At 39.4% G+C, this 57,671-nt stretch carries 58 protein-coding genes, 1 other RNA gene and 1 other annotated feature (2 of these 60 running past the window's edge); of the genes, 27 read left to right on the top strand and 32 right to left on the bottom strand.

The annotated features are described in order from the left end of the window. From htpG to ACQKKO_RS02780, 5 genes are all read left to right on the top strand, one after another. Positions 1-1,329, top strand: partial view of a molecular chaperone HtpG gene (gene htpG, locus ACQKKO_RS02800; RefSeq protein WP_498644108.1) — the 3' portion only. Its footprint begins 552 nt before the window's first position; 1,329 of the gene's 1,881 nt are visible here — the last part of the coding sequence; the start codon falls outside the window, past its left edge; it ends in the stop codon at positions 1,327-1,329. Between the two features lie 158 nt (positions 1,330-1,487). After that, complete coding sequence (locus ACQKKO_RS02795; protein WP_498644106.1) at positions 1,488-1,757, top strand: autorepressor SdpR family transcription factor; 270 nt, start codon at positions 1,488-1,490, stop codon at positions 1,755-1,757. Position 1,758: 1 nt separating this feature from the next. After that, positions 1,759-2,397: an SdpI family protein gene (locus ACQKKO_RS02790; protein ID WP_498644104.1), complete on the top strand. Its 639-nt coding sequence runs from the start codon at positions 1,759-1,761 to the stop codon at positions 2,395-2,397. Between the two features lie 18 nt (positions 2,398-2,415). Continuing rightward, on the top strand, positions 2,416-2,976 hold the full coding sequence (locus ACQKKO_RS02785; protein WP_498644102.1) for a methyltransferase family protein: 561 nt from the start codon (positions 2,416-2,418) through the stop codon (positions 2,974-2,976). A gap of 21 nt (positions 2,977-2,997) precedes the next feature. After that, on the top strand, positions 2,998-4,503 hold the full coding sequence (locus tag ACQKKO_RS02780; protein ID WP_498644100.1) for a phytoene desaturase family protein: 1,506 nt from the start codon (positions 2,998-3,000) through the stop codon (positions 4,501-4,503). 43 nt (positions 4,504-4,546) lie between these two features. On the opposite strand, the gene ACQKKO_RS02775 is transcribed toward ACQKKO_RS02780, so the two are convergent. After that, positions 4,547-4,837 (bottom strand): hypothetical protein, encoded by a 291-nt coding sequence (locus ACQKKO_RS02775; RefSeq protein WP_498644098.1) that lies wholly within the window; start codon positions 4,835-4,837, stop codon positions 4,547-4,549. Between the two features lie 170 nt (positions 4,838-5,007). On the opposite strand from ACQKKO_RS02775, the gene ACQKKO_RS02770 reads away from it, so the two are divergent. From ACQKKO_RS02770 to ACQKKO_RS02735, 8 genes are all read left to right on the top strand, one after another. After that, complete coding sequence (locus ACQKKO_RS02770) at positions 5,008-5,727, top strand: YebC/PmpR family DNA-binding transcriptional regulator (RefSeq protein ID WP_498644096.1); 720 nt, start codon at positions 5,008-5,010, stop codon at positions 5,725-5,727. A 6-nt stretch (positions 5,728-5,733) separates the two neighbouring features. Then, positions 5,734-5,985 (top strand) — a binding site (T-box leader). Positions 5,986-6,081: 96 nt separating this feature from the next. After that, positions 6,082-7,068 carry a tryptophan--tRNA ligase gene (gene trpS / locus ACQKKO_RS02765; RefSeq protein WP_498644094.1) on the top strand — a complete coding sequence of 329 codons (987 nt, stop codon included), beginning with the start codon at positions 6,082-6,084 and terminating at the stop codon, positions 7,066-7,068. Between the two features lie 185 nt (positions 7,069-7,253). Beyond that, a complete protein-coding gene (locus ACQKKO_RS02760; RefSeq protein ID WP_498644092.1) occupies positions 7,254-8,552 on the top strand; it encodes an ABC transporter substrate-binding protein in 1,299 nt (432 codons plus the stop codon). Beyond that, a complete protein-coding gene (locus ACQKKO_RS02755) occupies positions 8,545-9,459 on the top strand; it encodes a carbohydrate ABC transporter permease (protein ID WP_498644090.1) in 915 nt (304 codons plus the stop codon). The genes ACQKKO_RS02760 and ACQKKO_RS02755 overlap by 8 nt, the downstream gene beginning before the upstream one ends. Then, a complete protein-coding gene (locus tag ACQKKO_RS02750; protein WP_498644088.1) occupies positions 9,459-10,277 on the top strand; it encodes a carbohydrate ABC transporter permease in 819 nt (272 codons plus the stop codon). Before ACQKKO_RS02755 ends, ACQKKO_RS02750 begins: the two co-directional genes overlap by 1 nt. 216 nt (positions 10,278-10,493) lie before the next feature. Further along, on the top strand, positions 10,494-11,471 hold the full coding sequence (locus ACQKKO_RS02745; protein ID WP_498644086.1) for an ATP-binding cassette domain-containing protein: 978 nt from the start codon (positions 10,494-10,496) through the stop codon (positions 11,469-11,471). Continuing rightward, positions 11,468-12,292: an ABC transporter permease gene (locus tag ACQKKO_RS02740; RefSeq protein WP_498644084.1), complete on the top strand. Its 825-nt coding sequence runs from the start codon at positions 11,468-11,470 to the stop codon at positions 12,290-12,292. Before ACQKKO_RS02745 ends, ACQKKO_RS02740 begins: the two co-directional genes overlap by 4 nt. Positions 12,293-12,407: 115 nt before the next feature. Then, positions 12,408-12,779, top strand: a complete 372-nt coding sequence (locus ACQKKO_RS02735) for a Replication termination protein (RefSeq protein WP_498644082.1) — start codon at positions 12,408-12,410, stop codon at positions 12,777-12,779. Between the two features lie 169 nt (positions 12,780-12,948). On the opposite strand, the gene katG is transcribed toward ACQKKO_RS02735, so the two are convergent. Next, positions 12,949-15,180 (bottom strand): catalase/peroxidase HPI, encoded by a 2,232-nt coding sequence (katG, locus tag ACQKKO_RS02730; RefSeq protein ID WP_498644080.1) that lies wholly within the window; start codon positions 15,178-15,180, stop codon positions 12,949-12,951. A gap of 218 nt (positions 15,181-15,398) precedes the next feature. On the opposite strand from katG, the gene ACQKKO_RS02725 reads away from it, so the two are divergent. Genes ACQKKO_RS02725 through ACQKKO_RS02715 form a run of 3 tightly spaced genes read left to right on the top strand, consistent with a single transcriptional unit; the run spans position 15,399 to position 16,287 of the window. Continuing rightward, positions 15,399-15,572, top strand: a complete 174-nt coding sequence (locus tag ACQKKO_RS02725; RefSeq protein WP_498644079.1) for a hypothetical protein — start codon at positions 15,399-15,401, stop codon at positions 15,570-15,572. Between the two features lie 29 nt (positions 15,573-15,601). Then, complete coding sequence (locus ACQKKO_RS02720) at positions 15,602-16,000, top strand: hypothetical protein (protein WP_498644077.1); 399 nt, start codon at positions 15,602-15,604, stop codon at positions 15,998-16,000. A gap of 17 nt (positions 16,001-16,017) precedes the next feature. Continuing rightward, positions 16,018-16,287 (top strand): hypothetical protein, encoded by a 270-nt coding sequence (locus ACQKKO_RS02715; protein WP_498644075.1) that lies wholly within the window; start codon positions 16,018-16,020, stop codon positions 16,285-16,287. 232 nt (positions 16,288-16,519) lie between these two features. Here the strand turns inward: ACQKKO_RS02715 and ACQKKO_RS02710 are convergent, their stop codons facing one another. Further along, positions 16,520-16,777: a hypothetical protein gene (locus tag ACQKKO_RS02710; protein ID WP_498644073.1), complete on the bottom strand. Its 258-nt coding sequence runs from the start codon at positions 16,775-16,777 to the stop codon at positions 16,520-16,522. 244 nt (positions 16,778-17,021) lie between these two features. On the opposite strand from ACQKKO_RS02710, the gene ACQKKO_RS02705 reads away from it, so the two are divergent. Continuing rightward, positions 17,022-17,237 (top strand): hypothetical protein, encoded by a 216-nt coding sequence (locus tag ACQKKO_RS02705; RefSeq protein WP_498644071.1) that lies wholly within the window; start codon positions 17,022-17,024, stop codon positions 17,235-17,237. 428 nt (positions 17,238-17,665) lie between these two features. Here ACQKKO_RS02705 and ACQKKO_RS02700 read toward each other — a convergent pair whose 3' ends face one another. Next, entirely contained in the window at positions 17,666-18,532 is an 867-nt protein-coding gene (locus tag ACQKKO_RS02700) for a DUF6612 family protein (RefSeq protein WP_498644069.1), read from the bottom strand. Positions 18,533-18,982: 450 nt separating this feature from the next. On the opposite strand from ACQKKO_RS02700, the gene motA reads away from it, so the two are divergent. From motA to ytvI, 3 genes are all read left to right on the top strand, one after another. Next, positions 18,983-19,777, top strand: a complete 795-nt coding sequence (motA, locus tag ACQKKO_RS02695) for a flagellar motor stator protein MotA (protein ID WP_203086915.1) — start codon at positions 18,983-18,985, stop codon at positions 19,775-19,777. Next, positions 19,767-20,585, top strand: coding sequence for a flagellar motor protein MotB (locus ACQKKO_RS02690; protein WP_498644067.1), 819 nt, complete (start codon positions 19,767-19,769; stop codon positions 20,583-20,585). Before motA ends, ACQKKO_RS02690 begins: the two co-directional genes overlap by 11 nt. Positions 20,586-20,734: 149 nt before the next feature. Continuing rightward, the gene (gene ytvI, locus ACQKKO_RS02685) at positions 20,735-21,859 is read left to right on the top strand and encodes a sporulation integral membrane protein YtvI (protein ID WP_498644065.1); all 1,125 of its coding nucleotides are present in this window, start codon (positions 20,735-20,737) and stop codon (positions 21,857-21,859) included. 40 nt (positions 21,860-21,899) lie between these two features. Here the strand turns inward: ytvI and ACQKKO_RS02680 are convergent, their stop codons facing one another. From ACQKKO_RS02680 to ACQKKO_RS02655, 6 genes are all read right to left on the bottom strand, one after another. After that, positions 21,900-22,385 (bottom strand): TraR/DksA family transcriptional regulator, encoded by a 486-nt coding sequence (locus ACQKKO_RS02680; protein WP_498644063.1) that lies wholly within the window; start codon positions 22,383-22,385, stop codon positions 21,900-21,902. A 90-nt stretch (positions 22,386-22,475) separates the two neighbouring features. Continuing rightward, complete coding sequence (gene parC, locus ACQKKO_RS02675; RefSeq protein WP_498644062.1) at positions 22,476-24,917, bottom strand: DNA topoisomerase IV subunit A; 2,442 nt, start codon at positions 24,915-24,917, stop codon at positions 22,476-22,478. Then, positions 24,910-26,886 carry a DNA topoisomerase IV subunit B gene (gene parE, locus ACQKKO_RS02670; protein WP_498644060.1) on the bottom strand — a complete coding sequence of 659 codons (1,977 nt, stop codon included), beginning with the start codon at positions 26,884-26,886 and terminating at the stop codon, positions 24,910-24,912. Before parE ends, parC begins: the two co-directional genes overlap by 8 nt. Positions 26,887-27,104: 218 nt before the next feature. Next, positions 27,105-27,518 (bottom strand): CoA-binding protein, encoded by a 414-nt coding sequence (locus ACQKKO_RS02665; protein ID WP_498644058.1) that lies wholly within the window; start codon positions 27,516-27,518, stop codon positions 27,105-27,107. 62 nt (positions 27,519-27,580) lie between these two features. Next, positions 27,581-29,119 carry an ABC transporter permease/substrate-binding protein gene (locus tag ACQKKO_RS02660; RefSeq protein ID WP_498644056.1) on the bottom strand — a complete coding sequence of 513 codons (1,539 nt, stop codon included), beginning with the start codon at positions 29,117-29,119 and terminating at the stop codon, positions 27,581-27,583. Further along, positions 29,116-30,150, bottom strand: coding sequence for an ABC transporter ATP-binding protein (locus tag ACQKKO_RS02655; RefSeq protein WP_498644053.1), 1,035 nt, complete (start codon positions 30,148-30,150; stop codon positions 29,116-29,118). The genes ACQKKO_RS02660 and ACQKKO_RS02655 overlap by 4 nt, the downstream gene beginning before the upstream one ends. Positions 30,151-30,295: 145 nt before the next feature. Between ACQKKO_RS02655 and ACQKKO_RS02650 the strand changes: the two genes are divergently transcribed. Next, complete coding sequence (locus ACQKKO_RS02650; RefSeq protein WP_498644051.1) at positions 30,296-30,922, top strand: MarC family protein; 627 nt, start codon at positions 30,296-30,298, stop codon at positions 30,920-30,922. Positions 30,923-30,970: 48 nt separating this feature from the next. On the opposite strand, the gene ACQKKO_RS02645 is transcribed toward ACQKKO_RS02650, so the two are convergent. Together ACQKKO_RS02645 and ACQKKO_RS02640 are read right to left on the bottom strand one after the other, a co-directional pair. Next, positions 30,971-31,423 carry an NADPH-dependent FMN reductase family protein gene (locus ACQKKO_RS02645; protein ID WP_498644049.1) on the bottom strand — a complete coding sequence of 151 codons (453 nt, stop codon included), beginning with the start codon at positions 31,421-31,423 and terminating at the stop codon, positions 30,971-30,973. Positions 31,424-31,532: 109 nt separating this feature from the next. Further along, positions 31,533-33,032 carry a carboxypeptidase M32 gene (locus ACQKKO_RS02640; RefSeq protein ID WP_498644047.1) on the bottom strand — a complete coding sequence of 500 codons (1,500 nt, stop codon included), beginning with the start codon at positions 33,030-33,032 and terminating at the stop codon, positions 31,533-31,535. Between the two features lie 132 nt (positions 33,033-33,164). Between ACQKKO_RS02640 and ACQKKO_RS02635 the strand changes: the two genes are divergently transcribed. Continuing rightward, positions 33,165-33,488, top strand: a complete 324-nt coding sequence (locus ACQKKO_RS02635) for an iron-sulfur cluster biosynthesis family protein (protein ID WP_498644045.1) — start codon at positions 33,165-33,167, stop codon at positions 33,486-33,488. Positions 33,489-33,514: 26 nt separating this feature from the next. Here the strand turns inward: ACQKKO_RS02635 and ACQKKO_RS02630 are convergent, their stop codons facing one another. From ACQKKO_RS02630 to ACQKKO_RS02555, 16 genes are all read right to left on the bottom strand, one after another. Next, a complete protein-coding gene (locus tag ACQKKO_RS02630) occupies positions 33,515-33,718 on the bottom strand; it encodes a hypothetical protein (protein ID WP_498644043.1) in 204 nt (67 codons plus the stop codon). A 72-nt stretch (positions 33,719-33,790) separates the two neighbouring features. Next, complete coding sequence (locus ACQKKO_RS02625; RefSeq protein WP_498644041.1) at positions 33,791-34,564, bottom strand: N-acetylmuramoyl-L-alanine amidase; 774 nt, start codon at positions 34,562-34,564, stop codon at positions 33,791-33,793. A 99-nt stretch (positions 34,565-34,663) separates the two neighbouring features. Then, positions 34,664-36,232 carry a gluconokinase gene (locus ACQKKO_RS02620; RefSeq protein ID WP_498644039.1) on the bottom strand — a complete coding sequence of 523 codons (1,569 nt, stop codon included), beginning with the start codon at positions 36,230-36,232 and terminating at the stop codon, positions 34,664-34,666. 34 nt (positions 36,233-36,266) lie between these two features. Then, entirely contained in the window at positions 36,267-36,626 is a 360-nt protein-coding gene (locus tag ACQKKO_RS02615; RefSeq protein WP_498644038.1) for a hypothetical protein, read from the bottom strand. 103 nt (positions 36,627-36,729) lie between these two features. After that, positions 36,730-37,086: a DUF4870 domain-containing protein gene (locus ACQKKO_RS02610; RefSeq protein ID WP_498644036.1), complete on the bottom strand. Its 357-nt coding sequence runs from the start codon at positions 37,084-37,086 to the stop codon at positions 36,730-36,732. A 487-nt stretch (positions 37,087-37,573) separates the two neighbouring features. After that, entirely contained in the window at positions 37,574-38,713 is a 1,140-nt protein-coding gene (locus ACQKKO_RS02605; protein ID WP_498644035.1) for a THUMP domain-containing class I SAM-dependent RNA methyltransferase, read from the bottom strand. 143 nt (positions 38,714-38,856) lie between these two features. Next, on the bottom strand, positions 38,857-40,071 hold the full coding sequence (gene sstT, locus ACQKKO_RS02600) for a serine/threonine transporter SstT (RefSeq protein ID WP_498644033.1): 1,215 nt from the start codon (positions 40,069-40,071) through the stop codon (positions 38,857-38,859). A gap of 182 nt (positions 40,072-40,253) precedes the next feature. Further along, positions 40,254-41,048: an ABC transporter ATP-binding protein gene (locus ACQKKO_RS02595; RefSeq protein WP_498644032.1), complete on the bottom strand. Its 795-nt coding sequence runs from the start codon at positions 41,046-41,048 to the stop codon at positions 40,254-40,256. After that, the gene (locus ACQKKO_RS02590) at positions 41,032-42,027 is read right to left on the bottom strand and encodes an ABC transporter permease (protein ID WP_498644030.1); all 996 of its coding nucleotides are present in this window, start codon (positions 42,025-42,027) and stop codon (positions 41,032-41,034) included. The genes ACQKKO_RS02595 and ACQKKO_RS02590 overlap by 17 nt, the downstream gene beginning before the upstream one ends. A 58-nt stretch (positions 42,028-42,085) precedes the next feature. Continuing rightward, entirely contained in the window at positions 42,086-43,090 is a 1,005-nt protein-coding gene (locus ACQKKO_RS02585; protein ID WP_498644028.1) for an ABC transporter substrate-binding protein, read from the bottom strand. Between the two features lie 182 nt (positions 43,091-43,272). Continuing rightward, an RNA gene (rnpB, locus tag ACQKKO_RS02580) (RNase P RNA component class B) lies at positions 43,273-43,657 on the bottom strand. Between the two features lie 72 nt (positions 43,658-43,729). After that, positions 43,730-44,131, bottom strand: coding sequence for a reverse transcriptase-like protein (locus tag ACQKKO_RS02575; protein WP_498644026.1), 402 nt, complete (start codon positions 44,129-44,131; stop codon positions 43,730-43,732). Between the two features lie 19 nt (positions 44,132-44,150). Beyond that, a complete protein-coding gene (gpsB, locus tag ACQKKO_RS02570; RefSeq protein WP_498644024.1) occupies positions 44,151-44,468 on the bottom strand; it encodes a cell division regulator GpsB in 318 nt (105 codons plus the stop codon). A gap of 90 nt (positions 44,469-44,558) precedes the next feature. Beyond that, a complete protein-coding gene (locus ACQKKO_RS02565) occupies positions 44,559-45,110 on the bottom strand; it encodes an SLOG family protein (protein WP_498644022.1) in 552 nt (183 codons plus the stop codon). Between the two features lie 62 nt (positions 45,111-45,172). Continuing rightward, on the bottom strand, positions 45,173-45,664 hold the full coding sequence (locus tag ACQKKO_RS02560; RefSeq protein ID WP_498644020.1) for a spore coat protein: 492 nt from the start codon (positions 45,662-45,664) through the stop codon (positions 45,173-45,175). Between the two features lie 217 nt (positions 45,665-45,881). Then, positions 45,882-47,141: a ribonuclease H-like domain-containing protein gene (locus tag ACQKKO_RS02555; RefSeq protein WP_498644018.1), complete on the bottom strand. Its 1,260-nt coding sequence runs from the start codon at positions 47,139-47,141 to the stop codon at positions 45,882-45,884. A 372-nt stretch (positions 47,142-47,513) separates the two neighbouring features. On the opposite strand from ACQKKO_RS02555, the gene ACQKKO_RS02550 reads away from it, so the two are divergent. The 4 genes from ACQKKO_RS02550 (at position 47,514) to phnE (ACQKKO_RS02535) (ending at position 50,941) form a co-directional block, all read left to right on the top strand. Then, positions 47,514-48,485, top strand: coding sequence for a phosphate/phosphite/phosphonate ABC transporter substrate-binding protein (locus ACQKKO_RS02550; protein WP_498644016.1), 972 nt, complete (start codon positions 47,514-47,516; stop codon positions 48,483-48,485). A gap of 109 nt (positions 48,486-48,594) precedes the next feature. After that, positions 48,595-49,365, top strand: a complete 771-nt coding sequence (gene phnC, locus ACQKKO_RS02545; protein ID WP_369875556.1) for a phosphonate ABC transporter ATP-binding protein — start codon at positions 48,595-48,597, stop codon at positions 49,363-49,365. Then, complete coding sequence (phnE, locus tag ACQKKO_RS02540; RefSeq protein ID WP_498644014.1) at positions 49,362-50,162, top strand: phosphonate ABC transporter, permease protein PhnE; 801 nt, start codon at positions 49,362-49,364, stop codon at positions 50,160-50,162. The genes phnC and phnE (ACQKKO_RS02540) overlap by 4 nt, the downstream gene beginning before the upstream one ends. Next, positions 50,159-50,941 (top strand): phosphonate ABC transporter, permease protein PhnE, encoded by a 783-nt coding sequence (phnE, locus tag ACQKKO_RS02535; RefSeq protein ID WP_498644012.1) that lies wholly within the window; start codon positions 50,159-50,161, stop codon positions 50,939-50,941. Before phnE (ACQKKO_RS02540) ends, phnE (ACQKKO_RS02535) begins: the two co-directional genes overlap by 4 nt. Positions 50,942-50,979: 38 nt before the next feature. Here phnE (ACQKKO_RS02535) and ACQKKO_RS02530 read toward each other — a convergent pair whose 3' ends face one another. Both ACQKKO_RS02530 and ACQKKO_RS02525 read right to left on the bottom strand, forming a co-directional pair. Then, positions 50,980-52,557 (bottom strand): bifunctional metallophosphatase/5'-nucleotidase, encoded by a 1,578-nt coding sequence (locus ACQKKO_RS02530; RefSeq protein ID WP_498644011.1) that lies wholly within the window; start codon positions 52,555-52,557, stop codon positions 50,980-50,982. A gap of 12 nt (positions 52,558-52,569) precedes the next feature. Next, the gene (locus tag ACQKKO_RS02525) at positions 52,570-54,864 is read right to left on the bottom strand and encodes a DEAD/DEAH box helicase (protein ID WP_498644009.1); all 2,295 of its coding nucleotides are present in this window, start codon (positions 54,862-54,864) and stop codon (positions 52,570-52,572) included. 150 nt (positions 54,865-55,014) lie between these two features. On the opposite strand from ACQKKO_RS02525, the gene pepF reads away from it, so the two are divergent. Then, complete coding sequence (gene pepF / locus ACQKKO_RS02520) at positions 55,015-56,820, top strand: oligoendopeptidase F (protein ID WP_498644007.1); 1,806 nt, start codon at positions 55,015-55,017, stop codon at positions 56,818-56,820. Between the two features lie 51 nt (positions 56,821-56,871). Here pepF and ACQKKO_RS02515 read toward each other — a convergent pair whose 3' ends face one another. Both ACQKKO_RS02515 and ACQKKO_RS02510 read right to left on the bottom strand, forming a co-directional pair. Then, positions 56,872-57,468, bottom strand: coding sequence for a DJ-1/PfpI family protein (locus ACQKKO_RS02515; protein ID WP_498644005.1), 597 nt, complete (start codon positions 57,466-57,468; stop codon positions 56,872-56,874). A gap of 15 nt (positions 57,469-57,483) precedes the next feature. Then, positions 57,484-57,671 carry the 3' portion of a GNAT family N-acetyltransferase gene (locus ACQKKO_RS02510; RefSeq protein WP_498644003.1) on the bottom strand. Its footprint extends 349 nt past the window's final position, so the window shows 188 of its 537 coding nt (coding positions 350-537); its start codon lies beyond the right edge, outside the window — the gene reads right to left on this strand; its stop codon occupies positions 57,484-57,486.

Here is a 57,671-nt window from a genome sequence, read left to right as displayed (position 1 = left end):
TTTCTTGATGAACATCGCTTAACGTCCATCGTTAAAAAATATTCAGACTTCATACGCTATCCAATTAAAATGAACGTAACGACCTACAAGCCAAAAGCAGATGGCGAAGAGGGAGAAACAGAAGAAGTTCAAGAAGAACAAATCATTAACAGCATGGTGCCAATTTGGCGTAAGAATAAAAGCGAGCTCAAAAAAGAAGATTATGAGCAATTCTATCAGGATAAGCGATATGGGTTCGATAAACCACTCGAGCATATTCATTTAAGTGTGGATGGTGCCGTTCGCTATAATTCCATCTTGTTTATTCCTGAAAGTACACCATTTGATTTCTACTCAAAGGAGTATGAAAAAGGACTTGAATTGTATGCAAATGGCGTATTAATTATGGAGAAATGTGCAGACCTACTACCTGACTTTTTTAGCTTTGTTAAAGGAATGGTTGACTCTGAAGATCTGTCATTAAATATCTCTCGTGAAATGCTGCAGCATGATCGTCAGCTAAAACTGATTGCGAAAAACATTCAGTCTAAAATCAAGTCTCAACTTCAGTCACTTCTTAAAAACAACCGAGAAGCCTACGAGAGGTTTTACAAATCCTTTGGACGTCAGCTTAAGTTTGGTGTCTATAATGAATTTGGCGCTCATAAAAAAGTTCTAGAAGACTTGTTATTATTCCACTCTTCTACGGAAAAAGGATTAGTGTCACTTTCAGAATACGTAACTCGTATGAAGGAAGATCAGAGCGTAATTTATTATGCATCTGGAGAATCTGTTGAGCGAATTGCTAAGTTACCTCAAACAGAATTAGTTGCTGATAAAGGCTATGAGATTCTATATTTTACAGAAGATGTAGATGAGTTTGCGATCAAAATGCTGCAAAGCTATCAAGATAAAGAATTTCAATCTGTTTCCAGTGCAGACTTGAAGCTTGACGCGGATGACTCTGCTGAATCTAAAGAAGAGCAAGATGCAAATAAAGACCTATTTGAAGAGATGAAAACCATCTTAGCGGGTAAAGTAAAAGATGTTCGTTTGTCCAAGCGCTTAAAAACGCACCCGGTGATTTTAGCTACAGAAGGTGAAGTAACCATTGAAATGGAAAAAGTCCTTCAAGCGATGCCGGATAATCAACATGTGAAGGCTGAAAAGGTGTTAGAAATTAACCCAAATCATGATGTCTTTAAAGCTTTGCAAGCTGCTAAAGAAGCAGATCAAGAAAAGCTCAAGCTTTATACAAACTTGCTATACAGCCAAGCTTTACTAATTGAAGGATTACCGCTAGAAGATCCAGTTGAATTCACTAAAGATATGTGTAAGGTCATGATTTAATTGTATAGGAGAGAGACGTCTTGATTTATGAGGACGTCTCTTTTTTATTTCTTCAAAAGAAAAGGATGAATTTGTAATTAGACAGTTGTTTAACTATATAATTATGATAGGATATAATTAGACAGTTGTTTAATTATCTAATTAGAGGAGCTAGACATGTGAATGATTTATTTAAAGCGTTAAATGATGAGACAAGAAGGGAGATTATGAGTGTATTAAGTAAAGAAGGATGTTTAACAGCGACTCAAATTGCCGATCATTTTAAGATGAGTAAGCCTAGTATTTCTCATCACTTGCAGATTTTAAAGCAAGCAAACCTGGTGACGGCAGATAAACGCGGTCAGTACATTTACCATACGTTAAATACAACGGTGTTACAGGATGTATTTACGTGGTTTTATCAATTTAAACCTAAGGGAGATGAGTAAAATGAAAGCAAACATAATCGGCATTCTTTTATTTTTATCAGCAGTGACGTTAAGTATTGCTACTTATCCGAGACTTCCAGATCAGCTAGCTATTCACTGGACAGGAGAAGCCATAACAAGAAGCGTACCTACTTTAACAGCTGTAAGTTTAATGCCAATTGTAATGGTGATTCTGTTTATTCTAGCAAAAGGCCTTACATTGTTAACATCCAAACAAACGAACAACTTAAGGACGGTTTCTCTTGTGAAGATAGCATTAGTCGGAGGATTAATGAGTATTCTATTTGTATGTCACTTAATTATTATTTTAACAGGGCAAGGTATTTCCATAGACACAGAGCTTGTGTTTGGGGTTGCACTTGGCTTGCTGTTGATGATTCTCGGGAATATCATGCCTCAACTTAAGCCTAATCTTGTATTTGGTGCCAGAAACCAATATACACTCAAAAACGATAAAGTATGGGCTGTCGTTAATCGATTTGCAGGCAGGGCATTTTTTGTCTGTGGTTTGTTGATTGTAACAGGAGTAATGATCATTCCTTCATATCAGGCCGTGTTCATTGTTTCATCGGTCGTACTCGTTGCTATCATCATTCAATTGTACTCAAGAGTCACCTTTAAACGAATAACATCAAATTAACGAATAGAAAGGAATACCATGACGACCGAAGAGTGGATTTTCCTCTTTTTAAGTATGATTTGGCTATTGGAGTTTATTCTGTTCAGAAATCCTCAATCTAAGGAAAAGTCACCACGCCAAGAGCTGAAAAGCTTTTATTATATTCTTTTCTCTATCATTTTGACCATTGGACTTTGTATAGGTTTGCAAGAATGGCAAGTAGTCACTCATCTTTTTCTCTTTTTTCAGTGGCTCAGTTTATTTCTCTACGGGGCAGGTATGTTTCTCAGATACTGGTCAATGCTTGTGTTACAGCAAGAATTTACAAGGCATGTTCACGTATCTGCTAGTAAAACGCTTGTCAGCCATGGACCGTATCGTTTCGTGCGCCATCCATTGTACACTGGACTATGCCTATGTATGATTGGTATCTCGTTCTACCTTGCTTCCTGGATCGGACTGGTTGTCACCCTTGTTCTTGTTCTTCCGTCCATTCTTTACCGGATTAAGCTTGAAGAAAAGATGCTTGAGAACGTGCTTGGCAGTCAGTATGTTCAATGGAAAAACAAGCGGTGGATACTCTTGCCTTGGATCTACTAATGAAAAAAGGGGTAGAGAAGAGTGAAGAAAAAAGTTATCGTAATCGGTGGAGGCATTGGCGGCTTATCATCTGCAATATCTCTTGCTGCCGAGGGCTATGATGTTCAATTATTTGAGGCAAATGAACGACTTGGCGGAAAATGTAATATCCGAAGTGGTTCAGGTTTTACGTTTGACACTGGTCCTTCGATTTTAACGATGCCATGGACACTGGAACAACTCTTTACGCGTGCTGGGAAGAACCTATCTGATTATCTAACGGTTAAACGTGTAGAGCCACAGTGGCGAACCTTTTTCGAAGACGGTACCACAATTGATTTAAACGGAGATTTACCTGGCATGCTAGAAGAGATTCATCGCATCTCTCCCGAAGATAAGTCAGGATTTCTTGATTATATTCATTACAGCAGTCAGATTTATGAGCTTTGTACAAAGAGCTTTTATCAACGTAGTTTGTCTGGTCTTAAGGATCTTCGAACAAGTCATAGCTTCAAAGACTTACTCGCCATGGATCCTATGAAAAGTTTGAATCAGGCTACAAAGAAATTCATTCGTGATCCTCATTTACAACAAATACTTGATTTCCTAGTGATGTATGTAGGGTCTTCACCCTATCAAGCACCAGCTGTTCTTTCTCAGCTTGGATATGTTCAATTTGGCCTCGGCGTTCATTATGTTAAAGGTGGAATGTATAATATCATTCGAGCAATGCAAAAGGTACTTGAAGAACTTGATGTTCGTTATACAACCAATACTCGAGTCACGCAAGTTATTGAATCAAACGGAGTGGCAAAAGGTGTTCAAATTGAAAATGGGGATGTCATCTATGGTGATATTATTATTTCAAACCTTGAAGTCATTCCAGCTTATGAAACGCTCGTACCAGATTCAAATCAAGCGAAACAAGAGGTAAAAAAACTACAATCATTTGAGCCAAGTGTCTCAGGATTAGTCCTATTACTAGGGATGGACCAGACGTATCCTCAGCTTGCTCATCACAATTTCTTTTTCTCTAAAGATCCAAAGCTTGAGTTCAAACAAATTTTTGATGAAAAAAGACCAGCTGATGATCCAACCATTTATATTGGCATTTCGTCTAAGTCAGATGTCACGCACGCACCAGTTGGCAAAGAAAATCACTTTATCTTAACGCATGTACCACCGCTTAAACCAGGTGATGATTGGTCTACGTTTAAAGAGGAGTATAGAGAGGTTGTTCTATCTAAGCTTGAGCGAAACGGACTCAAAAACATTCGAGATCATATTGAATTTGAATATACGTTTACTCCAAATGATCTTAATCGCCTATATGGCTCAAATGGAGGCTCAATCTATGGTGTCGCTGCTAACAAGAAGACAAATGGTGGTTTCAAAATTCCAAGTCGTAGTCAACTTCTTAAAAACCTTTACTTCGTTGGAGGCTCAACTCATCCAGGTGGAGGGGTACCAATGGTGACATTGTCTGGTCAATTAACCGCCGATCTTGTTCTTGAGGATGATCAAAAACTAGACAGGATTACTGGTTAAGTTAACTAAAAAAATGGACGCACGATATCATGCGTCCGTTTTTTTATTCTTCTTTTTCCTCAATTGACACGACTAATCCTCCGAACTTACCAGCTAGCCAGTTGTAGATAAGCGTCATTAGTGCAATGATGCCGGCGTACAGGGCGGTATACAAAATGAGCATAAATATCATAATTGGGATTGACATAAAGGCTACTGCCCCATCTTGAATTGCACCGATAATGATCGCAAAAACAAAAATAAGAACGATAAAGACAATTGGAATGAAATATAAATAGATCGTACTTTTTAGGACACTACCAATGCCGAATTTTTTAATTTCTACTTTTTTCATCATGATCCACTCCTAATAAGCTCACTCAATTCTTTACCGAATATACCCTTTTCATACCAATTAAAAACAGCATTTTACAAATACTTCTCGGTGACATCGTTAAAACCTTGTCAGAACCCTAAGAATTAGGATATGATAAAAGTGAGTTTAAGGGAAAGCGAGTGTTCAATATGGGACGCAAATGGAATAATATTAAAGAAAAAAAAGCATCAAAGGATGCAAACACAAGTCGAATTTATGCCAAGTTTGGTCGAGAGATCTATGTAGCTGCCAAGCAAGGGGAACCAGATCCAGAGTCTAACCAAGCGTTAAAGGTCGTTCTAGAACGTGCGAAAACATATAATGTACCAAAAGCAATTATTGACCGTGCGATTGAAAAAGCTAAAGGCGGTTCAGATGAGAATTACGATGAACTTCGTTATGAAGGGTTTGGACCAAATGGTTCAATGATCATTGTAGATACATTAACAAACAATGTAAACCGGACAGCATCTGATGTTCGTGCGGCATTTGGTAAAAACGGCGGAAACATGGGAGTGAGCGGTTCAGTTGCTTACATGTTTGATGCAGCATCGGTTATCGGTGTAGAAGGAAAAACAGAAGATGACGTACTAGAGCTGATGATGGAAGAAGATGTTGATGTGAAGGATATCGTTGCCGAAGATGAAACGGTGATTGTATATGCAGAGCCTGAACAATTCCATGCGGTCCAAGAGGTCCTTAAAAACGCGGGTGTTAGTGAATTCTCTGTAGCTGAATTAACGATGCTTGCACAAAACGATGTGGCCATTCCAGAAGAATTCAAAGATCAATTTGAAAAACTAATTGATGCGCTTGAGGATTTAGAAGATGTTCAGCAAGTGTACCATAATGTTGATTTAAGCGAATAATGTATATCAAAAGCGTTGAAGAAGAGTAAGTACACAGAAGATGAGGTGTTAAGAGAGTTGGTGGGTGGTGCGAACCAATCTCCTCCTTATGTGGAATGGGCTTCTGAGTTGCTACGTTGAACGGAAAGTAGACGTAGCCGGGTGTTTCGACCCGTTACCACTTTGAAACGTATCGAGTACTTATTTGATTCTCCGTACGGAAGTGAATGGCTTTTTAGTTGTTAACAAAGGTGGTACCACGGAAACCTCGTCCTTTTATGGACGGGGTTTTTTGTATTTTTAAAGGAGGTGATGCGATTGGATGATGGTTGGTGGACCCTATATCGAAAAAAATATAAACTAGGAGGCAATATGATGAAAGAACGTTTATTAACTGGGGACCGTGTAACAGGCAAGCTTCATCTGGGGCATTATGTAGGAAGTTTAAAAAATCGTGTAGAGCTTCAAGGATCCTATGATTCCTTTTTTATGCTCGCTGATGTTCAAGCATTAACGACTCATTTTAAACAACCGGACACTCTAAAAAAACACGTGGAGCAAGTCACACTCGATTACTTATCAGTAGGCATTGATCCGGAGCAGTCTACGATCTTTATACAATCACTTATCCCGGAAATTGCGGAACTAACATCCTATTTCTCAATGTTTGTAACCGTTAATTCTTTGAAACATAACCCAACAATAAAAGCTGAAGCAAGTGAAAAGGGGTATAGCGATTTATATTATGGTTTTTTAGGATATCCTATTAGCCAAACGGCAGATATTGCATTTTCTAAGGCAACCGTCGTACCAGTAGGTGAGGATCAACTTCCTCATATGGAACAGACACGAAAAATCTTAAGGCGTTTTAATCAGCTTTATGCGCCAGTATTTACTGAACCTAAAGCGATCATAAGTGATTGTGCAAGGCTAATTGGGCTCGATGGAGATAGTAAGATGAGCAAGAGTAAAGGAAACACGATTAATTTGGATTCAACAAAGCAAGAAATTATGGATCAAATTAAGAAAGCAAAAACAGATCCTGCGCGGATCCGAAAATCAGACCCCGGACATCCGGACATTTGTCCAATCTATACCTATCATACTGTGTTTCGACAAGAAGGCTCAGAACAAATTTATGAAGGATGCCAAAAAGGTCAGCTTGGTTGTGTTGAGTGTAAAGCAGCGATTTCAGCAAGTATTCAAACATTGCTTGAACCGATGCGAGAACGAAGAGACGTGTACGCTCAAAAGCCTACTTATATAAAAGAGATTGTACAGGCAGGAACGGAGCGAACTCAATTGATCGCTAAAGAGACGATGAATGAAGTACGAGAAGCGATGATGTTAAATTATTTTTGATTGAATGTAAAAGCGATTTTCCGTTGATGGAATCGCTTTTTCTCAATTAAATTGAACGTTCATTTTTCTAAAATATGAACCATAAAAAGGGTTGTTAATTGACGGATGAATTTCCATATGCTAATAATGGAAGCGTTATCAAAAGTGTATTTACATTCGTTTCACGATCATAAGGGAGGGAGATTATGCGTCTTAAATGGCCTTTAAGTGCAGCGGTAGTCTTAGTTCTAACTGCAGGTTGTAGCGACAACGAAAATACAAATGAAACTGAAGGAGCAACTGGAGAATTAACCGTTTGGGCTTGGAATTTAGAAGCAGATTATTTAATTGATTTAGTTCCAGAATTTGAAGAATTGTATCCTGATATTCAAGTGAACATCTTGAAGTTAAGTGGAGACCAAGTGTATCAACGTTTAACCACCGGTTTAGCAGCAGGTGTGGAAAGTCAGCTACCTGACCTTGTTCAGGTAGAAAATCAACGGATTGATTTGTACATGGACAACTTCCAAGAGAGCTTCGTTAATTTATCTGATATGGGCTTTGACGAGCACCGAGATAAGTTTGTTGAAGGAAAAATCTCACCTCTTATTAATGACGAAGGTGGCGTTATGGCATTCCCGCGAGATACTGGACCCATGGCAGTCTTTTACCGGGCGGATTTATTTGAGGAAGCTGGAATCGATGCCAATGATATCGTCACATGGGATGATTACATTGAAGCAGGTGAACAAATGTTAGAACGGACTGGTACGTTGATGACAGGGATTCAACTCACTGGGGATACACAGTTCTATCGTGCCATGCTTCAACAACAAGATTTGTTTTATTTTGATTTAGATGGGCGGATTACAGCCAATACATATGCAGCCCTACAAGCAATGGAGAAGTTAAAAGAAATGGATGACGCAGGCTTATTTCTATACGCTTCGAATGGCGAAGAGGTGAATGCAGCCATTAAGAATGATGCAGTAGCGTCTGTAATCAGCGGTTCTTGGCAAAAAGGGATTATAGAAGACCAGATGCCAGAGCAAGAGGGTTTATGGCGTGTGATGAAGCTACCTGCTTTTGAAGAGGGAGGCTTAACTGCTGCAAATGACGGGGGATCCAACCTTGCTATCACGTCCGTCTCTACAAACAAGGAAGCTGCTTACCTTTTTGGTGAGTTCGCATCGGTTAATGTAGACAACCAAGTTCACGGAGCCTTATCATACGGAGCTTACCCCGCATTAATAGAAGCGATTGAACGACCAGAATTCGAAGAGGGAGACGATTTCTTTGGAGGTCAGGAAGTGTTTACTCTCTTTGGTGAAGAAGCAGTAGATCTTCCTGTTGTTAACTTTACAGACGATTACTTACGGGCACAAAACACATTTAATGATGCGATTGGACGAGTCATCTTACAGGATGTCCCCATAGACGAAGCGCTTGAAACAGCGGCAAATCGATTGGAAGCGGCAACCGGACGGGAGGTAAGCGATGAGTAATACCGTCACTCCAAAAACCAAAGCACCTCGAACGTCCAAACCAAAGAAAACCAGAAATAAAGTAGGCTTGGCACCTTATGTGTTTGTAGCACCAGCGATTATACTCTTTTTGCTTTTTACTGGTTATCCTATTGTGTATTCTCTTATTCTAAGTTTCACCACAAACGTAGAAGGAGTTAACACATTTGCTGGATTTGAAAACTACATTCGTTTGTTTCAGGATAGCTTGTTTTATGAGTCGTTGTTAAATACCTTTATCATTCTAATTTTTCAAGTTCCAATCATGATCATGCTGGCAGTTATATTAGCCAATGTTCTTCATAGTGGAATCCACCGCTTCAAAGGTGTTTTACGAGTTGCATTTTTCACCCCAACTGTAACATCACTAGTAGCGGCAGCTGTGATCTTTCTATTAATCTTGAATCAAGACTTTGGGATTTTGAATTTCATCCTTCAATCGATTGGGATCGACCGCATTCCTTGGTTAAATGATCCGTTCTGGGCAAAGGTTTCGCTCATTATCGTCACGATTTGGAGATGGACAGGCTATAACATGATTATCATTCTTGCAGGACTTCAAGTCATTCCAAAAGACCTGTATGAAGCTGCAAGTATTGATGGAGCGACACCACTCAGGAAGTTCTTCTCTATTACACTTCCTCAGCTAAAACCTGTTCTTCTCTTTGCTTTCGTCATGTCAACAATTGGTACATTCCAATTGTTTGATGAAGCGTTTAATTTAACAGATGGTGGACCAATCAACGCAACCACAACAGTTACAATGTATTTGTACGAGAATGGTTTTGAGTACTTTGACTTTGGTTACGCTTCATCTATTGCCTATGTGGTTGTACTCATCATAGCAATTCTATCCTTTATCCAATTTAAACTGGCAGGTGATGATTAATGCGAGTTCTTAAGTTAATGGCTAAGTACCTTGTGATTGCAATTGGCTTATTCATCACACTTGGGCCATTTTATTGGATGGTTGTTGGGGCAACCAATTCATCAGGCTCCTTGTTATCTGTGCCACCTAACCTAATCCCTGGTGATCAACTTGCTACGAACTTTCGTAACCTGATTGATAACGTTGATATCTTTCAAGCATTATGGAATTCAACAATTATTACAGTTACATTTACTGTAGTTGCTGGCTTGTTTAGTGCAGCGGCAGGTTATGCCTTCGCGAAATACGAATTTAAGGGTCGAAAAACACTGTTTGCTATGCTGCTTGTGTCTATGATGATTCCGTATCAGGCATTAATCATTCCGCAGTTTGAATTGTTTGCAAACATTGGCATCTTAAACTCATACAGCGCGATTATTTTGCCGCAGCTTGCCTATCCATTTGCTATTTTTCTAATGAGGCAAAGCATGAAGTCCATTCCAGATTCATTACTAGAATCAGCACGAATTGATGGGTGTGGGGAATATCGGATCTTCTTTCAGATTTCATTGCCCATGATGTTACCTGCCATTGGAGCTGTATCAATCTTCCTTTTTACTCATCAGTGGAATAATTTCTTATGGCCACTCGTTGCAATCGTAACAGAGGATATGTACACCTTACCGATTGTTTTATCAATCCTTGCTGGTCAAGATAATCTTGACTACGGGCAATTGATGCTCGCAGCTGCCATCTCGGTTCTCCCGATTTTCATTATGTTTTTATTCCTGCAGCGATACTTTATTGCCGGAATTGCCAGTGGTGCAGTAAAAGAATAGAGTATTTTCGAACCATCCTAAGCACAGCATCATGGCGCTAGGGTGGTTTTTTTGATAGGAGTAGAAGAATACTCTTTTTATAATCACTTTTAAAAAGACTCTAAATAATTTATGTTCTTTATACGAAATACCAACAATATGAATAAAGTTGTGGTTTACTAAGAATAATGGCCTATAGTTGGTTATTTAAAGTACTCATAAGGGTGGTGCAAAGTATTGATTCAAGAAGGAAATTCAGAACTAGCCATTGAAGCAAAGGGTCTAGTCAAGGTATTTGCTGATCACCGTGCAGTAGATGGTGTTGATCTATCCATAAAAAAAGGAACGGTTTATGGCTTTTTGGGCCCAAACGGTGCAGGTAAAACAACAACCATTCGTATGTTGTCAACATTGTTACCTTTAGACGGTGGCAGAGCAAACATTTTCGGTTACGATTTAGCTACAGAATCAGCAGAGGTGCGTAGTCGAATTAGCTTAACTGGTCAATATGCTTCAATCGATGAAGATTTAACAGGGATTGAAAACTTAGTTCTAATTGCACGTTTAATGGGATTTTCTCGCAGACAAGCAAAGGAACGTGCGATGGAGTTGTTACATGCTTTTAGTTTAGAAGATGCAGCTAAAAGACAGGTGAAAAAGTATTCAGGAGGTATGCGAAGACGTATCGATATCGCGGCAAGTATCGTGGTGACACCAGAACTTCTTTTTCTTGATGAACCAACAACAGGACTTGATCCAAGGAGTCGCAATCAAGTATGGGATATTGTTCGTGCGTTGGTTAAAGCCGGCACAACGGTTCTATTGACGACTCAATACTTAGAAGAAGCCGATCAACTTGCAGATCGAATTGCAGTCATCAATCAAGGAAAGATCATTGCAGAAGGAACGAGTGATGAGCTAAAAGCATCTGTTGGGTCAGGAACCTTCCAAGTACGTTTAGCCGACAGTGAAGAAAGCACAAGGGCGGTAACCTTGTTAGAAACCATCGTTGAAGGACCGATACATATCGGATCAGATTCTACCTCACTTTCTTGTCAGGTTACTCACTCATCCATTGTGATGAAGGCTCTTAATACACTTGATGAAGCAGGCATATCACTAGTTGATTTCTCGCTAGGTCAACCAAGTCTGGATGAGGTTTTTCTTACATTAACAGGTCAAATTACTCCCTCAGAAGTGGGTGATGTGAAATGAGCCACAAAATCGAGGCAGATCAAAAACTCCAAGATACCATTGCATCAAGTGTTAGACCGCCACGTCCTAGTCCGCTATCATCATCATTAACCTTTTCATCAAGAGCATTACTGCGAATTAAACATATACCAGAACAATTGTTCGATGTTACGATGTTCCCGATTATTTTTCTATTAATGTTCACATACTTGTTCGGGGGAGCCATTGCCGGCTCAACAGGTGAGTACTTACAATTTTTGTTGCCAGGTATTTTAGTCATGACTGTTGCGCAAATCACGATGTACACAGGTCTAGACTTGAACAATGATATTCGAAAAGGTGTGTTTGATCGCTTTAGAACATTACCAATCTGGTTACCGTCTGCTTTAGTTGGTGCTTTGCTTGTAGATGCCGTACGATATTTAATGGCTTCAACAATCATGATCCTTTTAGGATTGTTGCTAGGCTTCAGACCAGAGGGAGGATTCATGGGTGTTCTAGCAGCCTTAGGTCTTATACTTATTTTTTGCTTCAGCCTTTCATGGATCTGGACGACTCTTGGCATCATTATGCGTTCAGATAAATCTCTAATGATGGTAAGTATGATGGTGCTATTTCCATTAACTTTTGTAAGTAATGTGTTTGTAGATCCACAAACTCTTCCTAAATTACTTCAAGGGTTCGTAGATGTGAATCCTATCTCACTCTTAGTGACTGCCGTAAGAGGATGCATGTACGGTTCAGTGACGGCGTCAGAAGTTGGTTGGGTGTTATTAGCTTCAGCGATTCTTTTCGTCATCTTCGCACCACTAACCATGTATTTATATAAGAACAAAAAATAGCATAGTAGGGGCCTTCTTGACGAATTATCGTGCAAGAAGGCTTTTTTTAGAAAAAATCGTATCTCTTTATTCGTCACTATTATACAATTAGTATAATAAGGGGAGGGGACTTAGAATGAATCGTAAAAGAGTATCAACTGGCTTTTTAATTAAGCAACGATTATTCTTAAAAGCGTATCTAATATCATTTATTGAAGATGGCAGACCATATGGTACCCAAATGCTAGAGGAATTAAAAAAACAATTTAAACCTTATGGATTTTCCCCAAATCATGCAGAGTTATATCGAGCTCTCTATGAATTAATAGAGGAAGGTGTATTACGCTCTACTAAACGAAAATTGCGCGCGGACTCTTTCCAAGAAGTAAATGTTTATTACTTTCGAGATGGCGATAAAGCTCATAGAATCAAACAAGAAGCATTCGATGAAATGGTTAGGTCCCATGCTATTTTAGAAAAGGCTTTGAATGATTTTAACGTAGATTAAACATTTTTAAATATATTAAGTGAAGGAAATAATATCCCTAGTATATATTTATAAATATGTACAGAACGTTCGTTCGCAATTCCGAAAATGAGCACTTTAGCGATTGCAATGAAACCAAATAGCAAAAAAGACACAGCTTGAGCACTGTGTCTTTTTTGCTATTTAATATTTAAGCAAGCTGCGTCTTCTTCGACATAAGATCAAATCGATCCGCATTCATCACTTTCACCCATGCAGAAAGAAAGTCCTGAACAAACTTACCTTTGTTATCATCCTGGGCGTATACTTCTGAAATAGCACGTAATACAGAATTTGAACCAAATACAAGATCAACTCGTGATGCGGTGCGAATAACTTGCTTCGTATCCAAACTATACCCTTCAAAAGTTTCTTTATCTAATGGCTTCCATGCCACGTTATTATCTAGAAGGTGAACAAAGAAGTCATTGGAGAGCACGCCAACCTGATTTGTGAATACACCTTTGTCAGAATCACCATGATTTGCTCCTAGCACTCGTAAACCTCCAACAAGAACGGTCATTTCAGGCGCAGATAACCCAAGAAGCTGGGCTTTATCAACCAAAAGCTCTTCTGCAGTAACACTGTATTGGTTCTTCTGGTAGTTACGGAACCCATCCGCAAAAGGCTCTAACACATCAAAGCTATCAGCATCAGTTTGTTCCTCTGAGGCATCGCCGCGGCCTGGGGAAAAAGGTACTTCTACGTTAAAGCCGGCATCCTGTGCAGCTTTTTCGATTGCAGCTGTACCGCCCAATACAATTAGATCTGCCATACTAATTTCTATTTCGGCATCCGCTTTAATTTTCTCAAATACCTCAATTACCTTTTGAAGCTGTTCAGGTTCATTTACTTCCCAGTTCTTTTGCGGTTCAAGACGAATACGCGCCCCATTTGCACCACCACGGTTATCTGACCTGCGGAAGGTAGCAGCAGATGCCCATGCAGTTGAAACAAGCTCGCTAACGGACAAGCCTGATTGTAAAATAGTCTCTTTAAGCGAAGAGATGTCATCTTTAGTTAATGTATATTCCACTGTGGGCACAGGGTCTTGCCAGATTAATTCTTCCTTTGGAACCTCTGGACCTAAATAACGAGAGCGTGGACCCATATCACGGTGTAGTAGCTTAAACCAGGCACGGGCAAAGACATCTGCAAACTCTTCAGGATTTTGATGGAAGTGCCGTGCAATTTTTTCATATGCTGTATCCATACGTAACGCCATATCTGCAGTCGTCATAATGGTTTTAACTCGGATAGATGAGTCTTCTGCATCTGGCGCAAGATGTCTCTCATCTTGGTCAACCGCTACCCATTGATACGCTCCAGCTGGACTTTTTGTTAACTCCCATTCATAACCGAATAACAAGTCAAAGAATCCATTGTCCCACTGTGTAGGATTGGCTGTCCACGCACCTTCAATCCCACTCGTAATCGTATCGCGTCCTTTGCCACTACCGTGAGAGCTTATCCACCCTAATCCTTGTGCTTCAAGTGGAGCAGCTTCCGGTTCGGGTCCTACTTGTTTGGCATCTCCGGCGCCATGCGCCTTGCCGAACGTATGTCCGCCTGCGATAAGAGCCACCGTTTCTTCATCATTCATTCCCATACGAGCAAACGTTTCACGTATATCGCGACCACTACCAACTGGATCCGGCTTTCCATTTGGACCTTCGGGATTCACATAGATTAACCCCATCTGAACTGCGGCAAGGGGGTCCTCAAGCTGTCGATCACCTGTGTAACGGTTGTCACCAAGCATTTCTGTTTCATTTCCCCAATAGACATCTTCTTCTGGCTGCCAAATATCTTCACGTCCGCCACCGAAACCAAATGTTTTTCCACCCATTGATTCAATTGCTACATTTCCAGTCAATAGAAGAAGGTCAGCCCATGAGATCTTATTTCCGTACTTTTGTTTAATTGGCCATAGGAGGCGACGTGCCTTATCAACGTTTGCATTATCTGCCCAGCTGTTTAGAGGAGCGAAGCGCTGGTTTCCTGTATTTCCACCACCGCGACCATCTCCTGTGCGATATGTACCTGCAGCATGCCAGGCCATACGAATGAAGAGGGGACCGTAATGACCATAATCTGCTGGCCAGAAGTCTTGACTATCTGTCATCAGAGCTTCGAGGTCTTTTTTTAAAGCGGCGTAATCTAATGCTTCAAATTCAGCTGTGTAGTCCAATTCATTTCCGAATGGGTTAGACTTACGATCGTGCTGATGGAGGATGTTCAAATTTAATTGATTTGGCCACCAATCCTTATTTGTTGTACCACTAGACTGAGCACTCGTTGTACTACCATGTAAAAAAGGACATTTCCCACCAGACTCGTCCGCTCCATGATTTGCGCGTGAAATAATGTTATTACGGCTCATGCAAATTCCCCATTTCTTTGTATGATTTTGTAGAAATAACACGAAAACGACTATCAGATAATAATCGTTATTATCTAATTAATATATTAAAAAGTTTAAGAGATGAAAAGGAAAAGATGCTTAAGATTGCAAACTCTCAGAAATTGCAGATTTAATCTTGTATTTATTGGGAAAGACAATACATAAGACTAGAATAGAGCTTGGAGGTGAGGAAAGTGATGATTAGCAATAAACTATTTCCAAACGAAAGAATCTTAGAGGTACACGAGCTGAGTCCCGGCTACGAAGACCATGCTAGTGACGTCTGGTTAGTTAAAACGATGAAGGACGAGTGGATCGTTCGCTCATCTAGTATGCAGGTTCTCCCACTAGAAACTTCCACGTTCCGTTAAGTCGTTTTCACTCACACATCTCAGAAACAATGAGTCAATTTGTATCTACTTTCTATAATGATATGAGTGATTTTAAAGTAATACTCCACAAGGCTCAAGAACAGCTTCAGCATGTTTCTCATCCAGAATCCTCTACATTTGTACTAATAGACATGGATCCAACTCAATTTTTAAGTGACGGTAACATCATTACAGGTTTGGTCGACACAGAAGCCTATGTGGTTGCTCCAAGAGAACTCGATTTTATCGGGCTTGAGTATCTATTAGATGAACAATCGGCAGCAGCCTTTAAAGAAGGATATCAAACTGTATTAGCGCTTCCGCAGCTGGATCAAGTGAGAATGCCATATCGATTTTTATATCGGTTGTTATCGGTCCAAGGGAATGTAGAGCTTAAGGCTTGGATGAATGAGAAGATATTGTTTTAACCAAATTGTGAGGGAAGGTGAGAATGGTGGGAGTTGAAAATAATCATGCGAATGACTTGCTGTCAATCATTACATTATCTATAGGTATTGTGTCGGGTGTACTCGTTTTATTAACTGGAGGGTTGGCAGGTATAATTGGAGTTTTAGGTGTAATCCTAGCTAACGTAGCAAAAAGAGAAGATCGGTTTAACAATAAATATATTAAAGTTGGGGAGATTATTAGTTGGATTACAACAGGACTTTTTATCTTGTCAATTTTTTATATTATCATTCAAGTTGTTTTTTAACAAAGAGACTTGTAATAAAGTCTTTTGTTAAAAAATACATAATAGAAAAGAGTACAGCAGAAATAAGCAGCATGTAGATCATTCATTTTCGGGATTCTCCATGGAGAGGATTTCTCTTACTTTTTCATTGTTCTCGTATCTTGCTCGTTCTTTTCTACCCATTTTAACTCCTTTAAAAAAAACACCTGACTCAGAAAAAATTGCTGAGTCAGGTGTTTTTTTATTAATTAATTTATAAGAAAATGAAATAACCAAGAAGGATTAACATTATAGAGCCTCCAATAAGGTTAACTAGACCTTCGGCTTTATCGTTTTTAATAAGATAGAAAATACCAACTGTTACAAACATAAGTGCCATTATTGTTAAAGAGGTTTGAAGAATAATGTCACGTGATAAGTCAGCGAAATTAGCTATAATTAGAAAAATAACAAATATAACGATAAATAGTATTCTAATGATAGTCTCACTTTTCTGAAAAAATGAGTTCATAAAATTCGCCTCCAAACTAAGTTCATTATACAATACCCCTTTAATACATTTTAGATTATTTACATAAATTAATATGATTCTATTTTTTTGAGGTTAATTATATTTTAAGTAATATTTAAGAATTGAAGGGAGTGTTGATATTAAAAAAGAAAATGAATGTCAAAAATTATTGCTAGCGCTATCATCCTGTTAGGTGAAACAACTTTATACCCGTTAAGAGCTACCCATAACAAACCCTAGAATATTGCTGGAACTTCCTAAAGATAGTGGTACTTGGGTCGGTACTAGCAGTAAATCTACAGTAACAAGAGACCTAAATTATTATGGTGTTGTAACTATATTAGCAGGGGCTGTTCTTGGACTAGGATGGACACTTGCAGGAATAGCTGGAGGGATTGATGCACTATCAGTAGACACTACTTATTACAATCAATATCAATATATATCCATTGATGAGTGATGAGCAATAAGGAATACAAACAGCTTATGTTACTTACTATTACTCTGAAAGCACGAGAACTCCCCAATGTTAATTAGGTTACACTGTTACTTATAATACTATAACAAGGGAAGTCCCGTGGCTCCAGTGTAACCAATTATAAAAATGAGGAGAAACATTGATTATCTATGTTTCTCCTCATTTTTAATACATAAGTTAATCGAGAAGGAAAGTAGACGTATTAAAGAGTTCATCAGTTTAATAATTTTCTAGGTTTACATAATATATATTATCGGAACCAAAAGAAAATAACCTATTTATATCTCACAAACTAAGTATTCTTGTTGTTTTGAGATGAAAGAAAAAAATTAGATATATGGTTATACAATTCAAATAAAAATCGCCATTAAGATTTATGCTTCTTAAGGCGATTTTTTGATCGTTTACGATTATTCAATGTTCCCAAGTTCCATTCTGTATTCTTCGGCGCCTTCCATAATATCCTCAGGAATGCCATCTAATTCGGTTTCATTAAAGTCACGAACAGTTAAATGTGTTTCTAACTCCATGTCAACTTGTTCTCCATTATGCTTCATAGCAAGCTGAATGTTAATATCCATCTCGTTAATCATATTCGATTCTTTATCGATGCTTACACTAAAGTGTAAATCTCTTATTTCCATGTGATTCACTAAATCAGACGATTGTTTTTCATTTATAAGACTACTTAGTTCTAAGGAGTGGATCACTGCAGATCTTACCTCCATCCCTTCTCCTTTGAACCATAGCCTATATTCGTCTGCAGATTCCTCCATGTTCATCTCTTGATTATATTCTTCTACAATCATGAGATATTGTTGTAGTTCTGCTTTAGGATCATGGTGTATATTAAGATCTTCACGCAGCTCAATTGGCACGTTCATCCATACTTCTGAATGTTGATTATAAATATATGCTAAGTCATTTGTTAGATAATGCGCGATTTGAGTCTGTTGATCATCTAAAGTTGATTCCGATGATTGCGTTGTGTCAATTTGTTGATACAGCACAAATGGTGAATCATTGTATTGGGCTAAACGGTTCTGTACAATTCGATCTTCTTTATGATCGCCTTTTTTAATAGCTTGAATATGAGCTGAGTCTATACTTACACTTTTTAACCCATTTAAGTCTTCCTTTATTTGCTGAATTTTATCTTCTATTGAAAATTGATTTGTCTCTTTCACTTCTTCTGTAGGATAATCCTTGTTCACACAAGACAACAGAATACACATGCACAGTAACAAGATACATGTAGATATCGCTTCTTTAATCATTAACCTGTACTCCCTTTATTTAAATGAATTAAAGATGCACTCTAATTTCACATTAATACACAGTGTACCATATTCATAAACAATAAAACGTCTAAATCGTAAAGTACTCCTTTTTCGCTTCTATATACCTAGATGTTTAGTCTGTTTAGAATTGTTAAGGAAAGTTTTTTAGAGATAACCAAAGATTTACACTCTAAATCTCTACATAAGTATATAGACCTAATAAAATGACAAACTAAAACTCCTTTTGACGTTTACCAACATCTACTTATGAGCGATATCGGCAGCTTTCTCTGTTTGTTTACACGCCATTCTTCCTTATTTTCACGCAAAAAATGGTAAAATTATAAGTCGAAGCAAGCATTTTATGAGAATGTTAAACCATTCTTACTTACTAGGACTTAAGTATAGTATACTGAATGAAATCATTTATTTTTAAGGAGAATCATAATGGATAAAACGTCATATATCGGAATTGCCTTAGGAGTCGCTGCCGTACTCTTTGGAATGGTTGCAAAAGGAACCAGTTTGGCCGTTCTCGTGAACCCTGCTGCTATTCTGATCATCTTTGCCGGAACAGCCGCTGCAATTATGATCGCCTTCCCTTTCGCTGAGGTGAAGCGCGTTCCTAGTTTATTTAAAGTGTTATTTACTGAAAAGAAGCAAGTGTCCCAGGAAGAACTAGTTAAGCAATTTGTAGAATATGCAACGATTTCACGTCGTGAAGGTATGCTTGCATTAGAGTCAAAGGTTGATGAGATTGATGACCCGTTCTTTAAACAAGCTGTTCGAATGATGATTGATGGTCAAGAGCCAGAGTTTATTCGTCACACATTAAATGAACGAATTGATGCAATGCAAGACCGCCACGCATCGGGTGCCTCTATCTTTACTCAAGCTGGAACATATTCACCTAGCTTAGGAGTGTTAGGTGCTGTGCTTGGATTAATTGCTGCACTTGGAAACCTTGATGATACAGAAGCATTAGGTCATTCCATTGCTGCTGCGTTTGTTGCAACACTGTTTGGTATCTTTTTAGGGTACGTTCTCTTCCATCCCTTTGCAAATAAACTAAAACGCAAATCAAGAGCTGAAGTACTACATAACCATATGATTGTTGAAGGTACAATTGCCATCTTAAACGGTAGTTCTCCTCGAGCCATTGAAGAATATTTAAGTGTATATATGGGGGAAAAAGAACAGCTTTCCTACATAGAAGGAGCTGAGCAGGAAAATGTCAGCTAGACGTAAAAAACACGACGAAGAGCATGTAGATGAGAGTTGGCTTTTACCTTATGCCGACATGCTTACTTTACTACTCGCCCTTTTTATCATTTTGTTTGCAATGGGCCAAGTGGATAATACACGCTACGAATCATTAAAGTCTGCATTAAACGATGCTTTGGGTGGAACAAGCATTCTAGAGAACTCTGATTCATTAGAGGGCGAAGGAACCTCTCCTCCTGAAGATGCTGCAGAGGTGACTGACTTAGATGAAATAAATGATGCTGAAAATGATCAACAAACCGATCAGGACGGTACAAATCAAGAAGGTCCATCTGAAGATTTATGGGAGCTACAACGTGAGTTGAATCGCTACATTGAAGAACAAGGATTAAGTGATCGCCTTACAACGGAAATAGGTATGGACGGCCTCCTCATTACAATAAATGATAATATCTTGTTTGATTCTGGTAGTGATAGCCTCAAAGATGAAGGTCGAGATATGGTTTTTGAGATTTCTGATATGCTAGCAACAGATCCGCCACGGTATATTCAAATTTCAGGTCACACTGATGATAATCCAATTAGTACACCACAATTTCAGTCAAACTGGTCATTAAGTATTGCTCGTGCTGAGAATGTATTAGGTTTTTTCCTAATGAATGATCGCTTAAACCCAAATCAGTTTATTGTAGCGGGTCACGGCGAATACAAGCCTATTGTTTCAAATGATACCGATGAAGGTCGTCAACAAAACCGGCGTGTAGAAATTTTAATTCTTCCATTTAACGTAGAGAGAGAACGACTAGAAACAGAATTTGCAGAATAAGGTGTCTGAAACACTCTTTTTAGAGTGTTTCTTTTTCAATTTGATTCATGTTTGACAGGACATTTTAAGGGAATTAATATATAAGGAAATACTTGGCTCATACAATTAAAACCGGTACTTCTCGCATAACATCAGAAAGGATACATTCTATGACCAAAGCTCAAGCCTACATGGTACTACGAGCCATTTTATTTACGCTCGCACTCATCTTAGCAAGCTGGCTTTTTATTAAATTATTTAAAGTCACTTATCCTTTTTGGTTTGCTGCTTTCTTTGCATGGACCATGCAGCCCTTTATTAGGCTACTCATGAAAAAGGTAAAACTAAAGTCAGGCTTTGCTAGCATTATTAGTTTGTTATCCGGTGTGGTCATCATTTCGTCATTACTAGCCGGGATTGTTTTTCTTATTTACATTAGTTTAAGACGATTTTTCGACCAGGTCCCAATGTGGATTGAAACAGGCTCCATTAAGTTTCAAAGCTTCTTTAATGAAACGATTCTCCCCTTCTGGCAGCAAGGACTCGGATTATTTAACAGTCTTGATGGCACGCAACAGGAGGCTTTAAAGCAAAGTATTTCTCAATTGGGAGGTCAATTAGGCTCTCTTATCGGGCAAACAGGCCAATCCTTACTTGACTGGACGTATCAAATTATTTTAGGGCTTCCCGCTTTTCTTGTTGCTTTCTTATTTGGTGTTATTAGTATTTACTTTATGGGTAAAAGCTGGCATAGCTATCAAGCTGCCTTTAGAAAGGTCATTCCCCTTAGAGTGCGAAGTAAGTTTCAGGAGTTTGTTCAAGGTGTGCGTATTCGTTTGTTTGGATTTATTCGGGCTCAAGTCATCTTAATGTTTATCACTGCCATCATCGTGTATATCGGTCTTCTCATTATTCGTGTGGATGGTGCGTTTACATTAGCGATTATTGTTGGGCTTGCAGAACTACTGCCTTATCTAGGCACAGGCACAATTTTGCTACCATGGGCGATTTACTTATTGATCAGTGGCGATTTTTCTCTAGCATTCGGTATTTTGATTTTATATGGAATTATCGTGATTATTCGTCAGATGATTGAACCAAAGGTATTATCAAGTAGTTTAAATTTAAATCCAGTAGCTGTTTTAATTTCGATGTTTGCTGGTCTTCAACTTTTAGGAGCTGCAGGTATTATTGTTGGCCCGTTAGTATTAGTGTTAATTATGATTTTCCATGACATTGGCTTAACGACCTCTATTGGGCAGTTTATCCGAGATGGCTGGAAGCAAGAAGAATAAGCAAAAAGCATTTCTCAACTAGAGAAATGCTTTTTAATATTTAACGATATGCGTCTTGCTCTTTATCAAGTTTCTTTGTTGTTAAGGTATCTTCACGTAATGTATCTTGATCAGCCACATTGTCCATAGCCTCAGCAAATTGTTGATCAGCCATTTGGTCTGAACCTTCTTGATCTACTTTTTGTTGCGCTTCTATGGTTCTCTTTGTAAAGGGTACAATTTCTAAGCGCTCGTACGGTATTTCCTCTCCCGTATCCACGCATATACCGTATGTCCCTTCCTCCATTCGCTCTAACGCATCTTCTACTTCCTGTAGCTTCTCTTGATCCGCACGCTGGAATGTTTGTTCTTTCATGCGATCCTCATATTCGGCTGCTTGATCAGCCATATGGTTGTCCACTCCACTAGAAAGCTCACCTGTTGTTTCTGTATAGTCCTCCTTGAAGCCTTCATCCCCTTCAAGATTCTTTTTAAGTGTTAGCAAATCCTCTTTTAAGGATTGAATTTGTTTGTCTGTTAATGGCATATGTAGCGCCTCCTTTATACTATCTATTCCCCTCTCAAATGGTTATAAACCTTTGTCTCATATCAAAAAAAAGGAGTAAGCCTAATGGGCCTACTCCTTTTCATCGACCCTATTCGGAAGACGTTTCATTTCCGTTAGTGATCCTTCCTTTTGCGTATCAACAGCATAAGAGCCATTACTATATCGATCACTAGGTCGATATGATTTTGCCTGGATGGTTGTTTCCGTTCCTTTTTCAGTACGCAGTAAAAACTCGTCTGTCGGTGCTAAAATCCGCATACAGCCTACTAAACGATGCGAGTTGCTTTTTAATTCGCGTAACATGACTAGCCCACGTTTAGCTCTTGAGCTTTTTTCCATTTCAGTAATCGCCATTTTCTTTACTGAACCCCGTTGTGTCGCAAGTATAAATTCCACCTTTTCGTCTAATGAGAAGGTTTCTGCACCAACTACGGTATCGTCTTCTTTTAAATTAATGGCTTTCACACCAGCTGCACGTTGACCAACCAATGAGACTTCCTCTTCCCCAAACCACAGTCCATATCCTTGATTTGTTGCTAGGAATATTTCGCTGGTTCCCTTTGTCCTCATAACAGAGATAAGCTGATCGCCGTCTTTTACTTTTAATGCAACTAACGCTTTTGAGTGTCTTGATGCTTGGTAAAGGGATAACTGAGAGCGTTTGACCATACCATCCTTTGTGACAAATAGCAGGGAATCTTCTTCTGTAAATTCCCTCACACCCATTGCGCATAAAAATTCATCGTCTCGATCAAGCGTTACTAGATTTGCTACATGCTGTCCATTGTCCTTCCAGCGGATATCTGGCAGTTGATGGACAGGTATAAAGAGATAGTTACCTTGTTTGGTAAATAGGAGCAAGGTATCCGTCGTATTTAACTCCTTATTAAAGAGTACGCGGTCTCCTTCCTTCATACCAGGTGGCTCTTTACTAGATGCTGTGAAGGATCGTAAGCTTGTCCGCTTCAAATATCCAGAATCCGTGACGGTGACTCGTACGTCTTCTGATGCAATAAGGACATCCATGTTAATCTTTAATTCTTCAATTTGGGCAGTAATTTGAGTTCGTCTATCTTCCCCAAACTCTTTTTGCACACGTTTTAAATTCTTTTTGATTACTTGAATCGTCTTCTTCTCACTTGATAAAATTGCTTCTAACTCTTCAATACGTTTCTTTAGCTCTTCAGCTTCATTTTGAAGAGTTGTCACATCCGTATTCGTTAAACGATAAAGTTGTAGGTTAACGATGGCTTCTGCTTGTTCTTCAGTAAAAGAGAAGGAATCAATTAAGTTATTCTTTGCATCCCGTTTATCTTGCGAGGCACGAATGACCTTGATGACTTCATCAAGAATTGAAACAGCTTTTATTAAACCCTCTACAATATGCTCCCGCGCTTTCGCTTTTCTGAGTTCATATTCAGAGCGACGTTTAACAACGGATTTTTGATGATCTATGTACGCTTGAATTAATGCTTGAAGTCCCATTAATTGTGGGGCCTTATGATAAATCGCAACCATATTAAAGTGGAACGTTGTTTGTAGATCCGTATTCTTAAATAGATAGTGAAGAATCGCATTTGGATCTGCATCTTTCTTTAATTCAACGACAATTCGCAGTCCTGTTCGGTCCGTATCATCTCGAACCTCTGTAATGCCATCTACTTTTTTATCAAAACGGATTTCATCCATTTTTTTGACTAGATTGGCTTTCACCACTTCAAATGGAATTTCAGTAATAACAATTTGCTGGCGACCACCACGTAAATCCTCTAATTCAGTTTTGGCACGAACAACGACTTTGCCTTTACCTGTTTTATAAGCTTGTCTTATGCCATCAAGACCTTGAGCAATCCCCCCTGTAGGAAAGTCAGGACCTGTTACCACTTGAAGAAGATCATCAAGCGTCGTATCTGGCTTTTCCATCTGCATAATCACACCATCAATAATTTCACGTAGGTTATGCGGGGGTATATCTGTTGCATACCCAGCAGAAATGCCTGTAGAACCATTAACTAATAAGTTCGGGAACCCAGCCGGAAGAACAACTGGCTCCTGTTCGGTATCATCAAAGTTATCTATAAACTCAACAGTGTCTTTATCTAAATCACGGAGTAGTTCAGAGCTAATAGCAGATAGTCTGGCTTCTGTATAACGCATGGCTGCTGGTGGATCTGCATCAATTGAACCATTATTTCCATGCATATCAACGAGTAATTGACGCACCTTCCATGTTTGGCTCATTCGTAGCATGGCTTCATAAACAGATGAGTCCCCATGGGGGTGATAATTACCAATGACATTACCGACTGTTTTTGCTGATTTACGATATGCCTTTTCCGCTGTATTCCCTTCTTTGTACATCGCGTACAGAATTCGGCGTTGAACAGGCTTTAATCCATCCCTTGCATCTGGTAATGCACGTTCCTGAATAATGTATTTACTATAGCGTCCAAATCGATCACCGATGACTTCTTCTAACGGAAGATCAAGATAACGTTCACTTTTAGACATTTTGCTCGCCCTCCGTTACACCTAAGTTCTCATTTTCCAAGATATTTGTTTCTTCCTCTAAACCGAACGCCACGTGAGATTCAATCCACTTACGACGTGGCTCAACTTTATCACCCATTAGTGTAGTCACACGCTTTTCAGCTCTTGCAGCATCATCGAGCGTTACGCGTATAAGCGTTCTTGTCTCAGGATCCATTGTTGTTTCCCATAGTTGAACAGGATTCATCTCTCCTAAACCTTTGTAACGCTGTAAGGCATAACCTTTACCAACTTTTTTCGTTGCTTTATCAAGCTCTCGCTCATCCCACGCATATTCAACCACTTCTTTTTTTCCGGCACCTCTACTGACCTTATATAAAGGCGGTAGCGCAATGTAAATCTTTCCAGCATCAAATAATTCTTTCATGTAGCGATAAAAGAATGTTAGTAGAAGCACTTGAATGTGTGCGCCATCTGTATCGGCATCTGTCATAATTACTACTTTGTCATAGTTCACGTCTTCAATAGTGAAGTCTGCGCCAACACCCGCACCTATCGTATGAATGATTGTTCGAATTTCTTCGTTTTTCATAATATCATCTAGCTTTGCTTTTTCCGTGTTGATGACCTTTCCACGGAGCGGAAGAACGGCCTGGAATTTACGGTCGCGTCCTTGTTTTGCTGAACCACCAGCTGAATCACCCTCAACAAGATATAGTTCATTTCGCTTTGGATTACGTGATTGTGCAGGTGTTAACTTCCCACTTAATAAGACATCGCGTTTTTTACGTTTGCCATTACGTGAATCCTCACGCGCTTTTCTGGCTGCTTCACGGGCTTGAGACGCTTTAATGGCTTTTCGAATCAAACTTGTCCCAATATCCGGATTCTCTTCAAAGAAATACGCAAGCTTCTCAGACACCACACTATCTAACACGGAGCGTGCTTCTGGTGTTCCAAGCTTACTTTTGGTTTGACCTTCAAATTGCAGCTTTGCTTCAGGAACACGCACGGAAATAATGGCTGTAAACCCTTCACGGATATCTGCACCTTCTAAGTTCTTATCCTTTTCTTTAAGAAGCTTTAGTTTTCTTGCATGTTCGTTAAAGCTTCGAGTCATAGCTGACTTAGCACCGAGCTCATGTGTTCCGCCGTCTCTCGTACGCACATGGTTTACAAAGCTTAACACATTCTCTGTATAGGCATCATGGAACTGAAAGGACATCTCCATTTCAATTCCGTTTTGCTCACCGCTAAATGAAATGACTGGATGTAGTGATTCTTTTCCTTCATTCAAATACTTAACAAAGGCTTCAATTCCCGTTTCAAAGAAAAAGATTTCTTGAAGAGTTTCAGATCCGCGCTCATCTTCAAGTTCAATCGTAAGTCCTTTTAGTAAAAACGCCGCCTCACGTAAACGCTCTGAAAGAGTCTCCGTATTAAATGTGGTTGTTGAGAAAATGGTCGGATCAGGTTTAAAACGAACAACCGTTCCCGACTTTCGTGTATTCCCTTTTTTCTCAAGTGTTGTTGCTGGTTTCCCACCATCTTTAAATTGTTGCTGATACAGTTCGCCATCACGTCGAATATCAACAATCAACCATTCAGAAAGCGCATTAACAACAGAGGCACCTACACCATGTAAGCCTCCACTTGTTGCATACCCGCCTTGACCAAATTTACCTCCTGCATGAAGAACGGTTAAAATTACCTCAGGCGTTGGTTTACCCATCTTATGCATTCCAACAGGCATTCCACGCCCATTATCGAGAACCGAGACACTTCCGTCTGAATGAAGAGTTACTTTTATGTAATCACCGAATCCCGCCATTGCTTCGTCAACAGCGTTATCTAAAATTTCATAGATCAAATGGTGTAAGCCACGTGCATCCGTACTTCCGATATACATCCCCGGTCGTTTACGTACGGCTTCTAATCCTTCTAATACTTGTATCGCATCATCATTATATTCTATTTGAGATTTTGCCAAAGTTTGAACCCCTTTCAACGTGCTGCTACTATTGTAGCACAAAAACCGAACATACGTTTCTTGCTATAGTTATAAGTTCATTCTAAAGGTTATTTCAGTTATATCAAGGTTCTTTTCTATTTTTATTATTTTAATTCTTCCACATACTAGGGTGTATTGCATCAAAATAAAAGAGGTTTAGTGAGGGAGGATACCTTATTGGCACCCTCCCCGATCCGTTATTTAAACTTTGCGTGTTCTACTTTAATACAACGATCCATTACCGTTGCGATGTTATGTTCTCTTAAATAGTCATAGGCTTCTTGGTTCACCACACCAAGCTGTGACCAGAAGACATTCGCTCCAACTTCAACCGTTTCTTTTGCAATGTCAGGGAGAAACTCGCTTCTCCTAAAAACATTCACAATATCGATGTCGCCGTCTATTTCATGGAGTGTGGAAACGGCTTTTACACCTAATGCTTCATCAATCGTAGGATTCACTGGAATGATCTCATAGCCTGCTTTTTGCATCGCCTCTGAAACCATGTAAGAGGTTCTCTCGGGATTGTCTGAAAGTCCTACAACAGCAATTCGCTTACTTGTGTGAAGAATATTAGTAATCGCTTGATTCGATGGGTTTTCAATAGACATTGTATCATTCCTTTCGTATCACGTGTACAACCATCATACCCTAAAAAGTACATTTGCACTCATTAGTTCTCTAATAGACCGATTTCAACAAGATAGTCCATTGCTACATCACTTGGGTTCTCGTCTTCAATATCGACTAGATAATTTAATTCCTGAATATCTTGTTCTGAAATTTTTCCAGCAAGCTGATTAAGAATGTTTTCGATCTCAGGATACTTATCTAACGTTTCCTCACGAATCAATGGTGCACCTTGGTACGGAGGGAACAAGTTTTGGTCATCCTCTAACACAAGTAGATCGTTCTCCACAATTTGTGGATCAGTAGAAAAGACATCGGTCCCTTCAATGTCTCCACTTTCAATCGCACGAAATCCTGCTGAAACATCTAAAGAAGTTACGTCACTAAGCTCAAATCCATACCGTTCAGGGAATCCTGCATAACCGTCCTGACGATCGATGAATTCGAAAGAGAATCCGAATGCCCAGTCATCTTTTACTGTATTTAGATCTGAGATTGTTTCGATTCCTTGTTCGTAAGCTTTGTCTCTAGGAACAGCAATCGCATACGTGTTGTTATATAACATTGGCTCCAGGAAACGGAATTGATATTCATCATAAATTCCTTCTTTTGCTTGTTGATACGCTTCGTCAGGATCATAGCTAAAGTCATCTAATGCGAGTAGTTCTCCTACAATCGTACCAGAGAATTCAGGATAGACGTCAATATCACCAACTCGTAAGGCATTAAAAACGAAATCAGTCGCACCTAAGTTTCCTTGAACTTGTACTGTAAGATCAGTCTGCTCTTCAATCAAATGCTTATACATATTTCCAACAATCTCAGGCTCGGCTCCCATCTTCCCACCAACAACAAGATCCGGTCCGATAGCACCTCTTCCAGCAATCATTGGGACAAAGATAATAGCAAGTGATAATCCGATAACTGCAACAACTGGTTTATACGAATGTCGTTTGCTCAGCTTTTCTGTAAAACGTAAGATACCATCAAATAATAAAGCTAACAAAGCCGCTGGAATCGCACCGAGTAAAATGTACTCATTATTTGATCGCTGAATGCCGGTCATAATTAAATCTCCCAGACCACCAGCTCCAATTAATGCAGCAAGCGTTGCTGTCCCAACAATCAGAACCATTGATGTACGAATCCCGGCCATGACTGTAGGTAAGGCGATAGGCAGTTCTACCTTTGTCAGACTGCGAAACGAGTTCATTCCCATCCCTCTTGCGGCCTCACGAATAGCGGGGTTTACTTCTTTAATCCCTGTATACGTATTCCGAAGAATCGGTAGGAGGGCATAAGCAGTTAAGGCAATAATAGCGGGAGTCGTGCCAATTCCCACAAATAAAATCATAAAACCGAGCAATGCAAGACTTGGTATCGTTTGTAGGACAGCAGCAATACCAATGATTCCTTCTGCAATACTGTCTTTTCTAGATAAGACGATCCCCACAGGGACAGCAATGATTACCGCTATTAGTAATGAAATGATTGATAGTTGCAAGTGCTCCCATAAAGCTGTCCAAAGCATATCCTGCCTTTGTATAAAAAGATTATAAAAATCACTAAAAAAACTGCTCATTTCGTCCCGCTCCCTTCTGCAGCCAAGCGGGCCAAGTCCTCATAAGAGATGGTTCCTACAATGCGGTTGTCTCGTTCAACGGGTAAAGCAGGAAGATGGCTTTCTTGCAGTGCAGCATACACATCTTTAACAGAAGCATTATAAGCCACAACCCTTACATTCGGTTGATTCATTTTTCTATAGGTAGTTTCTGCTAATGCACCATCTCCATTTAAGATAAACGCAAGCTCTGCTTCGGTTGTATCATTTGGTAGCAAATACGGACTAGCTGTATCAATAATCGCTTCAATGGACTCCACTTTGTTGCGTCCTCGATGTCCGATAAATTGTTGTACAAATTCATTTTTCGGATTTGTAACCAATTCCTCAGGTGTTCCAATTTGAACTGCGGCTCCGTCTTGCATCACACAAATCTTTTCACCCAGTGCCAACGCTTCGTCCATGTCATGAGTGACAAAGACAATCGTTTTTCGAATGTCCTTTTGAAGGTTCTTGATATCTTGTTGCAGCTGTTCACGACTTATTGGATCAAGTGCACTAAAAGGCTCATCCATTAAAATAATATTAGGGTTTCCCGCCAACGCACGTGCCACTCCTATGCGTTGCTGCTGGCCTCCGGATAGTTCATCTGGCATTCTGTTTCGAAATTGCTCAGGATCAAGTCCCACCATCTGTAACAATTCATCAACTCGTGTTTCAATCTCTTGTTTGGTCCATTTCATCATTTCTGGAACAACGGCAATGTTTTCAGCAATCGTCATGTTTGGAAACAATGCAATTTGTTGAAGGACGTAGCCAATATTCCAACGTAACTTATGTATGTTGACATCTTGTACACGTTCCTCATCAATCTTAATGGTTCCTTCCGTTGGATCAATCAATCGGTTAATCATTTTCATGGTGGTTGTTTTTCCACATCCACTCGGACCAATTAATACAAAAAACTCACCACTGTTGATGGTTAACGATAGGTGATCTACACCTTTTGTCCCATCAGCAAATGTTTTCGTTACCCCTTCAAACGTTATCAATCCTGCACAACCTCTCTATATTAACTATCTTTAAATAAGTTCACCTCATCTATACCCTAAACCGATCAATTTAAGTCCTAGTCATCTGAATTGATCTGAAAAAGTGAGGGAAGCTAACGTTACTATTGATGATGGAGGACAAATGATGCTTTCTTTTACACTTCAGGCCATTGTTTCAATCTTTGCAATTATGAACCCCATAGGGAACGTCCCTATTTTTATTGCCATGACACAGACAAATACTGTGCGAGAAACAAGAGCCATTGCTTTTAAAGCAATTATCACAGCTTTTGTTATTCTGACTGCATTTCTAATTGTAGGACCACTTCTGTTCCGTGCATTTGGCATCACAGTTGATGCACTTCGAATTGCAGGTGGAATTATTATCTTTGGCATTGGTTATAATTTGGTCAGCGCAAAGTCGAAACACAGCCATACCCTTCATGAAGATGAGCACCAGGAAGGAATTGAAAAAGATGATATCTCCATTACACCTCTAGGCATACCGCTAATCGCCGGCCCTGGAACCATTGCAACAGTGATGAGTTTAACGTCTTCCCATTCCGACCGGATCAGCCATACAATTGGTGTCTTTATTGCATTTACAATCATCCTCTTAGTGACTTACTTAATCTTTTATTATTCACATTGGATTCATAGCAAACTGAACGCAACAGAGCTTTCAATCGTTACACGCTTAATGGGGCTTATCTTAACTGTGATGGCGGTTGAGATGATTGTGAGTGGGTTAAAGGAAGTTCTGACGATGTAACCTAACAAAAAAGCCGAGAACCACTTAGTCGGTTCTCAGCTTACTCAGTTATATCGCAATGTATGGTTGTAAGAATTGATTAAATCTTGTTTCAGAAAACAACTGTTTTACAAAACGCTGTTTCTGTGACTTCGTCGATTTTGGAACAATCGTCAAGGATTCTGTAATACCCAGGCGATTAAGCAATGGTTGAAGGTACAATTCCATTACACTGACGTGAGCCAACGTTCCTCCAAGAATAAAAGGAAACACCTGCTTATCTTTAAATGTATTTTCAGGAAGTGACTGTAAAAAGCGCTTGAAGGCTTGATATGAATCCTGCTCTACAGGTATTGCAAGGATAAAAATGTCTGTTTTAAGATGGTCTGGAGTGAAAGTAGATATAGACACTTCTGAAAGCTCATGACCTTGTTGCAGGACCCACGTTTCTAGCTGTGCTTTAAACATCTTATCTTGCTTATTTATAAGCGGATTTTCCGTTAACATTGTTAGATGCGCCATACAGAATTGCTCCTTTCCCTCTTTCTCTTGTATTATATACCTATTATTCATAGTAGTCAACTAGGATTAATACACAAAGAAAAAACGGGCAAGATGCCCGCTTCTAGGATTAAAGCTTGTATAACGTTGTATATTTATCTTTTAAGTAATGAATCAATGGTTTAGCATCAATTCCAGAGCCCGTTGTATCCTTTAAGATGTCAGCTGGCTTTTTGCCTCGGCCGAACTGATGTACATTCTCTGTCATGTATTGACGGATCGGCGCATAATCTCCTTTGCGGATTAAATCATCGAAACCAGGGTTTGTTTTAGTGAATGACTCTTTTAATTGAGCGGCATAGATGTACCCCAATGCGTAGGAAGGAAAATAGCCAAAGGATCCAAATGACCAGTGTACATCCTGAAGCACACCTTCACCATCATTACTTGGTTTAACACCAAGGTATTCAACCATCTTTTCGTTCCACACATGTGGTAAGTCTTTTACAGCAAGGCTTCCTTCAATTAACGCTTTTTCTAATTCATAACGAAGGATGATGTGTAAGCAATAGGTTAACTCATCAGCTTCGATTCGAATAAGAGATGGCTTTGACTGATTCACTGCAAAGTAGAAGTCTTCAAGACTTAACTGATCAAACTGTCCATTAGCATGCTTTTTTAATAAAGAGTAGTTCCGCTCCCAAAAAGCCATATTCTGCCCAACGAATTTCTCCCAGAACAAGGACTGAGATTCGTGAATACCCATTGAAGTTCCTCCGCAAAGCGGCGTACCCATTAGTTCTGGAGAGATATTTTGTTCGTATAACGCATGGCCACCTTCATGAATGGTACCAAACAAAGAGACACGGAAATCAGACTCATTGTATTTTGTTGTCACACGTACATCATACGGATTAATACCCATAGCAAATGGATGAACTGTCTCATCCATACGACCTGCTGTGAAATCAAATCCAATTTCCTTTAAAATATCTCTGCTTAACGCTTGCTGGTTTGCTTTTGGGAAATGAGCGAATAAGCTGTCCATTTTTGGTTGGTGAGCCGACTCTGTTACCGCTTGAACAAGGGGCACTAGATTGTTTCTAAGTTCAGCAAATACCTCATCAATGGTATCAACAAAGACTCCAGGCTCATAATCATCTAGTAACGTGTTGTAAACATGGCCAGTATCCTCGCCATAATAGCCAATAAAACGTTTTTTAAATTCAATTAACTTCTCTAAATTAGGACGGAACATTTCAAAGTCAGATTGATCCTTTGCGTCTTCCCAAAGTGTTTCAGTTTGAGATTGAAGCGTAACGTATTCTTTAAATTCTTCAGCAGGAATCTTTGTGTTACGATCGTAATCTTTACGCGATTCTTCTATACTTTTTGCCGTAATTTCCGAAAGAGACTTCTTCTCACTTTCAAGTTCAGTGAGTAATTCATTCATTTCATTTGAAGTAGATAAGGCAAACACATCAGATGATAGCGTCCCGATCACTTCTGAACGTTGTGCTGCTCCTTTTTTGGGTGCACCTGTGCGGGCATCCCATGCAAGAAGTGATAATGCTTGATTATAATGATTCTGCTTTTGAACAAGACCCAAATATTTTTCTTCTGATTTCATATAAAAACCACCAATCTTTTATGTACTAAATGGAACATCTACTTATTTCGACATTCGAAGAAGATCTTCCTTCTCTTTTTCGAAATTTTTCTGCTTAATATGATACACTTACTTATGTAAGGAGGAAACAAAATGCAATTAACATTATCAGATTCAGTTGTTTCGTTATATAAAAAAGAAATGGAACTAAAGGACGGCGAATCTGTTCGCCTATATGTACGCGTTGGAGGCGTTGGTTCAGGAGGGTTTTCAGTTGGCGTTATGAGAGATCTTCCAACTCCAGAGTCTTTTATTATTAAAAAACAAGACATTTCGTTCTTCGTCACTCCGGATGATTTTTGGTACGTCGATGGAATGACCATTGATTATCAAACAGATCTTGATCGAGTAGAATTTATACAACCTCGTTTTATGGATGCAGCTCATCCAGAGGAACATTCAAAAAAAGAAGCGTAAGCTCATAGGCTTCCGCTTCTTTTTACTTAAAGATACGATTGTTTTGTTACATATTGCTGAGCATCTAAATAGTCAGATCGAGCTTCTTCAATAAAGGCGTTTGCTTGTTGAACCTGCTCACCATTCATTTCACCAAGTTCAGCAGCAATGTTCGCTTCAGCCGTTTGTAAAGCTTTTTCTAGTCTTTTTAAAACGGAATTTGCGTACATATCATTTTTCATTCCATCCATTGTAATTCCTCCATATAATCAGAAACTGGTATTAACCTTCCCGCTTATATAGGTATGCATACATCCGATCTTTTATGAAAGAAAAACCTGCGCCTCAAATCCTTTACTCCGTAACTCTACTGCAAACGCTTCCGCATTCGCCTGGCTCGAAAACGCTCCTACTTGAACCTTGTATAAATTATTTTCTAACCGAATAAATGGTTGGTAGCCGGCTTGCTCAAGTCTCGTCTTTAATTGAGTAGCATTTGGCTCACTACTAAACGCACCACTTTGAACCCGGTATACATTCCCTCCACCAGAACCTGGCTTCCGCTGCAATTGAAACGCACGAACCATTCCATTTACATGACCCCGTGCAACGGAACGAAGGAAAGCAGCATCTTTTAAGAGATTCGCATCACTTATTCGATCAATGAATAAATTCTCTGTTAAAATGGCTGGCATACTACTGCCTCGTAATACAGCAAAATCAGCTGATTTCTTTCCACGGTCGACGACTGTTAATGACTCCATAATGCCATCATGGACCGTGTTTTGCAGCTGTACGGTTCTGGCTGCGCGGCTTGAGTGTATAAAAGATTCAAAGCCCGTCCCTCCACCTGCATTGATGTGGATCGACATAAAGTAATCTGCACCCCACTGATTGGCTAACCGACTACGCTCTGCAAGAGCAACAAATACATCCGTTGAACGACTCATTCTTACTTCAACATCAAGGTACTCTTCTAGGAGCATGTCCCTAATAAGACTTGCAATCGTAAGCACAAGTGCCTTCTCCTGTAATCCGTTGCCTACAGCACCTGGATCACTACCACCATGACCTGGGTCTAAAAAGATTTTAACCATTAAATCCCCTCCTCTATCATAAATCGTGGTGAACTTTATCATACGGGGAGAGGATTATAACGGAAACGGCTATTAACACAGGTTTACATAATCAGATTATTATCTACTTGATTCATACGGTTGGTTGATATATGTTTTTTGGATTTCAGCCAGCTCTTGAAATGGCCTTTCTAACGCCACGTAAAGAGACTGATAGATCTCAAAGATCTGAGCATATGACTGGTGTGTGTGAGTGTCTGGTTCAACCGTTTGTGTAACGGTCGTCCATTGATCGGACTCTTCTAAATGATCTAACTGCCCTGAACCTACTAAAGCAATAATACCTGCACCAAAAGCGGAAGCATGATAGCTTGCAGGAATTTCGATGGATTGACCAAATACATCTGCTAGAATATGAAGCCATAGCTCTGACCTAGCAAATCCGCCAGATGCACGAATCTCTTTAATTGGTCCACCTAACTCCTGAAGAGCTGTACCAACTGAATAGATACTAAAAATAACCCCTTCAAGCAAGGAACGTACAAAGTCTGCTTGTGTATGATGATTAGCCATTCCAATGTATCCTGCACGAGCATCTGGATTCCAATACGGGGCACGTTCTCCATTTAAGAATGGCAAAAAGATTAATCCTTTTGCCCCCGCTGGTGAAGTGGAGGCTAACTGCAGTAAGTACTCATATAGATCCTCTGAAATGGGTTCGTCTCCTATAGTGGATTTACCTTTAGCCCACTCATCGCGGAACCACCTAAATGCATTCCCGCCATTGTTTGTTGCTCCACCAATGACCCATTTATTTTCTGTTAATGCATAACAAAATGTACGCTGGAGCGGATCTGTCATTGGGTTATCAACGGTCCTTCTAATTGCTCCACTTGTTCCAATCGTTATGATTGTTTTATCACTCGCACCGGCACCAGCCCCGACATTAGCTAGAACACCATCACTCGCGCCAATAATAAATGGCATCGTTGGATTCACTCCTAGTTCTTCTGCAAGACTTGAATGTGGTAAATCCTTTTTATATGTAACCGGAACGAGTGTTGATAATTTATCTTTAGTTAACCCAATTGATAATAAAATGTCTTGATCCCAATCATTTTTTTCGAGATTGAATAGCCCTGTTGCTGAAGCAATCGAGTAATCAACAACAAATTCTCCAAACAAATGAAACCAAATGTATTCTTTGATTGAGATAAATTTGTATGCCTCATTAAATATATCCGGTGTATGCTCCCTCATCCATAGCAACTTTGATAGTGGGGACATCGTGTGAATGGGCGTTCCAGTTCGCATATAAAAAGCGAGTGCTTCCTTTGTTTCTTTAAGCTTTCTCACTTGTTCAGAGCTTCTGTTGTCCGACCAAATGACACTATTCGTGATGGCTTTACCTGTCTGAGTGACAGCTAACAAAGAATGCATAGCTGTAGAGAAGCCTGCTGCAGCAATTTCTCGTGGAGCAACCCCAGAAGATGCGAGCGATTGCTTGATCGAATTCTTTACTGCTTGCAGAATTACTTCAGGATCTTGCTCTGACCATGCTGGCTGTGGAGAAAGTGTTGGATAACTCATTTCACTTGACCCTACAACCACACCCTGCGTATTAAAGATAATTGACTTTGCACTTGTTGTCCCGACATCTATACCTAGCATTAAAAGATTCTGTTTCAAAACACTCACTCCTAACTAAATATGGTAAATGAAATTATGAAAGATCACGAACTAATTTTGAGAGTGTCGCGGAGTGATCTGAGACTTGCTTAATCTCATGTTGCTCCATCCAGTCTTGAATATCTTCGAGTCGGTCAAGTAAACGATCCTCAAGTTCTCCAGAAACAGAAACGTGTTGTATACGTGGTAGAGACTGCCCAGGTTCCTGTTCAATCATGTTAATGCTTAATTGTTCACCATTACCTGGTGACGTCTCTAATTCTTCTTTCTGTAGAAGCTCTTTTAACCCATCGAATATGAGCTGATGAATGTCCTTGCTCTCTGTACTCTTAAATATGATTGACTTTTCGTTGTCCTTACCTACTGCATAGCTCGTAATAATAAGTGTATTCATCTGAACCAACCACCTTTTCTCCCCCATCTTAGCATCCAACAAATAATGAGACCAGTCTTAACCTAAAGAAAAACGACGAACCAAAGTTCGTCGCTAACATCGTTTATTTAATAAAAGGAATCGTAAGTGGAATGCGGTACCACTCACCGTTATATGCTTTGACGGCACCAACGATTGTGAAGATAAACCACATGAGACCAACCACAGGTAAAATAATAAAACCAACGAGAATGGCAAGGGTTATAAATCCGACAACCGAGTAAATCGTATAAGATATGATAAAATTAAAATATTCTTTCCCGTGCTTATCAACAAATGGCGAATTATCTTTTTTTACTAACCAAATAATCAATGGACCAATAATGGTTGTAAAAAAGCTTGATACATAAATAAGCATCGCGAGCACTCGATCATCTGATGACGGTTCCTCATGATAGTCAATGATTTCGTTTGTTGGCATGATTGTTATCTCCTTTTTAGCTACAATGTTTTTTGCTTTGGGATGTATAGCCCAATTAAAAGAAAATAAACTTTAGGTTTCCTTACACTAGGTATTTACGTTTGTTCCTCCAAAAGGTTTCAATTTAACCATAACAACTTTTTTTCTATTTTTACTGGTTCTTTTGTTTATATTTAAAAAACCTAATATTAAATTTAATAAAATAATAACAAGTACCTACAATAGCCACTATAAAGGCTATAAGGCTTAATGTCATCATATATCCTCCAACAGTGGTTTGCAGGACATTATTTAAGATCAAGCCTACAGTTGTATAAATAATTGCTAAAAGTAGATATATTTTTTTATTCACTCTAACACCTCTTCACTTGAAATTGACTTAATAAAAAGGATAAACCAAAAGAACACATTATTTTGAATGTAACTACTCATTCAATGAATAGTTTTTACAAAAATAATGTGTTCAACGCTGTAAAACCTTTCTTACTTAATCTTTTCTCGGAGGCCTCGGACCAAAGTACTGATAGTAATCGGTTTTTAGGTTACCGTTATACAGTTTGCGCTTCTTAGAGGCTTTTTTCCCGTATAATTCTTCAAACCGTTCGTTTGACGTTAACATGTACACAGACCAAGTATCATGTTTACGAAGGGCTTCACCCATTTGTTTATACATGTACTCAACCTCGTCTTTTTCCCCAATCCGTTCACCATACGGTGGATTTCCGACAATGATACCATAGCTACCTTTATGACTGAAGTCACGTACTTGCATTTGTTTGAACGTAATTAGGTCTGCGAAACCTGCTTCTGCAGCGTTATTTTGTGCGAGCTCCACACTTCGATGATCAATATCAGAGCCTAGGATGTCAAGCTTTTGATCGTAGTTCGCTAAGTCTTCCACTTCCTGTCTCGCAAGATTCCAATGCTCCTTACCGATCCAGTCCCATTTATCTGAAGCAAAGTCACGATTAAATCCTGGTGCTAAGTTCTGCCCGATCATCGCTGCTTCAATTGGAAGTGTGCCTGACCCACAGAACGGATCAGCAAATGGACGATCTGGATTCCAGGTAGTCAATTTTATAAGAGCCGCAGCCAAAGTTTCTTTAAGAGGTGCTTCATTATGAAAATAACGGTATCCACGCTTATGTAGACCCTCTCCACTCGTATCGAGTGTAAGAGTCGCTACATCTTTATGAAAGGCGACTTCAATACGATAAAGTGGACCATCTTCATCGAACCAGCTAATGTTGTGCTTTAATTTAAGACTCTCAACAACCGCTTTTTTCACAATCGCTTGACAATCAGGAACACTGAACAAGGTAGACTTTACGGAACGACCAATAACCGGAAATTCTGCATTAGCAGGAATTAAATCAGCCCAAGGTAGTGCCTTTGTTTTTTCAAATAATTCATCAAACGTAAAGGCTTTAAACTCGCCAATAACCAGTTTTACTCGGTCAGAGGTACGAAGCCATAGGTTGGCGCGAGGAATCGCTTGTACATCGGCTGTAAACGTAACTTTTCCATTTTCAACATTTACATCTTCATATCCTAAATCCTTCACTTCTTTTGCAACAATTGATTCTAGCCCCATAGTGGCAGTGGCTAGTAATTTCACTTTATTCATTATTTCTAACTCCCTTATGTCTCATGCTTTCCTCATTATACGGGTTGAGCGAGTTGCTGACAAGGAACCCACTCAACCGCTTCAACCGTATCATTTTAAAAAGCGAGTTCCTTTAACTAAGGATCCTCGCTTTCTAAAGAAAATCAATGCCCTGCTAGACGCTTTTCTCTTGCTTCAGCTGCTGCAGTAAACATTACATCTGTTGATGAATTTAGGGCTGTTTCAGCGGAATCTTGAACGACTCCAATGATAAAACCAATCCCTACAACCTGCATCGCAATCTCAGGAGGGATTCCGAACAAACTTGCAGCAAGTGGAATGAGTAACAGTGAACCACCTGATACTCCTGAAGCTCCACAAGCACTGATTGCTGCTATAAAAGATAAAACGAGTGCTGTTAATAGATCTACTTGAATATCAAGTGTATGAACCGCTGCTAATGTAAGAACAGTAATCGTTACCGCAGCTCCAGCCATATTAATAGTCGCCCCAAGTGGTATGGCGATAGAGTACGTATCTTTATTTAGCCCTAACTTTTCACTCAGTCTCATATTAACCGGGATGTTCGCTGCAGAACTTCGTGTGAAAAAGGCTGTTAACCCACTCTCTCGTAAGCATGTTAAAACAAGAGGATATGGATTTTTTCTCGAACAAATGAATACAAATAATGGATTCATGATAAGTGCGACGAAAAGCATACACCCTACTAGAACAGCAAGCAGCTTTCCGTATGATAGTAACGAACTTAAGCCATTTGCTGATATGGATTCAAACACTAATCCTAAAATGCCGAGTGGCGCCAATCGAATGACCCATTCAACCACTTTTAACATCACATTTGATACATCCTGTAAGATCGCTTTAGTTGGCTCTCCAGCTCGCCGGAATGCCAGTCCAAAAAGTACGGCCCAAGCTAGAATGCCAATAAAATTTGCTTGAGTTAAAGCATTTACTGGATTATCTACCACATTTAATAGAACCGTCTGTAATACTTCAACCACACCCTCTGGTGCTTGAAACCCTTCTGGACTATCAACTAGATTTAAACGTACTGGGAATAAAAAACTAGCCAAAACAGCTACAACCGCTGCTGAAAAAGTGCCAAGCAAATACAGAAGAATAATAGACTTCATATTTGTCTTTTTATTCTTTTGGTGTTGTGCTATGGATGAAATCACTAAAAATAATACCAATATTGGCGCTATTGCTTTAAGTGCTCCTACAAATAAAGTTCCTAGAATACTAACGGGGCTTGCAGCATCAGGTATGGTGACAGCAAGTAAAATACCAACAATTAATCCGATAAGTATTTGTTTAACTAAACCTAGTTTATTCCATTTTGATAAGATTTTTTTCATATTCGCTCCACTCTCGATGTAAAATATCTGCCATATGTATAAGGCGAGTCCTCTATAAAAAGACATCTGTCTTCAACAGGTGTAATTATAAAGTGTTTTTTTGAGGAACACAAGTGTCATTTTAGACCAGTATAAAATCCTATAAAAAAACCCATCCGCATAAGCGAATGAGTTTCATTTGATTATCCTAGCACAGCCCGATCACTTTCCATTTGCGATCCGCGTATGCGTTTAAATTCAGATAACAACCCTTCAACGGTCATATGTTGCTTTTTAGATTCAGGAACATCTAGGATGATCTTTCCTTGGTCCATCATAATCAATCGATTTCCTAAATCAATGGCTTGTTGCATATTATGTGTAACCATTAATGTTGTTAAACGATGTCGATCAACAACTTCACGCGTTAAATTTGTGATTAACTCTTGTTTCGAGGGATCTAGAGCAGCCGTATGCTCATCAAGTAAGAGAATGCTCGGTTCAGTAAATGTAGCCATTAGAAGGGATAGTGCCTGCCTTTCACCACCTGATAACATACCAACCTTAGCTGATAAACGATTTTCAAGTCCTAAGTGAAGCGTTTCTAACGAATCCTTAAAAAATGATTTTCTTTGTTTATTTACACCAGGCTTTAATGTGCGTTTGCGGTTTCTTGAATAAGCAATGGCTAAATTCTCTTCAATTGTCATCGTTGGAGCTGTACCCGCCATCGGATCTTGGAAAACCCGTCCAATCAAAGCAGAGCGCTTATATTCCTGATGTTTAATGACTGTTTTACCATCAATTTGTACATCGCCTTCATCTGGCAGGAGTGCACCAGAAATCACATTCATTAGCGTTGATTTACCAGCACCATTACTACCAATAATCGTGACAAAGTCTCCTTTTTTCAATTGAAGGTCGATTGTTTGTAATGCTTTTTTTTCATCAGACGTACCTTCGTTAAATGTGAGGGACACATTACGCAGATTTAGCATGATTAGTGCCTCCTTCCTTTTTAGCCAGTCGATGCTTTTGTTTTCGCTTTATTCGATCGCGTTGTTTCTCAATGATCTTAGGAGAGATTAAGGCTAGAATAACGAGAATAGCTGTGATTAATTTCATATCACCAGCCTGTAGAAAATCAACCTTTAATGCAAACGCAACTACAATTCGATATATAATGGCACCAAATATAACGGCTATGGTTGTCCGGAAGATGGACTTAGTTCCAAATAAGGCTTCACCTATAATCACTGAAGCAAGTCCAATAATAATCATTCCTATGCCCATGCCTGCATCAGCAAACCCACCTTGCTGAGCAATTAATGAACCGGATAACGCCACTAATCCATTTGATAGCCCAAGTCCTAGAATAATATAGTGGTCAGTATTGGCTGAAAAACTGCGAATCATTCGCTTGTTGTCTCCGGTTGCCCGAATCGCCAGACCCACTTCTGTTTTAAGAAAATAGTCTGTTATTACTTTAATTACGATAATTAACAGGAGCATTACGAACATCAGTGACCACGTTGAAGGTAAGGTTGTCAGACCCACCCCTTCAAAAAATGAGCGGAATGCTTGGTCCACTCCAAGTGCGTCCCATCTTTCACGAACCCAAGCAAATACTGTCGGTTCATTTAATAAAGAGACTCGAGGCATCCCCATAATTCGCAGATTAATTGAATAAAGAGCGATCATCATTAAAATCCCTGCTAATAGCGGATTAATACTTCCTTTTGTGTGAAGAAGACCTGTTATACAACCAGCTACAAAGCCTGCCAAAACAGCAAGTATGGTAGCAAGAAATGGGTCAACACCGTTCACAATTGAAATGGCTGCTACAGCAGCACCCGTTACAAAACTTCCGTCTACTGTTAAGTCAGGGAAGTCAAGAATTCGAAAGGTCAAATACACTCCTAGCGCCATAATTGCGTAGATAAATCCAAGCTCTAATGCCCCGTATAATGCAAGCATAGTACCACTTCTCCTTTAAACATAAAACCGACCTTATAAAGAGGCCGGTCTATTCTTATCAATTTGATTCATATGTGCTTGCTGCGTCTTCCCATTCATCTTTCCATTCAATGCCTTGTGCTTCTGCAGCTTCACGATTAATGACTAGATTAATATCAGCTGGAGATTGAACTGGCAATTCACTTGGTGATTTATCACCATTCAAAATATCTACAGCCATCTCACCAGCCTGGTACCCAAGTGTATGGAAATTAACACCAAACGCAGCAAATGCACCAGAATCAAGTGATTCAGGGTCACTTGCGATCAGTGGTAAATCACGATCGTTTGCAATTCCAACAATAGACTCTAATGCGGAAATCACCGTATTATCGGTAACAAGATAAATAAGATCAGCATCATCAGCGAGTGCCGTTGCTGCGGATTGGACATCTGCAGACGTTGCAACTGTTCGTTCTGTTGTACTTAAAGACGTTCCTTCTACTTCATCTTTAATCGCATCAATTTGAACCACCGAGTTCGATTCTCCTGCATTATAAACAAGACCAATGGTGGAATCAGGGAAATTCTCCTCTATGAATGCAACGGTATCACTGATCGCTTCTGGATGGAGATCTCTCACTCCAGTAATTAATTCCCCCGGTTCATCCAGTGCTGTGACAAGACCAGCCTCAACCGGATCTGTAACAGACGTAAAGACAATCGGAATATCTTGAGTAGCTTGTAATGCACTAATCGCACTTGGTGTTGAATTTGCAAAGATTAAATCTACTCCATCTGAAACGAAGTTAGTTGCAATCGTTGACGTATTGTTCGGATCCCCTTGAGCTGACTGAAAAGTATAGTCTGCATTAATTCCTGCATCAAGAAGTGCATCCTGAAACCCTTTATAAGCTGCATCTAAGGACGGGTGCTCTAAGATTTGAGTGGCGCCAATTGTAAATGACGCTTCTTCCGTATCATCAGTTCCCCCTGTCCCTCCTTCTTCATTTCCGTTACCACAGGCCGTTAGAGCTAGAATAACTATTGTTGCAGTTATTCCAACACCCCATTTTTTCAGCATAATGATTTCCCCCTCTTTATCTATGTAAGTCCCTTTTATGTTAATTGAATTTTCAGAACAAGTAAACAAAAATTTACATACATAAACGTGTTTATGCACTAAAGGAGTTAGATAAATAAAAAAAATCCCTAAAAGGGATTTTTACACGTATGATTAGTAAATCAGTCAAACATCGTTAAGCACTCGATAAGCCATGTTCTGTACCATTGTACTGCAAGCGGTGATGAGCCTCGTACGCTGGTGGTGACCATCTATCTACAGGAGGTACTCCTGTCCTTCTGATTTTGTTTAGTTCCAAATCAGAAAATGCCCCTACCTATTTTTGGGTTTCTCGCTCGAGGGGTTTACCTCGTTCCACTCCATTTGTTTCCAAATGGACTCCGTCACTGTGGCACTTTCAAGGAGTGTTTACCATATCCAGAAGGACTTAGGCAATTCTCCTGCCGTTAGCCAGTTACCTGACTACCCTAGCTTATGAATTGGCTAGGCACGAACACTACGGGCATCTCAGCCCGTGCGAGCATGGACTTTCCTCTATGCATTGCTGCACAGCGGCCACCTGAATGCTTAACTTAAACCTGATACGCAAACGCGCTTAACTAGTATAGCTTGTTTTAAGCTGAAACGCAATCCTTACTTTCACCGGCTCTGCTTTTGTATCATAATCCCCTGCTTGGCCAGGCGATCAGCATTTCCATTTAACTTACTTGGCACCCATTTAAGATAAAACGATTCGAATTGTCTCATAAGAGTTAGAGCTTCATCAAGGTACGGTTTAAAAAGAGGGTTCTTCACATGTTGCCTTTCTACTGCGTCATCAATTAATTGAGAATCTGTTCGGAAAGAGACATGTTCTAGCTTTAATTCTAAACAACGTTTAAGTGCATAAAGAAAGGCTTCATATTCTGCTTCATGATTGGACATGGCTGAGAGTGGTATCGCATGCTCTTCAACTTTTCCGTTTTTAAAATTGATAAAAACGCCAGCTCCTGAGAGACCAGGATGACCAGCGCTAGCTCCATCAAAATAAACGTCAACCATTTATGGAGCCCTCCTCTGTTTATTCGTACATTTTACTTCCAAATACTTTTTTCTCAAGATTTGAAAGACGCTGTAAAATATCATAATTCGTGTTATTGGATGAAGGTGCCGGGTTTGATGCTTGTCTCACCGGTCTGTCTTGTAATTTTTTATGCTCTTGTCGAAGCTGTTGTACCTCGAGCTCAAGTGCTTCAACCTTTTTTTCATAGAGCTCATAATCTTGAATAATTGAGTCCAAAAACTTGTCTACCTCGTCTGGGTTATACCCTCTCATGCTTGTTTTAAAGTCTTTATTCAAAATTTCTTTCGCTGAATGTTTAATCTCTTGATTGCTCATTCGAATCACCCCTGCTTTTTCTTTACTATATAATCTCACTTATATTTTTTCAAAAGTCCCGTCAAAAGTCAATTTTATATCAGTTTGAAGTTACCAGTCCATCTCTTCTTCTCTTCTGGCATCTTCAATATCCTCAGGTGTTAAATAAAAAATTGGATAGTCTAAACCACTATTTTGTTTCTTTAGTGCTGGCTCCACATAAAATTTCGGAGTTCCTGGTTGGTCATGGTCATATAGAACTAGTAATGCATCCGATTTTTCGATTAGAAAATCATTCTTAAGTCGTAATTGTGATGGGCTTTCATACGCTCGATTAGTAATTGGTTTCACAAAATCAGCTTGATTTAATACGTCACGGTATCTTTCCTGAGACTCTTCCTTCCATTGACCTTCTTGCTCCAAAAAAGGTGGTAGGACTGCAACCTTTAATTCAGGGTACAATTCTTTTAATTCAAATGCACACTCTGCAGCCCATAACTCTACTCCAGGCTGACCACTGATCATGATCCATTCAATTCCGTCTTCTAATAATGGAATAAACCTTTTTTGTAGTGCTTTTTTTATGTAAATAATTCCAATATGTTTATGATCAAAAATCCCTAGTTCATGGGGTTTGTACCCTGTAACAAGTAATGTCTTCACGTTAACCTCCTAAAAAAGAACGGGCCCAAAAGGACCCGATTCATACCTATTCATTGATTAGTTTATCGTTTTTTACCTGATTGCGCACCCATTACTGGCCAGTTCGGCATGTTGTTTTGTGCACCCATAACAGGCATATTGCTTTGTGCACCCATTACTGGCATATTGCTTTGCGCTCCCATTACTGGCATGTTGCTCTGTGCTCCCATAACAGGCATATTACTTTGCGCTCCCATTACTGGCATGTTGCTTTGTGCCCCCATTACTGGGTTATTACCACCCATGAACTGTTGGTTGCTCACGTTTTGATGATTTGCTTCTGTGTGCGGGCAACTGTGAACATGCTTATACACATGGTTTGTTACGTAATCTGTGTGAGTTGGATGAACCTCAGGGACAATATACTCACAGGTTTTCTCTACTACACTATGTTTCGTTGGGTGAATGACCGCAGGCATCATTTTTGTTGTTGTAGGCTTTTGAGTGAAAGCAGGTAACGTCGGACAAGGTTGAAATGATTGACAAGGTTTACAGTGTTTTTTCTTTCCATACATAGGATTAGTGCCTCCTTTATATTTAGAATCACTAATAACCTATGTTCATGTCACTATATGTGTACTAGTTGTATGACCTATTTTAGGTGAATCTCTTTAGAAGGCTTTCATCCATGACTAAATGAATCAAAATTCTACAGCTTCAAACAGATTTCTCGCTTCACTAATACAAAAGATGCTGAAACATGAGTGTTTATGCGCTTCCCCAGGAAATGATTCATGCTTTCCCCTGCTTAGTTTCCAAACGGTTCATGCGCTTTCTGAGGTCTGCTTGAAGCTTTACTCTTTTCTTTGTTGGAACTGAAGTTAATCCATCAATCGCAATTTGAGTAAAATCAATGGCGCATCCAAGGTCTTTTTCAAAGTGCTCCATCATTTTTGCGCATTCAAGAGCAGCTTCAGAGACACGGTACCCCAGTTGAATGGATTCTTGATAATATGTTAGCGCCTCACGCGGTTTTTTTTGTTTTTTTAGAAGGTCGGCGTACTCATATATGCTTTTAGATGCGATATCCCCGCGAGAGCTTTTTATACCTCTTTTTAAAAACGTAGCTGCAGGATCTGTTTCACCTATTGACGCATACCACCGCCCCAGCTCATAGCATTCTGAGTCGTTTGAATGCTCCTCTGGATGATCTGTTAGTTTAAACGAAAGCTTACAATAGAGAGTAATCAAAGAAAGCAGATCCCATTCATGGTGTTTTAATACACCTTCCATTAAAGATGGATCTTGTTCTTTTACAAAGTCAAAATATAGCATTGGTACAAGATAACTTGGTGTATCGTGTTTACGAGCAAAGTCTAATTTATGTTCTTCTATAATTGGTAGCCTACATGATGGCAACTCATTACTCCAAAGTCTTCTGGCTGCATGAAGTAGATCAAAATGTCCGAAAGCAGGCAATTTGGGTACTTGATCACGAACGAACGTGTGCCGAGTTTTCACTTGTGGCCAATCAAAGGCCTTGCCGTTATACGTAACAAGATGACTTAAGTTATCAACCTCACTTAAAAAATAATAGTATAACGCTGCTTCGGATTCTGGCCCGGGTAATAAGTATTGCTTTACGTAAACACCGTCTGATTTCACTTGCGCATAGCCAAGTAAAAAAATATGATGACCTGCTCCAGTATAAAGACCTGTTGTTTCTGTATCAAAAAAAATCAATTGGTCTGAATTCACTTGCTCTGCTGAAAGTGGATGCTTCATTTCACTCTGCTTCCACTTGGAACAAGCATCAAATAGTTGGCTAAACGTATATTCTCCATGTTGGTCAGATAAAGGATAAACAACTTCCCGAACAATAACATATTGGTCTTCAAGTCTCTTTATTTGAGCTCCAAACGTTTGCCATTGCTTCTCTACCTCACTTAAAAGTATGGAGTCTCCCCCACTTCTTCCTTTTTGAGGCACAGTATTTTTCTCTTCAATTCCTGTATGAACCTTTAATCGACTAAGCTTTGAGCGAATATTCATATTAAAACCCCGCTAATTGTTTGATCCACTTCATTATAGCGAATGTTTGTTTGTGTATCTACCATTTTACTTTCACACAATTTTCAATAATGATAGAGATTGATAAATTTTATTACAAAAGTCATTGTCTTATAATTGAGAAATTGTATAATAAACTGGTAAGTGTTGTTAGACCTTTACTAAGAGAATTCATTTTATGAATCTATACTTTTTCAGGAGAATATAGATCTATAGGAGGGAATGGTAGGATCCTGAGTCTATAATCTAATAATCACTCTATCATTTACAAAACTTTTACATGTTTTTAATAATGCTCTGTTATAATGATGTTTGCTTGATAATCTTATACATATTATTAGGGGGTCTTTTTTAATGAAAAAACATTTGTATGGTACTGGATTAACATTTACTCTAGCAGCAGCACTACTTGCTGGCTGTGGTAGCGGCGATTCTGACAACGAAGAAACAGCAACTGGCGGAAACGAAGAAGGTACAGAAGGCACAGAAGAAGCTACAGGCTACGTTCCTGAAGAATTAAGTGTTCAATTTGTTCCTTCTCAAAATGCTGACTCACTTGAAGCAAAAGCAAAACCACTTGAAGATTTACTTGAAGCTGAGCTAGATATTCCAGTTACAGTAAGTGTTTCAACTGACTACAACACGATAGTAGAAGCGATGGCTTCTGAGCAGGTTGATGTAGGCTTTCTTCCTCCAACTGCATACGTTTTAGCAGAAGAGCGCGGAGCTGCTGAAGTTATCCTTCAATCTCAACGTTATGGCGTGAATGACGAAGATGGTTCTCCAACAGATGAATTAGTAGACTTCTATAAGTCTCAAATTATCGTGAAAAAAGATTCTGGAATCGAAACAATTGAAGATCTAAAAGGTAAAAAGATGGGTTATCAAAGTGTAACGTCTTCTGCTGGTTATGTATGGCCTGCAGCCGTATTAATTGATGCTGGTCTTGATCCACTAACAGATGTAGAGCCTGTTACACTAAAAGGGCATGACCAAGCGATCATTTCACTACTTAATGGAGATGTTGACGCAGCTGCAACATTCCAGGATGCACGTAATGTTGTTCAAGGTGACTATCCTACTGTCTTTGAAGATACTGAGATCCTTGAATTTACAGAAGCCATTCCAAACGACACAATCGCTGTTCTTCCTGACATGGATCAAGAGTGGAAAGACAAAATTCAACAAGCATTTATTGCAATAGGTAAAGATGAAGAAGGTCGTGAAATCATCAAGGATGTTTACACACATGAAGGCTATGTAGAGTCAGACGATAGCAACTTTGAAACAGTTCGCGAGTATAACGAAAAAGTTAAAACAGAGTAGTTAGTACTGAGTCGTCAAGAAGAAGTAACTGTATGTTAGTGGCTGGTGGTTCCGTACCATGCGGAATCACCGGCCTTTTACGATTCCTAATAGAAGGTAGGATGTATCAATGATCGAATTTAAAAATGTTTCAAAAGTGTACCCAAATGGAACAAAAGGCCTTAATAATATGAATGTAACCATTGAAAAAGGCGAGTTCGTTGTGATTGTTGGTTTATCAGGTGCAGGAAAATCGACGATGCTCCGCTCCATTAACCGATTACATGAGATTTCTGAAGGTGAAATCTTGATCGATGGAGAGTCTATTACTAAAGCTAGAGGTAAGGGCTTATATCGAATTAGACGTGATATTGGTATGATCTTTCAAAACTTTAACTTAGTAAGAAGATCTTCTGTTTTTCGTAATGTTTTATCAGGGCGTGTTGGCTACCACTCTACTTTAAAAATGATTTTTGGTCTCTTCCCTAAGGAAGACAAAGATCTTGCAATGAAAGCATTAGAGCGTGTGAATATACCTGATAAAGCCTTCTCAAGAGCAGATGAACTATCTGGAGGACAACAGCAGCGTGTATCCATTGCGCGAGCCTTGGCCCAAGAAGCAAAAATTATTTTAGCGGACGAGCCTGTCGCTTCTCTTGATCCATTAACAACAAAGCAAGTGATGGATGACTTAAAACGTATTAATGAAGACTTAGGGATTACAACGATTGTTAATTTACACTTTATTGATTTAGCAAGAGCGTATGCAACACGTATTATTGGTTTAAGAGCTGGTGAGATTGTATTTGACGGACCGGTAGAAGAAGCAACGGACGAAGCCTTTGCTGAGATTTATGGTCGTCCAATTGACGATAAAGAAATGCTAGGTGTAAATGCATGAGTACATCTTCTCCAAAAACAAAATCTACTTTACCTTATCGGCAGAAAAAAACCAAACAAGCTTTCTCTGCCTTGCTTATAATAGCGATACTATGGTATAGCGGGTATAATGTTGGTTTCTCATTCTCAGATCTTCAAAAAGGTGCTCCAAATATGTGGGACCTCATAAAGGAGATGGTCCCTCCAGATTGGGCTTACTTTACTCGAATAACTGAACCAATTCTTGAAACCATTCGTATGGCCGTTCTTGGAACTACATTTGGTGCAATTCTTGCGATGCCACTTGCTCTTCTTGCGGCAAGAAATGTCTTAAAAACACCGTTTATCAATGTGCCTGCTCGTTGGTTACTTAATTTAATTCGTACCATTCCTGATTTATTACTTGCTGCGATCTTTGTTGCGATCTTTGGTATTGGTGCTTTTTCCGGTGTCCTTGCGTTAATTGGATTTTCACTTGGAATTATCGGTAAGCTGATCTATGAGTCTATTGAAGGAATTGACGAGGGTCCACTTGAAGCCATGCGCGCAGTAGGTGCGAACCAGGTTAAATTAGTGATGTTCGGAGTTATCCCTCAAGTCACAGCTCAATTTTTATCATTCAGCCTCTACTCATTTGAGGTAAATGTACGAGCGGCTGCTGTACTTGGTCTTGTAGGAGCAGGTGGAATTGGTTTGTATTATGATCAAGCACTTGGATTCTTTGATTATGCCAGGGTGTCAACTATTATTCTATATACCTTGATTGTTGTACTGATTATTGACTTTATCAGTACGTCCCTAAGGGAGAAATTATCATGAACCCACAAAAGAAAAAGATCTTTACACGATTTGTTGTTGTCATTATTCTCATGCTCATCTACATTTGGGCATTTGCCGGTTTACCTACGATTGAAGTAAAAGAAACGTCAGGCCAAATTGTTCGTGCGATTTTCGAAGGGTTATTTAGTCCTGATTGGGACTATGTATATGATCCTGCTGGTGAGGATTTATTGCGCAAACTCCTTGAAACATTAGCCATTGCGATTCTCGGAACATTTATTGCGGCTGTCTTTTGTATTCCACTTGCCTTTTTAGCCGCACGTAATATAGTAAAGTCTCGGGTAATTTCTCAATTCGGTAAGTTCGTCCTTAGCTTCATTCGTGTGTTCCCAGACATTATCTTCGCTTTAATCTTTATTAAGGCTGTGGGACCAGGTTCTTTCTCTGGGGTGTTAGCACTTGGAATCGGATCGATTGGGATGCTCGGAAAGCTATTTTCTGATGATGTGGAAAGTGTGAACTTAAGTACGACAGAAGCATTAATTGCAACTGGTGCCAACCCGATTAAAACCCTATGGTTCGCTGTTGTCCCGCAAATTTTACCAAGTTATTTGAATTTCGTTATGTATCGATTCGAAGTAAATATTCGTGCAGCCTCTATCCTTGGGATCATTGGTGCCGGAGGAATTGGTACACCTCTTATCTTTGCCTTACAAGTACGTGACTGGGAACGAGTCGGAATTATCTTACTAGGCATTATTGTAATGATTACCCTAGTTGACTTTATTTCAGGTAAAATACGAGCAAGGCTTGTTTAATCAAAAAAGCAGATCCTTCAAGCGGATCTGCTTTTTATTTATTTCCAAATGACTTTCCAGTTATGATTAACTTCAGAAGAAATGGTCTTATGCTTCAGAACGTATTGAATAATTAAATCCGTCATATCATCTTGCATTTCACGCACAACCGGCTTGTCCTTGAACATACTGTATTCCCCACCACCGCTTGCACGATAGTTGCTCATGACAACTTCATAGGTTTGATCACCTTTAATCGGTTTGCCGTTCGCTTCCTCTAATTGAACCACTCGTTCACCTTCTGGGTTCCTAAGGTCAATTGTGTAGGTTATCCCTTCCCACATATCGTAGTTATAGTGCTGAGGCTTCGGATAAAGAAAATCGGGATTGATCTCTGGTTCACCACTCGCTAACATGAAGTAATTTGCACTACGTTCAAGGGCTTCCTTCAAATCGTCTCCTGAAACCTCTAGTACCTTTAACGTATTAGGATAAATATAGTTAGACATCACATCTCGTATTGTTATCGTATCAGGAAAGCCTTTTGACGTGTTATCGAAAAGTGCTGTACTTGAAATCGCTGTTTGAGAGGCCTCCATTTGAACTTTATTAATAAATTCAATAAATGGATGCTCTTGTATACGGACGTGAAATGCGTCATCAATTCGCAGACTTCCCTCTACAAAACCAATTGGTTCATCAAGCCAGTCCTGTACTTCTTGTTCAATTTCTTTTGTAGCCTCTACAATTTCTGGATCAGCTTTTGTTTCTGACAGCTCCACTAATTCAGTGTGTATGTTTGTGATTGTCCAATGACCCTCTTGCTTTTCTAGTTGAATCGTCGCTTTTCCAACGGTTGAACCAAAGCTACCTGGCTGTAAAATGGGAACCTCTCCACACATACCTGTTAGAAGACGGTGCTGATGACCTGTTAACAGTAAATCAATTCCCTCTACTTCGTGACATAGAGCATAGCCTTGGTTTTCTCCTGTTTCCTTTTCCTCAGCTTCGCCAGTTACCGGATTTCGTTCGAAACCACCGTGATAAGAAATAATTAATACATCAGGTTGTTCATGTTCACGAATATATGGAACCCATTTGTTAGCTGTTTCTACGCAGTCTTCAAAAACAAGTCCTTCAATATGATTAGGATCCTCCCAGTTCGGGATGTATTGAGTTGTCAGACCTAACAAAGCGACCTTAGCTCCCTCAAATTCTTTTGCTAAGTAAGGTTTACCAAAGTAACATTCCCCGGTCTCTTTATTTAAGATATTAGCTGCAAGCCAAGGGAATGACGAATCGTTAACAGCTTGGTTTAAGGTATTCATTCCAAAATTGAATTCATGGTTGCCCATTATTGCTGCATCATAGCCTACCAAATTAGCTGCACGAATTAAAGGATGTTGTCGGCTAGTATCCTTTTTAGAAACATATGTTGTGAGAGGTGTACCTTGAATTAAATCGCCATTATCTATAACAAATAAATGTGGATGTTGCTCACGCTCTTTTTTTAGTAACGTGTTAATTTTCGCTAAACCAAGTGGGAGGTTGTCCTCTGTACGATATCTGTGAGGCATAATATGACCATGAACATCACTCGTTTCAAAAACATTAATTTGCAGGTTATTCATACTCATCTCTCCTGATTGTTAAGTAGTGGATTTAATAGGATCTGTTAACCATTCCTTCAGTAACTGCTTGACTAACTGTTTTTTGTTCAGTGGGTGAACTTGGTTCTCCGCTCCTACACAAGATGGACAACCTGATTGACACGAACATGATGAGATCAGTTCATCTACATGCTGTAAAACGGAATCAATCTTTTGGTAAATCTCTTTTGAGAGACCAATCCCTCCTGGGTAGCGATCGTAAATAAATACAGTGGGCTGCTCAGAGTGATCTGCTTTAATCTGCGGAACCACATGTATATCTGCACGGTCACACATCGCAAATACTGGGCACACAGCACCTAATACATGAGCAAGTCCCATAAGTCCTGCTTCAAGAGCCGCCTCACCATATTGAGTGACTAATGATGACGCAAAGCTAATCCACATCCCTTGAGAATGCAATTCTTCTTCAGGTAGGTGAATGGGTCCTGATCCGATGTTTTCAAATGTACTCATACGAATTTTTTTGAAAATGGTCGCTTTGGCGTTAACCATCACATCTCCAAGCGAAAGGCTTGTTGTATCATGTGACTTTCTATCGTCCTCTTCTAATACTGTTAACTTAACAGCAAGGTTGGCATCAGTATAGTATTCAACTGAAACCTCTCTTACAAAGGCTTTCCGCTCGTCCCAATCAAGATATTCAACCTGATACTGAACCCCTTGATGTAAGTAGATCGCTTCATCATGTAATAAAGTCATTGCACTAAAACGGTCCATCTCACCAATTACCGTATGATTCGTTACGTCACTTTGATCAATAATCACAACATTTTCCTGAGATGCAGAACGAAGACTAATTCCGTGCGCTGGAAACGCGTCATTCATCCAATACCACTTCTCGGCACGTTCATGCAGAACATGATGTTCTGCAAGGTATACTAAAATTTCTTCTATTTCAACGCCATCAAATGTTTCATTTTGTTTAAATGGAAGTTCATATGCCGCACACTTAAGGTGATCAATTAAAATCATTAAGTTGTCCGGATTTAACCTTGCAGATTCCGGAGATCGCTCAAAAAACGCTTCTGGATGACCAATGATATATTGATCGATTGGAGAGGAACCGGCCACCATAATAATAACTGATTCGTTTTGTCTTCTTCCAGCTCTGCCTGCCTGTTGCCATGCACTCGCAATGGAACCAGGGTAGCCTGTCATTACGCAAACTTGTAATTGACCAATATCTACTCCTAATTCCAAAGCATTTGTACTTACTACCCCTATAATTTCACCATTACGTAGGCCTTTTTCAATTTCTCTCCGCTGCTTAGGTAAGTACCCGCCTCGATAGCCTCTAATCGTATCAGGACCAAAGCGTTTTTTAATTAATTCTTGTAAGTGGCTCAAGATTACTTCAACACGCACCCTGCTGCGAGCAAATACGATCGTTTGAATACCATTTATTAAAAAACGTTTGGCAATCTCATTCACTTCAACTGTTGCGCTACGGCGAATATTTAAAGGTTCATTTACGATCGGAGGATTATAAAAGATAAAATGCTTTTTTCCTCTTGGCGCACCGTTATTATCAATCAAGCGCATTTGCTTTCCGGTTAACTCAGAAGCTAGTTCCTTAGGATTAGCAATCGTCGCAGATGTACAAATAAACGTTGGATTCGCTCCATAATAAGCAGCAATTCGTTTGAGTCGCCTAATCACATTCGCTACATGACTACCAAATACACCACGATACGTATGTAATTCATCAATAATTACATACTCTAAGTTCTCAAAAAAAGAAACCCACTTTGTATGATGAGGTAAAATAGCCGAATGAAGCATATCTGGGTTTGTTATGACAACATGTCCTGCTTTTCTGACTGCCTGTCTAATTGAAGGAGCGGTATCTCCATCATATGTAAAACAGCGAATAGGCACATCCATCTCTTCTATAAGTTCATTTATTTCACTCATTTGATCTTGAGCTAACGCTTTTGTTGGAAAGATATATAGCGCTCTGCTCTCCTGTTGTTCAGAGATCTTTTGTAATACAGGTAAATTATAACATAAGGTTTTACCTGAAGCCGTAGGTGTAACCGCTACAATGTTCTCACCTTTTCTGGTAGCTGCGTACGCAGCCTCCTGATGAGTATATAATTCTCCAATTCCTCTTCGTTGAAGTGCCTGTACAAGCTTTTCATTCATATCTAGTGGAAATGCCTTCGTTTTGGCTTCCACCGCTTCAAGTTCATGCCAGTGCACAATCTGTTCCCTAAAAGAAGGATTTTCTTTAAGGTCACGTACAATTTGCTGTAAACTTTCCTTAAACATACATGCACCCCTAATCATCTTCTTACTCTATTGTAGCGAATGTTTGTTTGTTTTACTATAGTCATAGCTAGAACTTTTCGCTAAACTTATGCGGTAAATTAGTGTATACTACATTTAATTCGCTTCACGAATAAAAGGAGGAATATATCGTTGAGTACATTAAAGCATCGTTCAGAGATTGATTATTCTGAAACATGGGATTTAACTGATCTTTTTGAAACAAGAGAGTCATGGGAGCAAGCCCTTCATTCATTAGCACCAGCGGTTGCAGGTGTGACTGGATTTGCTGGAAAGCTAGCAGAACGCTCTGAAAATCTTCTGAATTGCTTAGAAGCAAGAGAAGCTATTATGGAGCAGATTGTTTTGATCTCTACATACGCAAACCTAAAACTGTCTGTTGATGGCACAAATGCATCGGCTCAGGCAGATTATGCAGTAGCAACAGACATACTAGCAGATCTTTCTGCTTCCCTCTCATTTATCGAATCTGAAATAATGGCTATTCCCGACTCTACACTTACACAGTTTAGAGAGGAACAATCTGGTTTAGCTAAGTTCGATGTACTATTAAACACTGTTCTTTCAAAAAAACCATATGCACTTAATGCTGAAACAGAAAAAGTACTACAGGCGCTTTATCCGACTCTTTCTTCTCCATATGCGATCTATTCTGCTAGTAAGTCGGCTGATATGACCTTCCCTACATTTAAAGGAAAAGAAGGTGAAGAAAAATCTCTTTCCTTTGCCTTATTTGAGGATCAGTATGAATTATCACCAGATACCGACGAACGCAGAAATGCTTATCTTGCTTTTGATGAGACATTAGCAAGCTATGAAAATACTTACGCACAAACGTATGCAACAGAAGTAGGTAAACATGTAACACTTGCTAGACTTAGATCCTATGAGTCGGCAACGGAAATGTTGCTCCATGACCAAAAAGTAAGCGCAGAAATGTACACAAATCAGCTTAATATTATCTATAGTGAGTTAGCTCCTCATATGCAACGATTTGCGAAATTAAAAAAACGTGTACTCGGGTTAGATGAGTTAAAATTCTGTGACTTAAAAGCACCACTTGATCCAGATTTTCAACCTGAGACAACATATAAACAAGTATCTGACTTGATTCAAAAAGCACTAAAGGTAATGGGACCTGAATACTCAGATATGTTAGAAAAATCTTTAAATGAACGTTGGGTTGATCGTTCTAGTAACATCGGGAAACGAACGGGTGCATTCTGTTCTAGCCCATATGGCGCACACCCTTATATCTTAATGACTTGGACAGGAAATATGCGTGGCGCCTTCATGCTTGCTCATGAATTAGGTCATGCTGGTCACTTTTATCTAGCTAATCAGCATCAACCACTATCATCCGTACGACCTTCTCTTTATAACATTGAAGGACCATCTACGATGAATGAGTTGATACTAGGAAATCACTTATTAAATGAAACAAATGATCCACAAATGAAGCGTTGGGTTATTCTTCAGTTTCTAGGGACGTATTATCATAATTTTGTTACTCATCTGCTTGAAGGTGAATTCCAAAGACGAGTCTATGAATTAGCTGGAGCTGGTGAACCATTAACGGCTACTACCCTTCGCCTAACAAAAAATCAAGTACTTGAAGGATTCTGGGGTAATTCAGTTCAACTTGATGAAGGAGCAGGACGCACATGGATGAGGCAGCCTCACTATTATATGGGTCTATACCCTTACACGTATTCTGCAGGGTTAACTGCATCAACTGCTGCTTATAAGCAATTTGAAGAAGAAGGCCAGCCTGCAATTGATCGTTGGTTAGATATGTTAAAAGCCGGTGGAACGAAATCTCCTCTTGATCTATTTGCTGATGCAGGAGTAGATATGAGTAACCCGGAGACCATTCGAACAGCTGTAAACTATGTTGGCGACCTGATTACTCAACTCGAAGAAAGCTACGCAGAATAATATGAACATCAAAAAGGCGATCTCCATCTTTGGAGACTCGCCTTTTTTCATTTATAGGAGTATGTCATATTCCATTCGTTTTGCTGTTTCTCTTGCCGATTCAACGCCAACTATCTTCTTAACAAGATGAAAAGCCATGTTAATCCCTGCAGAGATACCAGCTGAGGTAATGAGTTCTCCCTCATCTACGAATTTCACATCACGTTTAACGTACACATCAGGGTAGTCCACTTCAAAGCGGTCAAGGCTCGCCCAATGTGTGGTTGCTGATCTACCGTTTAAAAGACCCGTCTCCGAAAGAAGAAACGCTCCCGTACAAACAGATGCAAGAATGCTGGTGCGTGTATACATCTCTTTAACCCAATTTAGAACCTGTTGATTATGGATCTCGATCTCTCTGGCACCATATCCGCCAGGTATAATAACAAGATCAGGATCCCCTTTCCACGTGTTAAAGCTGTAATCCGGTTGAACTGTTAAACCATTTCGGGCTCGGATAGCTTCTCCGGTTTCTGAGATTGTTTGTACATTGAAAAATGGCCGGTTGTTTTTTTGAGCTAACGATAAGACTTCAAAGGGACCAGCAAAATCTAACACTTCCACTTCATTAAACAGGAAAATAAGTACCGTTTGTGGGTTGTTTGTCAATTGTTATAACACTCCTTAGTGAGTCGGATTAATATAAGCATATATATAGTGATCTTCCCATTTCCCATGAACTCTTACGCTCTGTTTAGCTATTCCTTCCTTACTAAAACCAGATTTCTCAAGCACACGAATGGATGCATGATTCATTGTCATAACAGCCACTTCAAGGCGATGTAACTTCAAGTTTGTAAAAGCATATTCAG

Origin of the sequence: Alkalihalobacillus sp. NPDC127517 (genome assembly GCF_050276055.1) — a bacterium.
GTDB lineage: Bacteria > Bacillota > Bacilli > Bacillales > Bacillaceae_D > Alkalicoccobacillus.
Note: the sequence above shows the minus strand (reverse complement) of the source record. Positions and strands in the feature narration are given on the sequence as shown.

Bases quoted from the DNA above. Each gene is read 5' to 3' on its own strand.
- ACQKKO_RS02750 (WP_498644088.1), top strand. From the start codon at position 9,459: ATGCGAGTTCTTAAGTTAATGGCTAAGTACCTTGTGATTGCAATTGGC.
- phnC (WP_369875556.1), top strand. From the start codon at position 48,595: ATGATCGAATTTAAAAATGTTTCAAAAGTGTACCCAAATGGAACAAAA.
- ACQKKO_RS02635 (WP_498644045.1), top strand. From the start codon at position 33,165: ATGCAATTAACATTATCAGATTCAGTTGTTTCGTTATATAAAAAAGAA.
- ACQKKO_RS02630 (WP_498644043.1), bottom strand. From the start codon at position 33,718: ATGGATGGAATGAAAAATGATATGTACGCAAATTCCGTTTTAAAAAGA.
- sstT (WP_498644033.1), bottom strand. From the start codon at position 40,071: ATGAAAAAAATCTTATCAAAATGGAATAAACTAGGTTTAGTTAAACAA.
- ACQKKO_RS02585 (WP_498644028.1), bottom strand. From the start codon at position 43,090: ATGCTGAAAAAATGGGGTGTTGGAATAACTGCAACAATAGTTATTCTA.
- phnE (WP_498644012.1), top strand. From the start codon at position 50,159: ATGAACCCACAAAAGAAAAAGATCTTTACACGATTTGTTGTTGTCATT.
- ACQKKO_RS02755 (WP_498644090.1), top strand. From the start codon at position 8,545: ATGAGTAATACCGTCACTCCAAAAACCAAAGCACCTCGAACGTCCAAA.
- ACQKKO_RS02735 (WP_498644082.1), top strand. From the start codon at position 12,408: ATGAATCGTAAAAGAGTATCAACTGGCTTTTTAATTAAGCAACGATTA.
- parC (WP_498644062.1), bottom strand. From the start codon at position 24,917: ATGTCTAAAAGTGAACGTTATCTTGATCTTCCGTTAGAAGAAGTCATC.
- ACQKKO_RS02590 (WP_498644030.1), bottom strand. From the start codon at position 42,027: ATGCTTGCATTATACGGGGCATTAGAGCTTGGATTTATCTACGCAATT.
- motA (WP_203086915.1), top strand. From the start codon at position 18,983: ATGGATAAAACGTCATATATCGGAATTGCCTTAGGAGTCGCTGCCGTA.
- ACQKKO_RS02640 (WP_498644047.1), bottom strand. From the start codon at position 33,032: ATGAAATCAGAAGAAAAATATTTGGGTCTTGTTCAAAAGCAGAATCAT.
- gpsB (WP_498644024.1), bottom strand. From the start codon at position 44,468: ATGAGCAATCAAGAGATTAAACATTCAGCGAAAGAAATTTTGAATAAA.
- katG (WP_498644080.1), bottom strand. From the start codon at position 15,180: ATGAGCCGTAATAACATTATTTCACGCGCAAATCATGGAGCGGACGAG.
- ACQKKO_RS02615 (WP_498644038.1), bottom strand. From the start codon at position 36,626: ATGAATACACTTATTATTACGAGCTATGCAGTAGGTAAGGACAACGAA.
- ACQKKO_RS02550 (WP_498644016.1), top strand. From the start codon at position 47,514: ATGAAAAAACATTTGTATGGTACTGGATTAACATTTACTCTAGCAGCA.
- ACQKKO_RS02625 (WP_498644041.1), bottom strand. From the start codon at position 34,564: ATGGTTAAAATCTTTTTAGACCCAGGTCATGGTGGTAGTGATCCAGGT.
- ACQKKO_RS02680 (WP_498644063.1), bottom strand. From the start codon at position 22,385: ATGCCATTAACAGACAAACAAATTCAATCCTTAAAAGAGGATTTGCTA.
- ACQKKO_RS02720 (WP_498644077.1), top strand. From the start codon at position 15,602: ATGAGTCAATTTGTATCTACTTTCTATAATGATATGAGTGATTTTAAA.
- trpS (WP_498644094.1), top strand. From the start codon at position 6,082: ATGAAAGAACGTTTATTAACTGGGGACCGTGTAACAGGCAAGCTTCAT.
- ACQKKO_RS02760 (WP_498644092.1), top strand. From the start codon at position 7,254: ATGCGTCTTAAATGGCCTTTAAGTGCAGCGGTAGTCTTAGTTCTAACT.
- ACQKKO_RS02725 (WP_498644079.1), top strand. From the start codon at position 15,399: ATGATTAGCAATAAACTATTTCCAAACGAAAGAATCTTAGAGGTACAC.
- ACQKKO_RS02740 (WP_498644084.1), top strand. From the start codon at position 11,468: ATGAGCCACAAAATCGAGGCAGATCAAAAACTCCAAGATACCATTGCA.
- ACQKKO_RS02605 (WP_498644035.1), bottom strand. From the start codon at position 38,713: ATGAATAAAGTGAAATTACTAGCCACTGCCACTATGGGGCTAGAATCA.
- ACQKKO_RS02710 (WP_498644073.1), bottom strand. From the start codon at position 16,777: ATGAACTCATTTTTTCAGAAAAGTGAGACTATCATTAGAATACTATTT.
- ACQKKO_RS02775 (WP_498644098.1), bottom strand. From the start codon at position 4,837: ATGAAAAAAGTAGAAATTAAAAAATTCGGCATTGGTAGTGTCCTAAAA.
- ACQKKO_RS02645 (WP_498644049.1), bottom strand. From the start codon at position 31,423: ATGGCGCATCTAACAATGTTAACGGAAAATCCGCTTATAAATAAGCAA.
- ACQKKO_RS02530 (WP_498644011.1), bottom strand. From the start codon at position 52,557: ATGAGTATGAATAACCTGCAAATTAATGTTTTTGAAACGAGTGATGTT.
- ACQKKO_RS02610 (WP_498644036.1), bottom strand. From the start codon at position 37,086: ATGCCAACAAACGAAATCATTGACTATCATGAGGAACCGTCATCAGAT.
- phnE (WP_498644014.1), top strand. From the start codon at position 49,362: ATGAGTACATCTTCTCCAAAAACAAAATCTACTTTACCTTATCGGCAG.
- ACQKKO_RS02690 (WP_498644067.1), top strand. From the start codon at position 19,767: ATGTCAGCTAGACGTAAAAAACACGACGAAGAGCATGTAGATGAGAGT.
- ACQKKO_RS02665 (WP_498644058.1), bottom strand. From the start codon at position 27,518: ATGTCTATTGAAAACCCATCGAATCAAGCGATTACTAATATTCTTCAC.
- ACQKKO_RS02575 (WP_498644026.1), bottom strand. From the start codon at position 44,131: ATGGTTGACGTTTATTTTGATGGAGCTAGCGCTGGTCATCCTGGTCTC.
- ACQKKO_RS02525 (WP_498644009.1), bottom strand. From the start codon at position 54,864: ATGTTTAAGGAAAGTTTACAGCAAATTGTACGTGACCTTAAAGAAAAT.
- ACQKKO_RS02555 (WP_498644018.1), bottom strand. From the start codon at position 47,141: ATGAATATTCGCTCAAAGCTTAGTCGATTAAAGGTTCATACAGGAATT.
- ACQKKO_RS02560 (WP_498644020.1), bottom strand. From the start codon at position 45,664: ATGTATGGAAAGAAAAAACACTGTAAACCTTGTCAATCATTTCAACCT.
- ACQKKO_RS02595 (WP_498644032.1), bottom strand. From the start codon at position 41,048: ATGCTAAATCTGCGTAATGTGTCCCTCACATTTAACGAAGGTACGTCT.
- ACQKKO_RS02650 (WP_498644051.1), top strand. From the start codon at position 30,296: ATGCTTTCTTTTACACTTCAGGCCATTGTTTCAATCTTTGCAATTATG.
- ACQKKO_RS02660 (WP_498644056.1), bottom strand. From the start codon at position 29,119: ATGAGCAGTTTTTTTAGTGATTTTTATAATCTTTTTATACAAAGGCAG.
- ytvI (WP_498644065.1), top strand. From the start codon at position 20,735: ATGACCAAAGCTCAAGCCTACATGGTACTACGAGCCATTTTATTTACG.
- ACQKKO_RS02790 (WP_498644104.1), top strand. From the start codon at position 1,759: ATGAAAGCAAACATAATCGGCATTCTTTTATTTTTATCAGCAGTGACG.
- ACQKKO_RS02785 (WP_498644102.1), top strand. From the start codon at position 2,416: ATGACGACCGAAGAGTGGATTTTCCTCTTTTTAAGTATGATTTGGCTA.
- ACQKKO_RS02700 (WP_498644069.1), bottom strand. From the start codon at position 18,532: ATGATTAAAGAAGCGATATCTACATGTATCTTGTTACTGTGCATGTGT.
- ACQKKO_RS02770 (WP_498644096.1), top strand. From the start codon at position 5,008: ATGGGACGCAAATGGAATAATATTAAAGAAAAAAAAGCATCAAAGGAT.